This window comes from Planotetraspora mira, from assembly GCF_016863275.1.
Classification (GTDB): Bacteria; Actinomycetota; Actinomycetes; order Streptosporangiales; family Streptosporangiaceae; genus Planotetraspora; species Planotetraspora mira.
The window spans coordinates 112,979-169,459 of record NZ_BOOO01000033.1 but is presented as its reverse complement, the minus strand read 5'-3'; the positions used below and the strand labels follow the sequence as shown (position 1 = coordinate 169,459).

At 70.6% G+C, this 56,481-nt stretch carries 52 protein-coding genes (1 of these 52 running past the window's edge); 24 read left to right on the top strand and 28 right to left on the bottom strand.

Features of this window, described 5'->3' with window-relative positions; all coding sequences use genetic code 11:
* Positions 1-285: 285 nt before the first annotated feature.
* The gene (locus Pmi06nite_RS27650; RefSeq protein ID WP_203956055.1) at positions 286-1,170 is read left to right on the top strand and encodes a hypothetical protein; all 885 of its coding nucleotides are present in this window, start codon (positions 286-288) and stop codon (positions 1,168-1,170) included.
* A gap of 109 nt (positions 1,171-1,279) precedes the next feature.
* Here Pmi06nite_RS27650 and Pmi06nite_RS27645 read toward each other — a convergent pair whose 3' ends face one another.
* From Pmi06nite_RS27645 to Pmi06nite_RS27620, 6 genes are all read right to left on the bottom strand, one after another.
* The gene (locus Pmi06nite_RS27645; RefSeq protein WP_203956054.1) at positions 1,280-4,054 is read right to left on the bottom strand and encodes a discoidin domain-containing protein; all 2,775 of its coding nucleotides are present in this window, start codon (positions 4,052-4,054) and stop codon (positions 1,280-1,282) included.
* A 12-nt stretch (positions 4,055-4,066) separates the two neighbouring features.
* A complete protein-coding gene (locus Pmi06nite_RS27640; RefSeq protein WP_203956053.1) occupies positions 4,067-4,807 on the bottom strand; it encodes a DUF7158 domain-containing protein in 741 nt (246 codons plus the stop codon).
* On the bottom strand, positions 4,804-9,081 hold the full coding sequence (locus Pmi06nite_RS27635) for a glycoside hydrolase family 38 N-terminal domain-containing protein (RefSeq protein ID WP_203956052.1): 4,278 nt from the start codon (positions 9,079-9,081) through the stop codon (positions 4,804-4,806). The genes Pmi06nite_RS27640 and Pmi06nite_RS27635 overlap by 4 nt, the downstream gene beginning before the upstream one ends.
* A 64-nt stretch (positions 9,082-9,145) precedes the next feature.
* Positions 9,146-9,976 carry a carbohydrate ABC transporter permease gene (locus Pmi06nite_RS27630; RefSeq protein WP_203956051.1) on the bottom strand — a complete coding sequence of 277 codons (831 nt, stop codon included), beginning with the start codon at positions 9,974-9,976 and terminating at the stop codon, positions 9,146-9,148.
* Positions 9,976-10,968 (bottom strand): carbohydrate ABC transporter permease, encoded by a 993-nt coding sequence (locus tag Pmi06nite_RS27625; RefSeq protein WP_203956050.1) that lies wholly within the window; start codon positions 10,966-10,968, stop codon positions 9,976-9,978. The genes Pmi06nite_RS27630 and Pmi06nite_RS27625 overlap by 1 nt, the downstream gene beginning before the upstream one ends.
* 17 nt (positions 10,969-10,985) lie before the next feature.
* The gene (locus Pmi06nite_RS27620; protein WP_203956049.1) at positions 10,986-12,230 is read right to left on the bottom strand and encodes an ABC transporter substrate-binding protein; all 1,245 of its coding nucleotides are present in this window, start codon (positions 12,228-12,230) and stop codon (positions 10,986-10,988) included.
* 218 nt (positions 12,231-12,448) lie between these two features.
* Between Pmi06nite_RS27620 and Pmi06nite_RS27615 the strand changes: the two genes are divergently transcribed.
* A complete protein-coding gene (locus Pmi06nite_RS27615) occupies positions 12,449-13,471 on the top strand; it encodes a LacI family DNA-binding transcriptional regulator (RefSeq protein ID WP_203956048.1) in 1,023 nt (340 codons plus the stop codon).
* Positions 13,472-13,477: 6 nt separating this feature from the next.
* Here Pmi06nite_RS27615 and fabI read toward each other — a convergent pair whose 3' ends face one another.
* Together fabI and Pmi06nite_RS27605 are read right to left on the bottom strand one after the other, a co-directional pair.
* On the bottom strand, positions 13,478-14,242 hold the full coding sequence (gene fabI, locus Pmi06nite_RS27610; protein ID WP_203956047.1) for an enoyl-ACP reductase FabI: 765 nt from the start codon (positions 14,240-14,242) through the stop codon (positions 13,478-13,480).
* Between the two features lie 59 nt (positions 14,243-14,301).
* Entirely contained in the window at positions 14,302-15,006 is a 705-nt protein-coding gene (locus Pmi06nite_RS27605) for a beta-ketoacyl-ACP reductase (RefSeq protein ID WP_203956046.1), read from the bottom strand.
* Between the two features lie 77 nt (positions 15,007-15,083).
* Here Pmi06nite_RS27605 and Pmi06nite_RS27600 point away from each other — a divergent pair, with 77 nt between their 5' ends.
* A complete protein-coding gene (locus tag Pmi06nite_RS27600) occupies positions 15,084-16,577 on the top strand; it encodes a TldD/PmbA family protein (RefSeq protein ID WP_203956045.1) in 1,494 nt (497 codons plus the stop codon).
* Entirely contained in the window at positions 16,577-17,944 is a 1,368-nt protein-coding gene (locus tag Pmi06nite_RS27595) for a metallopeptidase TldD-related protein (RefSeq protein WP_203956044.1), read from the top strand. The genes Pmi06nite_RS27600 and Pmi06nite_RS27595 overlap by 1 nt, the downstream gene beginning before the upstream one ends.
* 34 nt (positions 17,945-17,978) lie before the next feature.
* On the opposite strand, the gene Pmi06nite_RS27590 is transcribed toward Pmi06nite_RS27595, so the two are convergent.
* The gene (locus tag Pmi06nite_RS27590; protein WP_203956043.1) at positions 17,979-18,194 is read right to left on the bottom strand and encodes a dodecin; all 216 of its coding nucleotides are present in this window, start codon (positions 18,192-18,194) and stop codon (positions 17,979-17,981) included.
* Between the two features lie 130 nt (positions 18,195-18,324).
* Between Pmi06nite_RS27590 and Pmi06nite_RS42115 the strand changes: the two genes are divergently transcribed.
* Positions 18,325-18,600 carry a DUF3099 domain-containing protein gene (locus Pmi06nite_RS42115; protein WP_239114243.1) on the top strand — a complete coding sequence of 92 codons (276 nt, stop codon included), beginning with the start codon at positions 18,325-18,327 and terminating at the stop codon, positions 18,598-18,600.
* Positions 18,601-18,802: 202 nt separating this feature from the next.
* Here Pmi06nite_RS42115 and Pmi06nite_RS27580 read toward each other — a convergent pair whose 3' ends face one another.
* From Pmi06nite_RS27580 to moaA, 3 genes are all read right to left on the bottom strand, one after another.
* Entirely contained in the window at positions 18,803-19,060 is a 258-nt protein-coding gene (locus tag Pmi06nite_RS27580) for a DUF6457 domain-containing protein (protein WP_203956041.1), read from the bottom strand.
* A gap of 105 nt (positions 19,061-19,165) precedes the next feature.
* Positions 19,166-19,816, bottom strand: a complete 651-nt coding sequence (mobA, locus tag Pmi06nite_RS27575) for a molybdenum cofactor guanylyltransferase (RefSeq protein WP_203956040.1) — start codon at positions 19,814-19,816, stop codon at positions 19,166-19,168.
* Positions 19,817-19,834: 18 nt separating this feature from the next.
* The gene (gene moaA, locus Pmi06nite_RS27570; protein WP_203956039.1) at positions 19,835-20,824 is read right to left on the bottom strand and encodes a GTP 3',8-cyclase MoaA; all 990 of its coding nucleotides are present in this window, start codon (positions 20,822-20,824) and stop codon (positions 19,835-19,837) included.
* Between the two features lie 253 nt (positions 20,825-21,077).
* Between moaA and Pmi06nite_RS27565 the strand changes: the two genes are divergently transcribed.
* Positions 21,078-22,232 (top strand): RtcB family protein, encoded by a 1,155-nt coding sequence (locus Pmi06nite_RS27565; protein ID WP_203956038.1) that lies wholly within the window; start codon positions 21,078-21,080, stop codon positions 22,230-22,232.
* A gap of 79 nt (positions 22,233-22,311) precedes the next feature.
* On the opposite strand, the gene Pmi06nite_RS27560 is transcribed toward Pmi06nite_RS27565, so the two are convergent.
* Positions 22,312-22,644: a nuclear transport factor 2 family protein gene (locus Pmi06nite_RS27560; protein ID WP_203956037.1), complete on the bottom strand. Its 333-nt coding sequence runs from the start codon at positions 22,642-22,644 to the stop codon at positions 22,312-22,314.
* Between the two features lie 108 nt (positions 22,645-22,752).
* Here Pmi06nite_RS27560 and Pmi06nite_RS27555 point away from each other — a divergent pair, with 108 nt between their 5' ends.
* Both Pmi06nite_RS27555 and Pmi06nite_RS27550 read left to right on the top strand, forming a co-directional pair.
* On the top strand, positions 22,753-23,496 hold the full coding sequence (locus tag Pmi06nite_RS27555) for a TetR/AcrR family transcriptional regulator (protein ID WP_203956036.1): 744 nt from the start codon (positions 22,753-22,755) through the stop codon (positions 23,494-23,496).
* 211 nt (positions 23,497-23,707) lie between these two features.
* A complete protein-coding gene (locus Pmi06nite_RS27550) occupies positions 23,708-24,202 on the top strand; it encodes a molybdopterin-binding protein (RefSeq protein WP_203956035.1) in 495 nt (164 codons plus the stop codon).
* Between the two features lie 36 nt (positions 24,203-24,238).
* Here the strand turns inward: Pmi06nite_RS27550 and Pmi06nite_RS27545 are convergent, their stop codons facing one another.
* The 6 genes from Pmi06nite_RS27545 to Pmi06nite_RS27520 all read right to left on the bottom strand — a co-directional run bounded on the left by Pmi06nite_RS27545 (position 24,239) and on the right by Pmi06nite_RS27520 (position 28,520).
* Positions 24,239-25,321: an ABC transporter ATP-binding protein gene (locus Pmi06nite_RS27545; RefSeq protein ID WP_239114242.1), complete on the bottom strand. Its 1,083-nt coding sequence runs from the start codon at positions 25,319-25,321 to the stop codon at positions 24,239-24,241.
* Positions 25,303-26,058, bottom strand: a complete 756-nt coding sequence (locus Pmi06nite_RS27540; RefSeq protein WP_203956034.1) for an ABC transporter permease — start codon at positions 26,056-26,058, stop codon at positions 25,303-25,305. Before Pmi06nite_RS27540 ends, Pmi06nite_RS27545 begins: the two co-directional genes overlap by 19 nt.
* A gap of 86 nt (positions 26,059-26,144) precedes the next feature.
* Positions 26,145-26,951 carry a molybdate ABC transporter substrate-binding protein gene (gene modA, locus Pmi06nite_RS27535; protein ID WP_239114241.1) on the bottom strand — a complete coding sequence of 269 codons (807 nt, stop codon included), beginning with the start codon at positions 26,949-26,951 and terminating at the stop codon, positions 26,145-26,147.
* A gap of 17 nt (positions 26,952-26,968) precedes the next feature.
* On the bottom strand, positions 26,969-27,370 hold the full coding sequence (locus Pmi06nite_RS27530; protein ID WP_203956032.1) for a TOBE domain-containing protein: 402 nt from the start codon (positions 27,368-27,370) through the stop codon (positions 26,969-26,971).
* 181 nt (positions 27,371-27,551) lie between these two features.
* Positions 27,552-27,761 carry a TOBE domain-containing protein gene (locus tag Pmi06nite_RS27525; RefSeq protein WP_203956031.1) on the bottom strand — a complete coding sequence of 70 codons (210 nt, stop codon included), beginning with the start codon at positions 27,759-27,761 and terminating at the stop codon, positions 27,552-27,554.
* Between the two features lie 159 nt (positions 27,762-27,920).
* A complete protein-coding gene (locus tag Pmi06nite_RS27520) occupies positions 27,921-28,520 on the bottom strand; it encodes a TetR/AcrR family transcriptional regulator (RefSeq protein ID WP_203956030.1) in 600 nt (199 codons plus the stop codon).
* Between the two features lie 95 nt (positions 28,521-28,615).
* Between Pmi06nite_RS27520 and Pmi06nite_RS27515 the strand changes: the two genes are divergently transcribed.
* Positions 28,616-29,500 carry an SDR family oxidoreductase gene (locus Pmi06nite_RS27515; protein WP_203956029.1) on the top strand — a complete coding sequence of 295 codons (885 nt, stop codon included), beginning with the start codon at positions 28,616-28,618 and terminating at the stop codon, positions 29,498-29,500.
* Here the strand turns inward: Pmi06nite_RS27515 and Pmi06nite_RS27510 are convergent.
* A complete protein-coding gene (locus Pmi06nite_RS27510; RefSeq protein WP_203956028.1) occupies positions 29,493-29,972 on the bottom strand; it encodes an Lrp/AsnC family transcriptional regulator in 480 nt (159 codons plus the stop codon). The two genes, Pmi06nite_RS27515 and Pmi06nite_RS27510, sit on opposite strands and share 8 nt — an antisense overlap.
* Positions 29,973-30,075: 103 nt before the next feature.
* Between Pmi06nite_RS27510 and Pmi06nite_RS27505 the strand changes: the two genes are divergently transcribed.
* Positions 30,076-30,546, top strand: a complete 471-nt coding sequence (locus Pmi06nite_RS27505; protein ID WP_203956027.1) for a DUF2000 domain-containing protein — start codon at positions 30,076-30,078, stop codon at positions 30,544-30,546.
* A 6-nt stretch (positions 30,547-30,552) separates the two neighbouring features.
* Here the strand turns inward: Pmi06nite_RS27505 and Pmi06nite_RS27500 are convergent, their stop codons facing one another.
* The 5 genes from Pmi06nite_RS27500 to Pmi06nite_RS27480 are packed head-to-tail and all read right to left on the bottom strand — an operon-like array spanning position 30,553 to position 36,380.
* Positions 30,553-31,509, bottom strand: coding sequence for an SDR family oxidoreductase (locus Pmi06nite_RS27500; protein ID WP_203956026.1), 957 nt, complete (start codon positions 31,507-31,509; stop codon positions 30,553-30,555).
* Between the two features lie 56 nt (positions 31,510-31,565).
* Entirely contained in the window at positions 31,566-31,898 is a 333-nt protein-coding gene (locus tag Pmi06nite_RS27495) for a YnfA family protein (RefSeq protein WP_203956025.1), read from the bottom strand.
* A 47-nt stretch (positions 31,899-31,945) separates the two neighbouring features.
* Positions 31,946-34,942, bottom strand: a complete 2,997-nt coding sequence (locus Pmi06nite_RS27490; protein WP_203956024.1) for an FtsX-like permease family protein — start codon at positions 34,940-34,942, stop codon at positions 31,946-31,948.
* Positions 34,939-35,745: an ABC transporter ATP-binding protein gene (locus Pmi06nite_RS27485; protein WP_203956023.1), complete on the bottom strand. Its 807-nt coding sequence runs from the start codon at positions 35,743-35,745 to the stop codon at positions 34,939-34,941. Before Pmi06nite_RS27485 ends, Pmi06nite_RS27490 begins: the two co-directional genes overlap by 4 nt.
* On the bottom strand, positions 35,742-36,380 hold the full coding sequence (locus tag Pmi06nite_RS27480) for an ATP-binding cassette domain-containing protein (RefSeq protein WP_203956022.1): 639 nt from the start codon (positions 36,378-36,380) through the stop codon (positions 35,742-35,744). Before Pmi06nite_RS27480 ends, Pmi06nite_RS27485 begins: the two co-directional genes overlap by 4 nt.
* A gap of 385 nt (positions 36,381-36,765) precedes the next feature.
* Here Pmi06nite_RS27480 and Pmi06nite_RS27475 point away from each other — a divergent pair, with 385 nt between their 5' ends.
* The 11 genes from Pmi06nite_RS27475 to Pmi06nite_RS27425 all read left to right on the top strand — a co-directional run bounded on the left by Pmi06nite_RS27475 (position 36,766) and on the right by Pmi06nite_RS27425 (position 49,564).
* Positions 36,766-37,614: a UbiA family prenyltransferase gene (locus Pmi06nite_RS27475; protein WP_239114240.1), complete on the top strand. Its 849-nt coding sequence runs from the start codon at positions 36,766-36,768 to the stop codon at positions 37,612-37,614.
* Between the two features lie 370 nt (positions 37,615-37,984).
* A complete protein-coding gene (locus Pmi06nite_RS27470; protein ID WP_203956021.1) occupies positions 37,985-39,040 on the top strand; it encodes a type III polyketide synthase in 1,056 nt (351 codons plus the stop codon).
* Positions 39,041-39,057: 17 nt separating this feature from the next.
* Positions 39,058-39,618: an isoprenylcysteine carboxyl methyltransferase family protein gene (locus Pmi06nite_RS27465; protein WP_203956020.1), complete on the top strand. Its 561-nt coding sequence runs from the start codon at positions 39,058-39,060 to the stop codon at positions 39,616-39,618.
* Positions 39,615-40,640, top strand: coding sequence for an NAD(P)/FAD-dependent oxidoreductase (locus Pmi06nite_RS27460; RefSeq protein ID WP_203956019.1), 1,026 nt, complete (start codon positions 39,615-39,617; stop codon positions 40,638-40,640). The genes Pmi06nite_RS27465 and Pmi06nite_RS27460 overlap by 4 nt, the downstream gene beginning before the upstream one ends.
* Before the next feature lie 141 nt (positions 40,641-40,781).
* Positions 40,782-41,120, top strand: a complete 339-nt coding sequence (locus Pmi06nite_RS27455) for a PadR family transcriptional regulator (RefSeq protein WP_239114239.1) — start codon at positions 40,782-40,784, stop codon at positions 41,118-41,120.
* Positions 41,117-42,214 carry a hypothetical protein gene (locus Pmi06nite_RS27450; protein ID WP_203956018.1) on the top strand — a complete coding sequence of 366 codons (1,098 nt, stop codon included), beginning with the start codon at positions 41,117-41,119 and terminating at the stop codon, positions 42,212-42,214. The genes Pmi06nite_RS27455 and Pmi06nite_RS27450 overlap by 4 nt, the downstream gene beginning before the upstream one ends.
* A 166-nt stretch (positions 42,215-42,380) precedes the next feature.
* Positions 42,381-43,088 (top strand): sensor histidine kinase, encoded by a 708-nt coding sequence (locus Pmi06nite_RS27445; protein WP_203956017.1) that lies wholly within the window; start codon positions 42,381-42,383, stop codon positions 43,086-43,088.
* A gap of 233 nt (positions 43,089-43,321) precedes the next feature.
* Positions 43,322-45,919 (top strand): class III lanthionine synthetase LanKC, encoded by a 2,598-nt coding sequence (gene lanKC, locus Pmi06nite_RS27440; protein ID WP_203956016.1) that lies wholly within the window; start codon positions 43,322-43,324, stop codon positions 45,917-45,919.
* The gene (locus Pmi06nite_RS27435; RefSeq protein WP_203956015.1) at positions 45,920-46,057 is read left to right on the top strand and encodes a SapB/AmfS family lanthipeptide; all 138 of its coding nucleotides are present in this window, start codon (positions 45,920-45,922) and stop codon (positions 46,055-46,057) included.
* A gap of 121 nt (positions 46,058-46,178) precedes the next feature.
* On the top strand, positions 46,179-47,870 hold the full coding sequence (locus tag Pmi06nite_RS27430; RefSeq protein ID WP_203956014.1) for an ABC transporter ATP-binding protein: 1,692 nt from the start codon (positions 46,179-46,181) through the stop codon (positions 47,868-47,870).
* Positions 47,867-49,564, top strand: coding sequence for an ATP-binding cassette domain-containing protein (locus tag Pmi06nite_RS27425; protein WP_203956013.1), 1,698 nt, complete (start codon positions 47,867-47,869; stop codon positions 49,562-49,564). The genes Pmi06nite_RS27430 and Pmi06nite_RS27425 overlap by 4 nt, the downstream gene beginning before the upstream one ends.
* A 295-nt stretch (positions 49,565-49,859) precedes the next feature.
* Here the strand turns inward: Pmi06nite_RS27425 and Pmi06nite_RS27420 are convergent, their stop codons facing one another.
* Together Pmi06nite_RS27420 and Pmi06nite_RS27415 are read right to left on the bottom strand one after the other, a co-directional pair.
* Complete coding sequence (locus Pmi06nite_RS27420; RefSeq protein WP_203956012.1) at positions 49,860-50,516, bottom strand: response regulator transcription factor; 657 nt, start codon at positions 50,514-50,516, stop codon at positions 49,860-49,862.
* Positions 50,517-50,794: 278 nt separating this feature from the next.
* The gene (locus Pmi06nite_RS27415) at positions 50,795-51,961 is read right to left on the bottom strand and encodes a hypothetical protein (protein ID WP_203956011.1); all 1,167 of its coding nucleotides are present in this window, start codon (positions 51,959-51,961) and stop codon (positions 50,795-50,797) included.
* A 774-nt stretch (positions 51,962-52,735) separates the two neighbouring features.
* Here Pmi06nite_RS27415 and Pmi06nite_RS27410 point away from each other — a divergent pair.
* Positions 52,736-54,229, top strand: a complete 1,494-nt coding sequence (locus Pmi06nite_RS27410; RefSeq protein WP_203956010.1) for a peptide MFS transporter — start codon at positions 52,736-52,738, stop codon at positions 54,227-54,229.
* Here Pmi06nite_RS27410 and yczR read toward each other — a convergent pair.
* On the bottom strand, positions 54,219-55,646 hold the full coding sequence (yczR, locus tag Pmi06nite_RS27405; protein ID WP_203956009.1) for a MocR-like transcription factor YczR: 1,428 nt from the start codon (positions 55,644-55,646) through the stop codon (positions 54,219-54,221). The genes Pmi06nite_RS27410 and yczR overlap by 11 nt on opposite strands.
* A gap of 63 nt (positions 55,647-55,709) precedes the next feature.
* Here yczR and yczE point away from each other — a divergent pair, with 63 nt between their 5' ends.
* Both yczE and Pmi06nite_RS27395 read left to right on the top strand, forming a co-directional pair.
* On the top strand, positions 55,710-56,315 hold the full coding sequence (yczE, locus tag Pmi06nite_RS27400) for a membrane protein YczE (protein WP_203956008.1): 606 nt from the start codon (positions 55,710-55,712) through the stop codon (positions 56,313-56,315).
* Between the two features lie 10 nt (positions 56,316-56,325).
* Positions 56,326-56,481 carry the 5' portion of a glycoside hydrolase family 15 protein gene (locus Pmi06nite_RS27395; RefSeq protein WP_203956007.1) on the top strand. It continues 1,599 nt past the right edge of the window, so 156 of the gene's 1,755 nt are visible here — the first part of the coding sequence; its start codon is at positions 56,326-56,328; its stop codon lies beyond the right edge, outside the window.

Sequence of the window (56,481 nt, the reverse complement as noted above, 5' to 3'; positions counted from 1 at the left end):
AGGCGCCCCGAACCCGCCGAGCCGGAGGCGAGGCAGACAAGCACGGCGGCCCCGAACCCGCCGCGCCGGAGGCGCGGCAATAAAAACGAGAGTCGACCTCACGTATCACGCATCGATACCGAATCGCAACTTGCTGCTGCATAACTTGGTGCTCCGGCGAAGAGTAGCAAGAGTAGCGGGGAACGAAGTTAACGTGACGGAAGGGGACAGATGGGGATCGCACGTAATGCCTCCGCGATCTCTGCCGGGGCATTGGCGTTCGCTCTCGCTAGCGCAATTCCCTTGGTGGCGGCCCAACCGGCACAGGCGATGGACTGCACGGGAGGTGGCCTGGTCTCCTCGGTGACGGGCGGCCTGTGCTCGATCCTCGGTGGCGTGGGCGACACGGTCGACGGGGTGACGGACGTGGTCGACGGGGTGACGGGCGGAGTGACGTCACCGGTGACCGGTGGCGTCGACGACGTGGTCGGCGGCGTGACGGACGGGGTCGGCGGCACCGTCAGCGGCGTCGGGGGTGCGGTGGACGACACCGTCGAGTCCGCCGTCGACGTGGTGGGCGGCGCGGTCAACAAGGTCACGGACCCGCTGACCGGGGGCTCCGGCGGCTCAGGCGGTTCCGGTTCCGGCGGTTCCGGTTCCGGCGGTTCCGGTTCCGGTGGTTCCGACGGCGGGACGGGGCCGACTCCGGTCCCGTGCATCACATTGCTCGGCCTCGGCGGGGACTGCGAGGGGCAGGCGGCGCCGCCTCCGGCGAAGACGCCCAAGAAGCCGAAGCCGGCGCCCAAACCACCGGCGCGGACTCCCGCGGGAACGCTCCCAACCGAGCCGACCCGTACGGTCGAGTTGCCCCGGTACACCCCGGCGGGCGGCAAGGACGTGGTGCCGGCGCCGGACCCGCGTGTGAACCTCGACGAGGACAGCGCCATCCCCCTGCTCTGGCCCGGCCGCGAGATCCCCGGGCTGACCGGCAGGCTGAAGTCCGATCCGGTGCGTCCGGCTCAGCCGTACGACGCGGCGGGGACCGCGTTGACGGCGGCGCTGCTCCTGTCGGCGGTGCTGGCCACGCGCGTGGTGTCGGCGCGGCGCGCCCGGATGGAGCAGCGCGAGTCGATCCCGCTCGAGGGAGGGGTCCGCGCCGCGCGGACGGCAGGTCGTCATCGTCTCGCCTGAGCGCCACTCGGCGGCGCGGCGGCGAGACTCCGGGTGAGGGCCCGGCCGAGGAGGCATCACCTTCCTCGGCCGGGGGTCCGGTCTCCGGTCTTCGCGGAAACCCTGTAGGTCAGGCCGCCGTGACGGTGTAGGTCGTCCCCGACTGGGTCGGGAAGTTGATCTGGTCGTTGCTCACGGTGAAGGCGACCGTGGATCCGTCGGCCCTGGCGACCCTGACCGTGCGTCCCGGCCAGGGGTTCTGGAGACGTACGGCCTTGCCGGCGAGGCTGGTGATGTCGACGTAGCCCACCTGTCCCCCGCTGCGCGCGCTCGAGACGAGCATGCCGCCCTTGTCACGGAGCTTGACGAAGGAGGCGTTCTTCGCCGACGGCCAGACGGGGAAGACCCGCGTGACGCCGCCGTCGGTCTGCAGCAGCATGTCGTCGATCGCCTCGATCGCCCCGGTCTTCTCCAGTCCGTGGAACGGGTCCCTGATGCGCAGGTTGGCGGCCATCTTGCCGTTGATCTGGGCCTTCAGCTTGTCGATGAGGCTCTGCGCGGGGTAGCCGACCCGGGCGGCCTGGGTGAACACCTTGGGGAAGCTGTTGTCCTGGCCCCAGGAGTTCATGACGTCGAGCGTGGTGATGGCGGTCTGCCTGTCGGCGGCGGGCCCGTTGATGCCGAGCACCTCACCCGGGTGGATGAACTCCAGGTTGACGGTGTTGTCGCCCGGGTGGATGTCGCGGGTGTCGCCGCCGGTGATCGTGCCGGGGTCGGCGAGCGCGTAGACCGTCTGGCCGTTGTAGGTGGTCTTCGGCGTGGCCGGGAGCTTGGACAGGATGTTCTGCCAGGTCGCGCGGGGGCCGGAGTCGACGTTGAGCTCGACGCTGGCGTTGATCACCGAGGTCAGCAGATGCTTGAGCAGGCCGACGTCGGGGCTGGAGTTCTTCCCCCAGGTGCCCTCGTGCGGTCCCGACCACAACACGTACCGCTGGGCGGCCGAGTCGAACTCCAGGTAGTTCTGGAAGAACGCGGCGACCTCCTTCATGAAGGGGTACGCCGTGTTCTGCAGGAACGCCCGGTCCTGGGTGTAGTCGTAGTAGGAGATGTACTGCGTCGCGGTGAACAGCGAGTTCACGACCTGCTGGTGGTAGTTGTCGTCGGCGGTGGCGCCGAACGGGGCGATGCCGACCGGGAAGAGCACGCCGTTCGGCATGCCGCCGCTCGGGAAACGCCTGCTGATGTAGTCGGACTTGACCCGGGTGAGGTCCTGCTGGGCCCTGCGCCTGGCCTCCGGCAGGTAGGCCGTCACCAGGTCGAAGTACGGCAGGGCGAGCTCGGGCCGGTTGCTGGAGTACGTGCCGTAGAAGTTGGCCATCCAGTTGTAGTTGAGGTGCATGTCCCCGTTGAACTGCGGGAAGTCGCTCGTCGCCCAGATGCCGTACAGGCCAGGCGCGGTCTTGCCCGGCCTGCTGGCCGAGCCGAGCAGGTAGAGCGAGCCGTAGTAGAAGCGCTCAAGGGTGTCGTCGTCGAGGTCGACGTAGGACTTGAGCCAGTACTGCTTCCACCAGTCGACGTGCCCGTTGTAGAGGCCGTCGAGCGAGCCGGCGCTCTGGGCGTCGGCCAGCGAGCGCGCGGCGGGGGCGGGGTCGGCGGGGTTGGGGCCGCCTCCGGCGACGCCGGTCACGATGTTCACCGTCTGGCCCGCGGGCAGGTCGAAGGTGAACGTGCCCGCCGCGCCGCTCGCCGTGGGCGCGCCCACGAGGCTGCCGCCGACGACGCGGGTGGCGAGGGACGCCCGGGAGACCCACTTCGATCCGGAGGCTGTCTGGCGGGTGGCCCAGACGGTGTTGCCGGAGACGCCCGAGGTGCTCGTGAAGCCGGAACGCGCGTCGGGCGAACCGGTCGAGGTCTGCACCTTCAGCCGCACGGTCGAGGAGCCGAGCGACCTGATGCGCGTGACGACGAGGTTGTCGGTCGCGCCGGTCCAGGTCGTCATCGAGACGGGAGTGCCGCCGATCGTCATCGACGTCTCGACGTCGCCCTTGAGGATGTTCTGCTCCTCGGTGAACGGTCCCGAGGGGGTGGAGGTGCCGCTTCCGTTGTAGAGCTCGAACTGGCCGATGCGGCCGCGGGGGTTGTTGATCGAGTCCGCCGTGGTGCCCTGGGTCGGCTCGGTGATGTTCAGGCGCACGTAGCGCACGGTCTGTGAGGCGAAGGTCCGGTCGGTGACGTTCGCGCTGTTGTTGGTGACGGTGTCGACGGTGGACCAGGTCGAGTTGTCGGTGCTGACCTGGAGGGTCCAGTTCTTGGTGTTGTTGGCCGTCTCCGCCGGGCGGGCCGCGGCGTCGTGCCGCAGGACGTACCGGTTGAACGTCTTGGCCGTGCCGAGGTCGAGCGTGAGGGTCTGCGGCTTGCCGATGTCGGACACCCAGCCCTCGTAGCCGGACGCCCACCCGCCGTTGACCGCCCTGGCCGGGGGGAAGGACGGGTGGGAGCTCGACGCGGTCGCCGTCGCGCCGAGCGCGAGGTTGCCGGAGCCGCCGCCTGTGCCGGACGCCGGGGTGATCGTCACCGCGCCGAGCGCGACGAAGGACGGGCTCGGGTTGCCGGTCCAGAAGTCGCCCTTGGAGATGTAGAAGGTCTTGTAGCCGTCTCCTCCGCCGGACGTGACGCCGACGTCGCCGTTGCCGAGCAGCGCGGTGTCGGGCATGGAGCGGCTGACCGCGTTGGTGTAGGCCTGGTCGGTCCAGCGGCCCTTGATCGCGCCGACGAGTTGCTGGACCTGGGTCCACTGCTGGTCGGGGGTGGGAGTCGCCGCCCCGGCCGGTTCCGCGGTCAGGAAGGTGGTGGTGAGGGCGGCGGTGAGAGCTGCGGCTAAGACTGCTCTTCGCGGTCTTCTCATGCGGGGGGCCTCTCAGTGGCGGTGGGTGTGGTCCGGGTGGCCGATATCCCCGGGGTGTTCGAAACCGGGCATGAGGAGCGCCCGGGCACAGGTGACGTCGGCCCACAGGGCGAAGTGCCGCCGCCGCCGCGCGGCGAGCAACGACGCCCTGATGGCCGGGGCCACCTTTTCGAAGCTGATCTCACGGCCCTGGAGCGGGCCGACGGTGAAGACGTGACCGTCGATCGGGCCCACGCGGGAGCCCTCGGGCGCGGAGAAGACCGCATGGCCGGCCGGTTCGGGCAGTTCGCCCGGCGACACGGCGTACCATCGGCCGCCGTTGACCGGCCGGCCGTCCCGCCAGTGGGTGACCAGCCGGGCGGCCCTGGTCCGGTACCTGTCCTGGTTGGCGGTGTAGTAGCGGAGCACGTCCGCCTCGGGGACCGTGACGTCCGCCGTCATGTCGCGGTAGAGCGCCTGCGCGAGCGGGTCCTCCGACAGGACGGCCGCGGTGACGCTGCCGAGTTCGAGCCTGGCGACGGCGTCCAGCGGCAGGGGCGGCTCCGCCGTGGCCACGACTCCGCGCCGGGCGGCCTCGTCCGCGACGACCCGCTCGGCGACCATGACCTGCGTCACCCAGCGGCGCAGTTGGCGCCCCTCCGTCGTGCCGTCGGCCGGCAGCAGGTCGCCGCGCCGCCCGCCGCGCAGCCGCAGCACGCGGCGCTCGACCTCCTCGACGGTGATGGGCGTGCCCGCCACGACCGCGGCGATCATCCGTCGCTCCTCACCCGCAACGGCACGGCGGGCGAGTACGACACCCGGCCGAACCACATGCACTTCACCAGGACCCACCACGTGCCGGGACGGGCTCCCAGAGGCACGCCGACCTCGATCTCGAGCTCTCCGGTCGCCCCCGCGGGCACGGAGATCGAGTGGACGGCCGGCCCGACGAGGTCCCACGACCCCCAGGGGCTGATCACCTGGGCCTCTCCCCGGATGTCGAAGCCGGCGAGGTTGCGCAGCCGCACGGTCCAGGAGCCCTGCCCGCCCGGCGCGAGCTCCAAGCCCTCCTCCGGCACCTCGACCGCGAGCAGGCCGGCGTCGCCCCCTCGCGCGGGGCGGCCGTGCCCGTCGACGAAGACGACGTCCTCGTGCGCCTGACCGCCGTGAACGAGCCGGACCGCGACGGGCCACGGCCCGGATCCCGCGTCCGGCGGCGGGGTGAGGGTGACGTCGAACTCCGTCCAGCCGCCCGGGGCCAGCCGTACGGGCCGGTCCCGAGGGGACGCGTCCCAGCCTTCGGGGACCACGACGGACACCTCGCCCTCGGCCGCGGCGTCGGTCAGGTCGCTGGCGAGCGTCACACGCAGCCGCGCGGCGCCGTCGACCGGGAGATCGTCGGCGGTGCGGACGTGGACGCTCATCGGCTGGTATCCGAGCGGAGCCGACCCCCGGTTGTGCAGCCAGAAGCGGGAGAAGACGGGCTGGGCGGGCTCGGCCACCAGGCCCAGAGGCTCCACGGGTCCGTCCGCCGCCGTGTGCTCGGCAGGCTCGGCGGAATCGCCGGACCGGGTGCGTAACACGTATGTCGCGACCTGGCTGGGGCCGATGTCGGCGTGGAGGACGCCGTCGCGGGTCTTGGCCTCGCCGGTCTCGACCTCCAGGACGTCGGCGAGCGCGGCCTCCACGAACGGCACGTGCGAGCCGAGGGTGAACGTCGCGTCGCGCCCGTGGGGTTCGTACAGGCGGGCGGTGAGTCCCTCGCGCGGATCGGCCGGCCGTGCCCTGCCGTGCGCGGTCGGGTTCCCCGCGGCCTTGAACGCCGCCAGGACGGCTCCGCCTCGCGGCTCGACGGTCAGCAGTGCGGCCGAGGACGGCAGGCGGCCGTCGTGGGGCTCCTCGACGACGGCGCGCAGCGGGTGGTTGAAGTCGTGCGCCCGGGCCACGATGCCCGCGTCCCGCCAGTCTCCCGCGCCGGACGCGAAGGCATAGTCGAAGGTGTGGCTCCAGTGCTGGAGCTGGAAGCCGCTCCCGTCCGGGGCGGTCCGCCTCGGGGGGTCGATCCACACGCCGGAGGGCCACCCGGTGCACGATCGCATGAGCGACAGGTGCAGGCGCCCCCGCGTGTCGACGGCGAAGCCGGGCACGCCCCGGTTGAGCACGGCGACGGTCCGGTGGTCGAGATCCTCCTCACCCCACAGCTCGGACGGCTGCGTCACCTCGATCATGCTGTCGGCGAGGTCGGCGACCAGGTCCGCGACAGCCTCCCTGACGTCGCCCACCGACGCGACCACCAGGACCGGCAGGTCGCCGGGCTCCCGCAGGTCAGCCTCGGGGTGGAAGGTCTCGCCGGCCGACCTGGCGGCGGGGATCCAGAGCAGTGCCCGGCCGCCGGCCGCGAGGGCGCGCTCCAGTTCCCGGGCATAGCGGGGGTCCGCGGCCGCCAGGACGGCGGCGGTGAACTCGTTGTCCGCGGGTCCGCCCACCACGATCCGGGCGTCCGGGAGGTTGGAGTCGAACGACAGCAGGCCGTACCTGTTGCCCTCCGCGTGTGTGCAGGTCGCGGTCACACCCGACTGGGCGAGCCGGACGGCGAGGTCGCGTCCCAGGTCGGCGGCGTCGCTCTCGCGCGGCACCACGATCTCGGCGACCCCGATGGCGTGCGACCTGACCGGGCCGCCGTCACCGGGACGCAGCACGACCCTGGCCATGGAGCTCAGGCCGAACCACTGGTAGGCCGGGTTGTCGAGCGTCCAGGGGTGCAGGGCGGCGTCGACGTCGGGATGGGCGAACGAGCGTCCGACGACCGCGTGGCCGACCTCGGAGACCGGTCGCGCGCCCTCCACGAGGGACGGCCAGCGCAGCCGTACCAGCTTGTCCTCGCCGTCGAAGCCGTCGAGGTGGGTGCTGCAGTCGACCCGGTCGACCCCGCGCCACAAGGTGATCACCTGGGTGTAGCCGAGCGTGCCGATCGAGCCCGTGACCGTGACGCGCTCACCCAGAGCCGAGCGCTCGGCGACGACGGACCGGGCCGGCGCGGACGCCGATCCGGCCGACACCCCCGTGGGCACCAGGTGCCAGGGCCCCTCGCGGAAGACGGGATGCTCGGTGTACTCGTCGTAGACGACGATCTCGTTGCCCACCTCGCCGGGTGTGATGAGCTCGTGGCCGGTCGCCAGGTCGACCAGGCTCCGTACGGCTCCGCCGCGCTCGGGGTCGACCGCCAGGCGGTGGTGCTCGTTGGCGATGACCGGCTCGGCGAGCGGTCGCCAGGCCGCGGCGTCTCCGGAATCCGGGCCCGCGAGGTGATACGTGCGGTATCCCACCGAGGGCACGTCCGCGAGGAACACCAGCTCGGTTCCCGTGGCGTCCGCGTGCTCGACGACGACGGGCACGGCGGCGCCGTCCTCGTCGGTCAGGCCGTGGAACGGGCCGGGGACGGTGACACGGACGACGTCGCTGCGCGGCCAGGCCATGGCGTTGAACACGACGACGGAGCGGTCCCCCGCCCCGGAGCGGGTGTCGACGCGTGCGGCGAGATGCCGCAACGCGGCGTCGTGCACCTGCCTGGCCAGGTCGAACGCCTCCCGCCAGCCGGCCAGCAGATCGAGGTAGACCTGGTCGGACTCGGTCCCGGTGATCGCGTCGTGGTGCGCGCCGTACACGAGCTGCCGCCAGGCCTTGTCGAGTGCGGCCTCGGGATAGGCCGCGTCGCCCGTCAGACAGGCCAGCGCGGCGAACTTCTCCGCGTCGAGCAGCTCGTTCTCCGCGGCGCGCTGGGCCTGCTTGGTGTCGATGTAGGAGACGTCCTTGCCGGTGTAGACCGGGTTCATGTCCCGTGTCTGCGGCGACAGCCGGGCGCCGGTGGCTGCGAGCTCGGCGGAGACGGCTCCGAAGAAGTCGCGGGGCAGCGCGCACAGGACGCGTGGCCAGGTGTAGCGGGAGTTCCAGTCGCGGTGGATCTCGGTCAGCCACTTGTTGGGCGGGCTGTAGTCGGTGCCGACGGGGACCAGCACGTTCCGCGTCGCCGCCACCTTCTTCAACCGCAGGAACAGCCCGTAGACCGACTCCTCGGCGTCGGCGAGCGTCTGCGCCGAGTCCATCGACCAGCCGGCGCTGTAGTGGGCGGCCATGAAGTTGGTGAGCAGCCCGCGCCCGCTCGGCGAGATCCACTCGAACTCGCTGCGGAACTGCATCCCGGACGGGTCGCCGTGCGGGGTGTCGTAGGTGCCCATCTCCAGCGAGGGCCCCCACTGGTGGAAGGGGCCGCGCGCCCACGCGCTGGAGGTCAGGCCGGCGTCGGCCATCAGGCCGGGGAACTGCGGGTCGTGCCCGAACGCGTCGAGCTGCCAGGCGGTGGCCGGTTCCCCGCCCAGGATGTCGCGCTGGAACCCGACGCCGTAGACCGCGTTGCGGATCGTGGTCTCCGCGCCGGTGAGGTTGGTGTTCGGCTCGTTGTAGGTGCCGCCCATGATCTCCAGGCGGCCCTCGGCGACCAGCCTGCGCAGGATCTCGCGGTTCTCCGGGAAGGCGTCCCAGTAGGGCTTGAGGTAGTCGACCTCCGCGAGCACGAACCGGTAGTCGGCGTCGCGCCTGGCCAGCTCAAGGTGCGCGTCGATGAGCTGGAAGGCGGTGAACTGGAAGCTCATCCGCACGCCCTGGGCGTCCGGCAGCGCGTCCCACTCGCTGGCGTACCCGGCCTGGGTGTTCCACCAGACCGGGTCGTAGTGGAAGTGGGAGACCAGGAAGACCGTCCAGCCGGGCTCCGCGACGGTCAACGTGCTCGACGCCGACGCCGTGCCGTCCCCGCCCGACGCCTCCACCGTGATCTCCACGACGCTTCCCGGAGCCGCGGCGGTGGTCACGGGGATCTCGTGCGTCCCCGTGCCCGGCACACCCGAGAGGGTGCCTGCCGCGCCGCCGGAGACGGTCACGTCGATGGTCTCGGCGGGCGACATCGCCGAGGTCCGCACGCGCAGGACCTGGCGGGGGGCGTCGTCGGGACCGACGAAGAGCTCGGTGGACTCGACGGCGTCGATCGTCAGCATGAAGGGCCTTTGCTCGAGTGGAGAACGAGGGGGAAGGGGGGAACGGCGACGGGGAGAGCGGCTGCTATCCCTTGACTGCGCCTCCGGTCAGGCCCTTCACGAAGTTCTTCTGCAGGGCGAGGTAGAAGACGAGGATCGGCAGCGTGGCGAGGAACATGAAGGCGAACACCGCGCCGAAGTCCGACTGGTGCTGGCCGATCGCCCGGTAGACGCCGACGGTCACGGTGGTGCCGCTGTCGGGCCCGAGGAGGATGAGCGGGGTCAGGAAGTCGTTCCAGATCCACACGCCGAGGAAGATCAGCACGCTTGCCGAGGCCGGCCGCAGGAGCGGGAAGACCACCTGCCAGAACACACGCAGCTTGCTCGCGCCGTCGAGTTCGGCGGCCTCCTCCAGTTCCAGCGGTACGGACCTGACGAACCCCATGAACAGCAGGACGCCGAACGGCACGTAGTAGCCGACGTTGACCAGGACGAGGCCCTGCAGGGAGGTCATCAGGCCCAGGGTCTTCAGCACGCCGGTGATCGGCTCGAGGATCACCGGCACCGGGATCATCAGCCCGCACAGCAGCGTCACCATGGCGACCTTGGCGAGCACGCGCTTCGACCTGGCGAGGTAGTGGCCGAGCATGGCCGACAACACCGTCAGGATGGTGATCGACAGCGCGGTCACCGCGATGCTGTTGATCAGGCCGAACGTGAAGAGGTTGTCGGGTCTCGACAGGACCGCGCCGATGTTGTCCAGGGTCGGCGGCAGGGGCAGGGCGGCCGGGTGCGGCACGATGTCGGCCCCCGGCTTGAACACGTTGACGACCACGAGGTAGAGCGGCAGGAAGAACACCGCCCCGACGAACACCGCCACCAGGGGCCGCAGCCACGAATGCGTACGGTCGTCCATCACTGCGTCACCTCGCGTCGCTGCAGCAGCCTCAAGACGATCACCGAGACGGTCGCGACCAGCACGAGCATCACCGCCGCCATCGCCGAGGAGTAGCCGATGTGGTTGCCGTTGAAGGCGGTCTGCACGACCTGGAAGGCCATGGTGCTGGTCGTGCCGGTGCCGGGCCCGCCGTTGGTGATGACCTGGATCTGGTCGTACGCCTTGAACCCCGTGATCAGGAGCATCACCGTGTTGATCGTCAGAGCCGGGGCCAGCATGGGCCACGTGACGTTGCGGAAACGCGCCAGCCGCCCGGCTCCGTCGATCGACGCGGCCTCCTGCAGTTCGCGCGGGACGCCCTGGAGCCCGGCCAGGTAGACCACGACGCAGAAGCCGAGCATCTGCCAGGTGATGATCCACGCGATCGAGTAGAGGGCGAGGTCGGGATCGGACAGCCATCCGGGGGGATGGTCGACGCCGAGGCCGCGCAGCAGGGAGTTCAGCAGGCCGTCGTCGGTGAGCACCGCCTGCCAGATGACGCTGATCACGACCGCGCTGAGCACCACGGGCGTGAAGAAGACGCCGCGCAGCGCCACGTAGAGCTTGGTCGGCCGGTCGAGCAGCATGGCGATGAGCAGGCCGCCGACGTTGGCGAACACCGTGACGATCACCGCGATGATCACCGTGTTCACCAGGGCCTGGCGGAACTCCTGATCGCCGACCAGGTCCCCGTAGTTGCGCAGCCCCACCCATTTGGTCGGCGGGTTGAAGGGGTTGCGGTTGGTGAAGCTGTAGTAGCCCGTCATGCCGATCGGGATCAGGACGAACACCACGTACGCCACGAGCCCCGGCAGGGCGAACAGGCCGAACCGGCCGAGCTTGGGCCCGATGCGGGCGGAGGCGCGCCGCCGGGTGGCGGCGCTCCTCTGCCGGGGGCCGCCGTGTGAGGGTGATTGACGGGGCGCGGCGGGGTCGACCTCGCCGCGCGTGCCGTGCTGAATTTCTGTCATGAGACGCGAGCCTGGTCCTACTGGGTCGCCTTGGCCCACTGGTCGTCAAGGTAGGACGCGAAATCTCCGGCCGACTTCTTGCCGGTGATCAGGTCCTGGACGCCCAGGGCGGACTTGTCGGCGAGGCCGGGGGGCAACGATCCGTCACCGGTCTCCTGCGAGAAGGCGTTGACGATGGAGTTGTCCTTCATGCCCTGCTGGTAGATGGCGACGGTCGCCTGGTAGACGGGACCCATGTCCGTCGGCGGGGTGTATCCCTTGATCGCCGGGATGGAGCCGTCGAGCTTGACGAAGGCGTCGTTGTTCTCCTTGTCCTCGTCGAACGCGAGCGCCCACTTCTTGGCGAGGTCCACGTTCGGGGCCGAGGCGCTGACCGAGGTGCCGCCGCCGGTGAAGGTGGGGGTGACCGGCGTGCCGTCGTCGGACGGCCAGGGGAAGGCGCCGATCTCGAAGCCCGGCTTGTTGTTGTCGGCCGAGGTCGCGAACCAGGAACCCATCGGGTACATGGCGCCCTTGCCGTCGCGGAAGGCCTGCTCGGTGTCGGCGTAGGAGCGGCTCAGCCCCGCCGGGTCGATGTAGCCCTGCTTGGCCAGGTCGGCGACCTTCTGCGCGGCCTTGGTGAAGTCGGCGTCGGCGAACTTGACCTTGCCGTCCTTGCGCTGCGTCAGGAAGTCGGGCGTCTTGGCGTAGACGTCGGTGGCGACGGTCCCGGTCAGCGGATACATGTCGGCCCAGGTGTCCGCGCCGCCGCCGCCCACGACGAACGGCGTGATGTTCTTCGCCTTGAGCTTCGCGCTCACATCGAGGAGGTCCTTGTAGGTCTTCGGCGTCTCGGTGATGCCCGCCTTCGCGAAAGCGTCCTTGTTGTAGTAGACCACCGGGATGACCTGCGTGTTGTACGGCAACTGGTAGATCTTGCCGTCGACCGCGCCCGCCTTGGGGGCGATGAAGTTCGTCAGCTCGGCATCGGTGAAGGCGGCGAGCTTGCCGGCCTCGGCGAAGCCCGCCGGGTTGACCGACTGCAGGATGTCGGGGAGATGGCCCGATGCGTCCAACTGCTTGGCGTAGCCGGTGCGGTCGACGTTGGGCGTCACGAGCTTCTTGATGGTCACGCCCGGAACCTTGGCCGAGGCCCGCGCGATGGCCGCGTCCCAGAAGGCCGCGTTCAGGTTGGGCGTCTCGAAGACCAGGAAGGACAGCTCGACCTTCCCACCGGACGCCGGCGTCGCCGCCGGCTTCTCACCGACTCCACATCCGGCCACAGCAAGCGTTGTGACCAGGCAAAATACTATCGATCTGCGCACAGCACAGACCTCCCTTGCCAGTTAGGGGCTCCCCGAAGCCATGATGGGATAACGTTATCTCGAAAGGTAGAGTGTTACTCAGAGGTTTCAAAGAGCGAGGCTTGCAACAACTTGGTCACGACAGTCGTAATCCTTCCGGAATGGCCGATAGTGGCGATCATGCAGATGATGAGCTCATGGGGGGAAAGGTGAGCGGCGGACGCCGCAACCGGAGACCGACCATGGTGGACGTCGCCCGGGAGGCCGGCGTGGCGCTGCGGACCGTCTCACGCGTCGTCAACCAGGATTCCACCGTGGGCCCCGAGCTCGTCCAACGGGTCCGGGCGGCCATCGCCGACCTCGGTTATCGGCCCGACGAGCGGGCCCGTCATCTGCGCCTGGGCGTCACCGGAACACTCGGCGCGGCCGTGCGGCAGCTCTCCCACGTCAACCCGGTCCTGCGGGCCGTCGAGCGTGCGGCCAGGGCGGCGGACCTGATGGTGCTGGCGGCCTCGACGGAGGACGACGAGAACCTCGAGCGGCATGTGGTCGAGTCCATGTGCCGCCGCCGGTTCGACGGCATCGTGCTCGAACCCATCGGCGACGACCACGGCTATCTCGTGCCCGAGTTGGCGGCCGGCCTCTCACTGGTCGCCGTCGACCGTCCCGTGCTCGGTCTCGACGTCGACTGCGTGCTGTCCGACAACAGGTCCGGCATCGAGAAGGCCTACCGCCATCTCGTACGGCACGGCCACGACCGCATCGCGTACATCGGCGACGACGAGCGGATCTACACGGCCCGCGAGCGGGCGATGGCCTTCCGGGGGTGCGTCGCCGCGCACGGCGGCCCACTCGACACGATGCTCCACACGGGCCAGGTCGAGAGCGGGCGCATCCGCGAGGCCGTCCGCGCGGCGCTCAGCGGCGCCGCGCCCGCGACGGCGATCGTCACGGGCAACGCGCAGCTCAGCGTCGAAGTGCTCCGTCACCTCGGTGCGGACGCGGTGGACGTGGCTCTGATCGGCTTCGACGACTCCGAGCTCGCCACCCTGCTGCGGCCGGACCTGACCGTGGTCGCCCAGGACACCGACGCGATCGGCAGCACGGCGATCGACATGCTCCGTGCCCGCATCGCCGACCCGGCGACCGAGGTGCGGACGGTCACCGTGCCGGTGGAGCTGATCACGCGAGGCTCGGGCGAGATCCCGCCGGCGACCTGACGCCGGTCAGGCGCCCATCGCGTGCACGCCGCCGTCGACGTGGACGATCTCGCCGGTGGTGGCGGGGAACCAGTCGGACAGCAGCGCGAGGCACGCCTTGGCGGCCGGCGCGGTGTCGGCGAGGTCCCAGCCGAGCGGGGCCTTGGCGGGCCAGCTCTCCTCGAACTCCTGGAAGCCGGGGATGCTCTTGGCGGCCATCGTGCGCAGCGGCCCCGCGGCGACGAGGTTGACCCTGATGCCGTGCCTGCCGAGGTCACGTGCCAGATAGCGCGAGGCGGACTCCAGGCCGGCCTTGGCCACGCCCATCCAGTCGTAGACCGGCCAGGCCTTGGTCGCGTCGAAGTCGAGCCCGACGACGGCGCCGCCCTCCTTCATCAGCGGCAGGCACGCGACGGCGAGCGACTTGAACGAGAACGTCGAGACGTGCAGGGCCGTGGAGACGTCCTCCCACGAGGTGTTGAGGAAGTTCCCGCCGAGGCAGGTCTGCGGGGCGAAGCCGATGGAGTGCACGACTCCGTCGAGCCCGTCGACGTGCGCACCGACGCGGTCGGCCAGGGTGTCCAGATGCTCGGTGTTCTGGACGTCCAGCTCGATGACCGGGGGCGGCTCGGGAAGGCGCTTGGCGATGCGCTCGACGAGGCTGAGGCGGCCGAAGCCCGTCAGCACGACCTGGGCGCCCTCCTCCTGGGCCAGCCTCGCCACGTTGAAGGCGATGGAGGAGTCGGTGAGGACGCCGGTGACCAGCAGTCTCTTACCATCCAGCAAACCCATTGTTCAGCTCCAGTCTCTCGTCGTTCCGGCGGGCGCGCGGCGGGGGCCGTGCGTGTCGCTCAGTGGCCCATGCCCAGGCCGCCGTCCACCGGGATGACGGCTCCCGTGATGTACGACGCGTCCTCGCTGGCGAGGAACCGCACCACGCGGGCGACCTCCTCGGCCTTCGCCTGCCGCCCGAGCGGGATGCTCTTGCGGATCGCCTCCTGCTGGGCGTCCTCGAGCACGGCGGTCATGTCGGTCTCCACGAACCCCGGCGCCACGACGTTCACCGTAATGCCACGGGAGCCCAGTTCGCGGGCGAGCGACCGGCCGAATCCGACGAGGCCGGCCTTGGAGGCCGCGTAGTTGGTCTGACCGGCGGAGCCGAGCAGGCCGACCACCGAGGAGATCAGGATGATCCGCCCGCGCCGCATTCGGAGCATGGGGCGGACGGCGCGCTTGGCGACGCGGTAGGCGCCGGTCAGGTTCGCGTCGATGACGTCGGTGAAGGTCTCCTCCTTCATCATCGGCAGGAGCGTGTCCTTGGTGATGCCCGCGTTCGAGACGACGACCTCCACCGGGCCGTGCTCGGCCTCGGCCTTCTCGAAGGCGGCGTCGACGTCGGCGGAGCTGGTCACGTCGCAGCGGACGCCGAAGAGCCCCTCCGGCGGTTCTCCGGAGCGGTAGGTGACGGCCACCGCGTCTCCGGCGGCGGCGAGCTCCCGCGCGATCGCGAGGCCGATACCACGATTTCCACCGGTGACGAGTACAGAGCGAGCCATGTGACCGACGCTATCGGCTACCGGGCGGTAAACCCCTTGTCCGCTAGGCACAAGATCACAGGGTTAGGATCGTGGACATGCGCCAGATCGATCCCGATTTTCTCGCCCTGCCGCTTCGGCGTCTGGCGGACGCGGCCCTCCAGCGCGCCCGTGACCTGGGAGTCGAGCACGCGGCCTTCCGACTGGAACGGGTCCGCGCCGAGACTCTCCGCCTTTTCGACGCCAACCTCGAGGGCTCCATCGACGCCGACGACCTCGGCTTCGCCGTACGAGTGATCAAGGACGGGACCTGGGGGTTCGCGTCGGGAATCGAGCTGACGCCCGAAGCCGCCGCGCGTGCCGCCGAGGAGGCCGTCCGGGTGGCCGCCGTGAGCGCGCCGATCAACAGGGAGCCTATCGAGCTGTCTCCCGAACCGGCCTACTCCGACGTCACCTGGGTGTCGGCCTACGACGTCGACCCCTTCGACGTGCCGCTCCGTGACAAGGTCGCCCTGCTGAGCGAGTGGTCCTCGGGCATGCTGGGCGCGGTCGACCACGTGTCGGCCTCGCTCATGCAGGTCAAGGAGCAGAAGTTCTACGCCGACACCGCGGGCACCGTGACCACGCAGCAGCGCGTCCGGGTCCACCCGGCGCTGACCGCGATGAAGACCGACGGCGACCGGTTCGACGACATGCGGACGCTCGCGCCTCCGGTCGGCCGGGGGTATGAGTACCTCACGGGCACCGGCTGGGACTTCCCCGCGGAGCTGGCGGAGCTGCCCGACCTGCTGGCCGAGAAGCTCAAGGCGCCGTCGGTGGACCCGGGCGCCTACGACCTGGTCGTCCACCCCTCGAACCTGTGGCTGACGATCCACGAGTCCATCGGGCACGCGACCGAGCTCGACCGGGCCCTCGGTTACGAGGCGGCCTACGCCGGGACCTCGTTCGCCACCTTCGACAAGCTGGGCAGCCTGCACTACGGCTCGCCGGTCATGAACATCACCGGTGACCGTACGCAGGAGCACGGCCTGGCCACCGTCGGGTGGGACGACGAGGGCGTCGCGGGCCAGTCGTTCGACATCGTCAAGGACGGCACGCTCGTCGGCTACCAGCTCGACCGGCGCATGGCCCTGATGAAGGGCTTCGGCCGTTCCAACGGGTGCGCTTTCGCCGACTCCCCCGGCCACGTCCCGATCCAGCGGATGGCGAACGTGTCGCTGCGGCCGGCCGAGGACGGGCCCTCCACCGACGAGCTCATCTCGCGGGTCGAGCGGGGCATCTACGTCCTGGGCGACAAGAGCTGGTCGATCGACATGCAGCGGTACAACTTCCAGTTCACGGGCCAGCGGTTCTACAAGATCGAGAACGGGCGGCTGGCCGGGCAGCTCCGCGACGTCGCCTACCAGGCGACGACGACGGACTTCTGGCGGTCGATGGAGGCCGTGGGCGGCCCGGGCACCTACGTGCTCGGCGGCGCCTTCAACTGCGGCAAGGGCCAGCCGGGGCAGGTGGCGCCGGTCAGCCACGGCGCGCCGTCGGCCCTGTTCCGCGGGGTGCGGATCCTCAACACCGTCCAGGAAGGTGGAAAGTGATGACGCCACAGGAGACGGTCGAGCGGGCGCTCGCGCTGAGCGAGGCCGACGACTGCATCGTGATCGTGGACGAGGGGTCCACCGCCAACCTGCGCTTCGCGGGCAACACCCTGACGACCAACGGGGTCGCCCGGTCCTCGCAGCTGACCGTCATCTCCGTCGTCGGGCAGGGTGTGGGCGTCGTGTCCCGCGCCGCCGTACGGCCGGACCAGCTCGCCGGCGTGGTCGCCGCGGCGGACGCCGCCGCCAGGGACGCGCGGCCGTCGGACGACGCGCGCCCGCTGGTGGAGGGCACCTCCCTGGACGGCTGGGACCGCGAGGTCGAGCCGACGTCCATCGAGGTCTTCCGCGACTTCGCACCGGCGCTCGGCGAGTCGTTCGCGGCCGCGGAGGCGTCCGGCCGGAGGCTGTACGGCTTCGCCGAGCACATCCTGACGTCCACGTTCGTGGGCTCGTCGACCGGCCTGCGGCTTCGGCACGACCAGCCGACGGGACGGCTCGAGCTCAACGCCAAGTCCACGGACATGTCGAGGTCGGCGTGGACGGGAGTGGCCACGCGCGACTTCACCGACGTCGACGTGGCGGCGCTCGACGCCACGCTGGCGCAGCGGCTCGAATGGTCCAAGCGGCGCGTCGACCTCGAGGCGGGACGCTACGAGACGATCCTGCCGCCGACGGCGGTGGCCGACCTGATGATCTATCTGTACTGGACGGCGGGCGCGCGCGACGCGGCCGACGGCCGGACGGTCTTCTCCAAGACCGGCGGCGGCACCCGCGTCGGCGAGCGGCTGTCGCCGCTGCCGGTGCGGCTCTACAGCGACCCGGCGTATCCGGGCATCGAGTGCTCGCCGTTCCAGATCGCGCACGCCTCCAGCCGCGAGCAGTCGGTCTTCGACAACGGCATGCGTCTGGGCGCGACGGACTGGATCGCGGACGGCACGCTGCGGAACCTGCTCCAGACCCGGCACTCGGCCGAGCTGACCGGCCTGGCCGCCACCCCGCAGATCGACAACCTCATCATGACGGGCCCCGACGGCGGCCGCTCGCTGGAGGAGATGATCGCCTCCACCGAGCGCGGACTGCTGCTCACGTGCCTGTGGTACATCCGCGAGGTCGATCCCCAGACCCTGCTGCTGACCGGTCTGACCAGGGACGGCGTCTACCTGGTGGAGAACGGGGAGGTCGTCGGCGAGGTCAACAACTTCCGGTTCAACGAGTCGCCGGTCGACCTGCTGGGACGCGTGACCGAGGTGGGTGCGAGCGCGCAGACCCTGCCCCGCGAATGGAACGACTACTTCACCCGCACGGTGATGCCGGCGGTGCGCGTGCCGGACTTCAACATGTCGACGGTGAGCCAGGCGAACTGACGGCGCGGCGCGGCCGGGACGACCTCGGCCGCGCCTACCCGGCGTCCTCCAGGCGGAAGCCGACCTTCATGCCGACCTGGAAGTGGGCGACCTCGCCGTCCTCGATCTGCCCCCGCACCTCCGTAACCTCGAACCAGTCGAGGTGACGGAGCGTCTGGGAGGCCCGGCGGACGCCGTTGCGGATGGCCTGGTCGACGCTCTCCGCCGAGGTTCCGACGATCTCTGTCACCCGGTACGTACGGTCCGTCATCGTGCGCTCCTCGCCTCTCGTGTGGGCGCGATCGTATCGCCAAGGCGCCCACGCACCCGCGCCCGGCTGGGTCTACCGTGGAAACGTGAACCCTTGGCGCAGGCTCAGAGGCGCCCCTGTCGTGCACAGCGTGACGGACGCCCAGCCCTCCCTGTCGGACGACATCAAGCGCCGCGAGATCAGCTATCTGATCAAGATGGGCATCCGTCTCATCTGCCTCATCCTGGCCGTCGCCGTACCGGCTCCGTGGCCGGTGAAGGCGATCCTCGTGGCGGGCGCGGTCCTTTTGCCATACCTTGCCGTTGTCGGGGCCAATCAACGAGGTCAGGACGTCATTTCACCCTCGGACATGACGGAATCTAACCAAAACGAGATACCACGGCATCGACGCGAGATCGGGTCGTGACAAAGTCTTGACGTAACCCATGGGTCAGAGGTGTAGAGTCATAACCAAGCGCTCTGGTCCCCCGTCGGAGCGCTGGTGCCGGCGTTCCGGGCCCCCGTCGGAACGCCGATGAAAGCGACGCCGGGTGGTTTGCCCCCGTAACCACCCGGCGTCGCCCTTTCTATGTTCAGGCCGTTTCGTGCCTGCTTTTCATTCGCGTCAGCTACGCGTCGCCGGGTGTTTCCGCAGCCGTCTTCTCCCAGTCACGCGCAAGGCTTGACAACCTCTCGACGGCGTCGTCCGGCGCGGTCCCCGCACCCTGCGCGAGCCCGACCAAATAGGCGGTGAGCGGCGCGGCCGGCCGCGCGACACCGTGGGCCACATCTCTCGTCAGGTCGAGCACGGCGTCCCTGTCCACCCGGGCCGGGTCGATGCCGAGTTCCCGGCAGACAAGCGCGGTCCACTCCTCAAGCACGTTCATGCGCACTCCTCGCTGGTGACTGTTCGTCGTAACCGTTGCGGCGTTCCAGGTACACCGTTTCCTGCGACGCGTCGCAGGGACCGTGGTGTCCAGGCCCTGTTTCCCCTAGGCACCGCGTGCCCGCTCGCGCGCGGCGCCGAGGTCGTCCATCGTGTCGCAGTCGAACCACGGCGCGCGACCGTCGCCGGGCGCCGGGAGCTCGACGCGCACCGGTTCGAGCGGGCCCAGCAACCGGTACAACGACCGGCCCCGATACCCGTCCAGCGCGTCCGCGAGAGCCTCCGTCCGCCACACGCCGGTGAGCCACTGCTCCCTGCCGTCGTCGTCGACGAGCACGGCGCCCGCGGCAGCGGTGGTCTCCCCCGCACGCGCGGCCCGCAACAGCGCCGCGATGTGGTGCGCGGCGAGGAAGGGCAGGTCGGCGGCGAGCAAAGCCAGCCAAGGTGCATGCACCTGCGCGAGCCCGGCACGCAGCGCGGGGACCGGGCCGCCCCCGGGAGGGTCCTCACTGGTGAAGACCGCTCCGGCCGTCCGCAGCGGCTCGTTTGCGAGGTCGCGCGGTGGGCCGACCACGATCAGCCGGGTGGCCTCGGCGACGGCCGACGCCACGCGTTCGATCAGCGGCCGCCCGCCGACGAGGGCGCCGGGCTTGTCCAGCCCGCCCAGGCGCTCGGCCCGTCCGCCTGCCAGGATGACGGCGTCGTACGGCGTGACGCCGCCTCGGATGCCCGGGCCGCCCTCCGGCGTCGTGCTCATCATGGCTCGCCGGCCGCGTCAGCCGCCGATGGCGGACATGGGCCGGGCCGGCTGCAGGAAGGCCGGGTCGTCGATGCCGTGGCCGGCCTTCTTCCCGCGGACGGCGGCCATCCATCGCTCCGCCAGATCGTCGTCGGTGGCGCCGCCGCGCAGGGCTGCGCGCAGATCCGACTCCTCGGTGGCGAACAGGCAGTTGCGCACCTGGCCGTCGGCGGTGATCCGGACGCGGTCGCAGGCGCCGCAGAACGGCCGGGTGACCGAGCCGATCACGCCCACTCGCTGGGGTCCGCCGTCGACCAGGAACAACTCGGCGGGGGCGCTGCCGCGCTCGCCCGGGTCGTCCTCCGTCAGCTCGAAGGCTCCGTTGAGACGGCCGAGGATCTCGTCAGCGGTGATCATGTTCTCGCGCTGCCAGCCGTGCTGGGCGTCGAGTGGCATCTGCTCGATGAAGCGCAGTTCGTACCCCTTGTCGAGGCAGTAACGCAGCAACGGCACCGCCTCGTCCTCGTTGACACCACGCATCAGCACCGTGTTGACCTTGACCGGCCTGAGTCCCACTCGGTCGGCCGCGGCGAGCCCGGCGAGGACGTCAGGGAGGCGGTCGCGATGCGAGAGCCGTACGAACGTTGCGGCGTCGAGGGTGTCGAGGGAGACGTTGACGCGGTCGAGCCCGGCCTCGGCGAGCGGCCCGGCGAGACGCGCCAGGCCGATGCCGTTGGTCGTGAGCGAGATCTGGGGTCGCGGGCCGAAGGCGGCGGTCGCGGTGACGATCTCCACCAGCTCCCGCCGCAGGAGCGGCTCGCCGCCGGTGAAGCGGACCTCGGTGATGCCGAGACGTTCCACGCCGATGCCGACGAGCCTGATGATCTCATCTGCGGTGAGGAGCTCGGGCTTCGGCAGCCAGTCGAGGCCTTCGGGCGGCATGCAGTACGTGCACCGCAGGTTGCACCTGTCGGTCAGCGAGACCCGAAGATCAGTCGCCATCCGACCGAAAGAGTCAACCAGCACGAGGGGACCTCCATGGCGAGAGAAGATCCAAGCCTAAAGGCCTGGGGTCTTCCTGGCGACAACCCGGCGTGATCACTCTTTGTTCCGGTGAACCACCGGGTGTCACCGTATCAACCAGAGTATCCGGCGGCGGTGGGCGGAATCGCGCCATCCGGGCCCTTCCCGCGAACCCCGGCATCCCCGGCCCGCCGGAAAACCAGTGGGATCTCACCTGCGGCGTGGGCAAACTGGATCACGAACAGAGGAGATCATCATGCCTAGCGAGGTCGCCCCGAACCTCCTGTCGTGGGCCAGCGAGATCGACGAGGGCGCCATCCAGCAGGCCGCGCGCACCGCACGGCTCCCCTTCGTCTCGGGCCACGTCGCGCTCATGCCCGACGCGCACATCGGCATCGGGGCGACGGTCGGATCCGTGATCCCCACCGAGGGAGCGATCATCCCGGCCGCCGTGGGCGTCGACATCGGTTGCGGGATGATCGCGACGGAGACGACGCTGACGGCCGCCGACCTGCCGGAGACGCTCGACGCGCTGATGCCGCTGGTGGAGCGGCGGATCCCCGCCGGAGTCGGGAAGGGCCACGAGGACCGCGCCGTGGATCGCGCGCTGGACGACCTGGGCCGTCCGCACAGCGACCTCACGCCCAAGCAGGAGAAGACCGTGTCGGTCCAGTTCGGCACGCTCGGCTCCGGCAACCACTTCGTCGAGGTCTGCCTCGACGAACGCGACCGGGTGTGGACGGTGCTGCACTCAGGCTCGCGCGGAATCGGCAACCAACTCGCCACCCGGCACATCATCGACGCCAAGAAGTCGATGAAGCGCCAGGCCATCGGGCTGGAGGACCCGGACCTCGCGTACCTGGTGCAGAGCACGCCCGAGTTCACCGCCTACATCGAGGACATGCTCTGGTCGCAGCGCTATGCCATGGCCTCGCGTGCCCGGATGGACAGGGTGCTGAGCAACGCGCTCTTCCAGGTCGCCGGCAAGGGCGCGCGCGTGCGCACGATCAACTGCCACCACAACTTCACCCAGCAGGAGGAGCACGAGGGCAGGCGGCTGTGGATCACCCGTAAGGGAGCCATCAAGGCCGACACCGGCGACGAGGGCGTCATCCCCGGCTCGATGGGGACGCAGTCGTACATCGTGCGCGGCCGCGGCAACGCGGCGTCGTACAACTCGTGCTCGCACGGCGCGGGGCGGAGGATGTCGCGCGGCCGGGCCAAGCGCGAACTGTCGGCGACGTCGCTGACGGAGGCGATGCGCGGCCGCACATGGAACGCCGGCCGGGCCGCCGCCCTGGTCGACGAGCACCCGGAGGCCTACAAGCCGATCGACCGCGTGATGGAGGACCAGAAGGACCTGGTCGAGATCCGGCACACCCTCCACCAGGTGTTCAACTACAAGGGCTGATCACCCGCGAGATGAGATGAGGGAGCGCCCTGTCGCGATGGCGGCAGGGCGCTCTCGCGTCTGCGGTGCCCCTGGGCGCTCACGGGGCGATGGTCAGCGCGGAGATCTTGTCGCCGTCGACGGTGAACTCGAACCCCAGCACGACCGGGCTGCCGGGGAAGTCTCCCCCGACCTCGACGGAGACCAGCGTCCGGCCGTCGGCCTCCCTCACCTCTTTGACGTCGTAGGTCGCCCGGACCTTCTTGCTCGCCTCGTCGTTCCACGCCCGGATGGCGTCCGCTCCCTGGTAGCGGTTTCCATCGTCGGTGATCACCGCGTCCTCGGTGAGCGTGGCCACCAACCCCTTGCTGTCGTGGGCGCGCTTGGCACGCAGGTACGCGGCGACGGGTTCCGGCAGAGAGGGTGATGACATGGTCTGCTCCTTGGATCGTCCCTGCTCATGGCCGGTTCCAGCGAGCGTCACCGACTGATACGAGCACTACAAGCTGGAATGTAGCATCTGTAGCGCTATATTCGTTACATGAGTTCCCGTCCCAAGCCGAGCGTGACACGGGACCGGCTCCTGCTCGCCACCGCGCAACTCCTGCACGAGTCTCCGGGCAAGCCGGTCTCCACCCGGGCCATCTGCGAACGTGCCGGGGTGCAGGCGCCCACGCTCTACCACCACTTCGGGAGCAAGCAGGGACTGCTCGACGCGGTCGTCAACTACGGCTTCACCCAGTACGTCCAGGCCGGCGCACCCGGCGACGCCGGGGACGGCGACACCGGCGGCGACCCGGTCGCCCGCATCCGCCAGGGCTGGGACGACCACGTCAGATACGGCCTGGACCATCCCTCGTTCTACGTCCTGCTCTACGGCCGGATCGAGCCTGGAATCCCCTGCACCCTGACCTCTCGCGCTGAGGCCATGTTGCTCGGCCTGCTCACCGCGGTGGCCCGAGAGGGCCGGCTCCGCGTCACTCCCGCGGAGGCCGCCCGCCAGATCGCGGCCGCCAATGTCGGCGTCACGCTCAGCCTGATCGCGCGGCCGGACGGCGATGCCGACCTCGGCACTTCTCACCAGGTCCGCGAGGCCCTCATCGGCGCGCTCGTCGTCGACGCCTCCGTGCCGCCGGACAAGGGCGCCGCGCCGACCGTGAGGACCCTGGCCGTCGCACTGTCGGCCGCGCTCGATGACGGCACGGCCGTGCTGAGCGCGGGCGAGGTGACGATGCTCCGCGAGTGGCTGCGACGGCTCGCCGCCGATCAGTCCCCCTCCGCGTAAGCCAGGAGGGGTTCGCGTCGGCATCCCCCTTTGTGGGTCGCGCGAATGCGAGGAGATATATCTGTTCTCCATCGCATCTACATGCCATTTTGACGGATATTTTGGAAGATGCGTGTAGGAATCTGACCCGCCGGGCAGGTTATCCGAGCGGCTCCGGCCGTTCGGATCCCCGGATCGGGACGCTCGGACATCCGTACGAGGAGGGGGCGGTATGCGGCCGGCTTCGATCGATGCGTCCGGCGCTCTCGCCGGGCATGTACGGCTGGCCGGCGATCTGCGCGCTCCTCACGTGATCGGCGTGGCCGCGCTGCGGGCCCTGCCCTGCCGTGACGTGGAGGTCGGTTTCCTGTGCCGCACGTCGGGAGTCCGGCGGCATCGTTTCGCGGGCCCGTTGCTCCTGGACGTGTTGCGGGCCGCCGAGCCGGACTTCGATCCCCGCGAGCGCAAAGACCGCCTGCGGTTCCTCGTGTCGGTCCTCGGGCGTGACGGCCACCGGGCGGTGTTGTCCTGGGGCGAGATCGACCCCGAGTTCGGCAACGTCCCGGCGGTGCTCGGGCTGCACATGGACGGGCGGGACCTGGGCGAGCGCGGGCCGCATCTCGTCGTCCCCGGCGACCGGTGCGGAGGCCGGCACGTGAGCGAGGTGGTCGAGGTGCGCGTCAACGCCGACGATCTGCTCTGGACCCGGGACCGCGCGGAGAGTTGACCCGTCGGCACCGGCCGCGCCGCCCGGGGTGTCCGCTCAGGCGGGATAGGCGTGGGTCTCGGTGGCCTTGACCGCCGCCCAGACCTCCTGCCCCGCGGTCAGGTCGAGGTCGGCCACGGCCGCGGGGGTGATGTCGGCGGCCACCGCGATCGGCCCTTCCAGGTGGACGCGGACGTTGTCGCCGTGGCGCTCGATGCCCTCGATCCTGGCCTGCCAGAGGTTGCGCGGCGTCCCGTCGGGGCGGGTGCGGAAGAGCGCGACGGCGGAGGGCGGGAAGGCGATGAACACCGGGCCGTGCATCCGCTCGGTGACGCTGAAGACCACGTCGCCGACCGTGACCTGCTGCTCGTCCGCCACCCCCCGGTAGAGGTTGAGCCCGACCAGGCGGGCGACGTAGTCGGTGCGTGGCCGGCGTGCCACCTCCGCGGGTGCGCCCTGCTGGACCACGCCGCCGTTCTCGATGACGACGAGGTGGTCGGCCAGCACCATCGCGTCCAGGGGGTCATGGGTGACCAGGATCGTCGCGCCGTCGAAGTCGCCGAGATGGCGGCGGAGTCTCGACCGGATCTCCAGGCGGGTGTGGGCGTCGAGGGCCGCCAGGGGTTCGTCCAGCAGCAGCAGCCGTGGCTCGACCGCCAGTGCGCGCGCGAGGGCGACCCGCTGCGCCTGCCCGCCGGACAACTGGCGGGGCTTGGCCGCGGCGTGTTCCATGAGGTCGACCCGCTCCAGCCACGCGCCTGCCGTACGGCGGGCGTCGTGCTTCGACGCGCCCCGGCAACGCGGGCCGAAGGCGACGTTGTCGAGGGCGGACAGATGCGGGAAGAGCAGGTAGTCCTGGAAGACCACGCCGATCGGGCGGCGCTCGACCGGCAACAAGTGCAGGGGACGACCGTCGAGGGTGATGTGTCCCTCGGAGAGCGGGGTGAGCCCGGCGAGCGCGCGCAGCGCCGTCGTCTTGCCCGCGCCGTTCGGGCCGAGGAGCGCGATCACCTGTCCCGCGGCGGCGGTCAGTTCGATGTCCAGGCGGAACCGGGGACGCTCGACGACCAGGTGGGCCCGCAACTGCGGCTCTCCGTGTCCGGGGTCCGGCTCGTGCCCGCTCACGCGCTCGTCACCCACCGATCGCGCAGTCCTGCCAGGATCGCCACCGACACGACCAGCAGGAGCAGGCTGAGGACGATCGCGGCGTCCGGCTCGGTCTCCAGCGCGAGATAGACGGCGAGCGGCATCGTCTGCGTCCGGCCGGGGAAGTTCCCCGCGAAGGTGATCGTGGCGCCGAACTCCCCGAGAGCGCGCGCCCAGCACAGCACGGCGCCGGCCACGATCCCCGGGGCGATGAGCGGCATGGTGACCCGCCGGAAGACGATCCACCGCGAGGCGCCCAGTGTGGCGGCGGCCTCCTCATAGCGCAGGTCGGCCGCGCGCAGTGCTCCCTCCACGCTGATGACCAGGAAGGGCATCGCGACGAACGCCTCGGCGACCACCACCCCCGCGGTCGTGAAAGGAAGCGAGAAGCCGAACGTGGACTCCAGCCACTGGCCGACCAGCCCGCGCCGGCCGAGCACCAGCAGCAGTGCCACGCCGCCGACCACGGGCGGGAGCACGAGGGGGATGGTGACCAGCGCACGCACCAGCCGCCTGCCGGGGAAGGGCACGCGCGCCAGCAGCCACGCGAGCGGCACGCCCAGCACCAGGCAGACCGCCGTGGCGATGGTCGCCGTGACCAGGGACAGCCGCAGGGCCTCCAGGACCTGCGGCTCGGCCAGCCGCTCCGGCATCGTCGACCACGGCGCCCGGACCAGGAGCCCGGCGAGGGGCAGGACCAGGAAGGTCATGCCGGCGACGGCGAGCACCATGAGCACCCAGGGGATGCGCCCGGCCCCGGGTCTCTCGCGCGGGCTCCGTGGTCGGTGCGGGAGCGGTCGTGTCACGTCAGTTCAGGTCAGGCGGCGTCGAACCCGGCCTTGACCAGCACGTCCTTGCCCTGCTGCGAGAGCACCAGGTCGACGAACTTCTTGGCCAGGTCGGGAGCGGGGGCCTTGGACAGGGACGCGATCGGGTAGTCGTTGATCGCCTTGTCGGCCTCGGGGAAGTCGATGCCCGTGACCTTTCCGGCGGCGGACAGCACGTCGGTCTTGTAGACGAGCGCCGCGTCGACCTCACCGAGCTCGACCTTGGTCAGCGTGGCCTTGACGTCCTGCTCCAGGGTGACCGGGGTGACCTTCAGCCCCGCGGCGTCCAGCGCCTTGATCGCCGCGGCGCCGCACGGCACCTGCTCGGCGCACAGCGCCACCTTGACCTTGGAGTCGGCCAGGTCCTTCAACTCGTCGACCTTGGCGGGGTTGTCCGGCGGCACCGCGATCTCCAGCTTGTTGCGCACGAACGTGGTCGGCGCGGCGGCCATGGAGGCGTCGGTGACGGTCTTCATCGTGGCCGGGCTGGCCGCGGCGAACACGTCGGCGGGGGCGCCCTGCGTGATCTGCTGCGCCAGCGTGGCGCTCGATCCGAAGTTGAACGTGACCTTGACGCCGGGGTTGGCCGCCTCGAAGGTCTTGCCCAGCTCGGTGAAGGTCTCGGTGAGGGAGGCGGCCGCGAACACGGTCAGCGCCGACGACGACGCCGCGGACGAGGCGGCGGGAGAGGCCGACGCCGCGGTGCCGGCATCGTCGGATCCGCAGGCCGACAGGCCCGCGACGAGCGCTAAAGCGGCGGGGGCCGCGACGGCCCACCGGGAAAGACGCCTGAGCACGGGAACTCCTTCATGGATCATGTACGCGCGTGGTCGGGGATCTCCACGACGACGTTGGTGGACTTGATGACGGCGATGGCCACGGCCCCGACCTCCAGGCCGAGCTCGTCGGCCGCCTGACGGCTCATCAGCGAGACCACCCGGAACGGCCCGGCGGCGATCTCCACCTGGGCCATCACGGCGTCCCTGATCACCTCGGTCACGATGCCGCGGAAGCGGTTACGCGCCGACGACAGCCCGGAGCCGTCTTCCGTCTCGATCTGGGAGCGGGCGAACGAGGCCAGATCCGCGCCGGCCACCATCCGGTGGCCGTGATCGTCGCGCTGGGCGGGCAGACGGCCCGCGTCGACCCAGCGCCGCACGGTGTCGGCGCTGACGCCGAGCAGCGCGGCGGCTTCGCTGATCCGGAACGTGGTCACGGCAGTCACCATACCTTCGAAAATACAAGATTCAATCGTCAAAAGTCCGTGCAGGAGCAAGGGTGATCAGGTCGTTAGCGTTGCATCTGCGATACGAGTCCCCTGATCCGTCCTTCCCCGTGTCCGTACCGACCGTACGGGTGGCGCGGCCCGGGAGGCGACTCGCACCACCCGCCGCGGGTCAGTCCTCCACCGCGAGGATCACGTCCGAGGCCTTGACCATGGCGATCACCTGACCACCCCGGGCCAGGCCGAGCTCCCTGGCGGCCTCCACGGTGATCGCGGCCACCAGGCGCACTCCCCCGGCGTCCAGTTCGACGTTCGCGGTGGCCTCACCATGGGTTATGGCGGTCACCCGGGCGGGGATCTTGTTCCGCGCGCTCAAACGCATGACGCTCTCCTTGATCGCAACACCGAAAAGGCCGCACCGGCGACCCGGTGCGGCCTTCCGACGTTAAGCCACGCCACTATCGGCAAGAAGCCGCCACGACGCTGCGACCAGCGGCTTTGCGCACCCCTACCTCTCCCTGACGCACGCCGCGCGGGCCCTTCAGCGGGCGGGCCGCAGACCGCGCAGCAGGGTCTCGATCGTGCCGGACACGACCGCGTCGACGGGCCGGTCACCGATCATGCCGCCGGTGATGATCGAGGCGAGGCCCTGGATGGTGGCCAGCAGGGCCATCGCGACCCGGTCGGGATCGTCACTGTCGATCTCCCCGGCGGCCTGGGCCCCGGCGATGAGCGCCACGGGGGCCGCGAACGCGCGGCCGTTGGCCTCCAGGAGTTCGGGGGCGTCGGGACGGTCCTTGCGCGCGAACATCAGCGCCAGGAGGGCAGGATGCGCGGTAGCGAACCGGACATAGGTGCGGGCGAAGACGGTCAACCGGTCGGCGAAGGCTCCTTCGGCCTCACCGAGAGCCGCGTCGAGCTCGCGTCCGAGCCGATCGAATCCGAGGACCGCCAGCGCGTCCAGCAGCGCCTGTTTGTCGGGGAAGTGCTGCCGGGGCGCGCCGTGGCTCACGCCGATCTCGCGGGCGAGCTCCCGCAGGGACAACCCCTGGACCCCGGTCGTCTCGAGCTTCCGCTCGGCGGAGGCGAGCAGCTCGGCGCGCAGGTTGCCGTGGTGGTAACGCGGGATCGCCTCTGCCATGCCCGACAACCTACTCCCCGTCTAGCCATTGACTACATTTCTAGACACTGACTAGATTCTAGGCAGTGACTACATTTGATGGAGGAGACGCGAACATGACACCCAGGACCTGGTTCATCACCGGCGCGGCGTCGGGATTCGGATACGAGCTCACCACGCTGCTGCTCGCCAGGGGCGAGCGCGTCGCGGCGACCAGCCGCCGCGAAGACGCGCTGACGCCGCTCATGGCCCAGTACGGCGACCGCCTGTGGACGGCACCCCTGGACGTGGCCGACGCCTCCGCGATCCACCGCGTGGTCGGCCAGGCGTTCTCCGCGTTCGGCCGGATCGATGTGATCGTCTCCAACGCCGGGTTCGGCGTGCTCGGCGCGGCCGAGGAGGTCTCCGACGAGCTCCTGCGCCGTCAGATCGAGGTCAACCTGATCGGCGCGATCCAGCTCACCCGGGCCGCGGCGCCTTACCTGCGGGCGCAGGGCGGCGGGCGGATCGTGCAGATGTCCAGCTCGGGCGGGCAGGTTCCCGATCCCGGCATGAGCGTGTACAACGCGACCAAGTTCGGCGTCGAGGGGTTCTTCGAGTCGGTCGCCATCGAGCTCGCGCCGTTCGGCATCGAGGTCACCCTCGTCGAGCCGGGCGGCGCGCGGACCGAGTTCAACCGCAACCTCGCGGTCGCCGACCCGATCGACGGGTACGCCACAGGCATCGTGGGCCGGATCCGCGGCATGCTGGGCGGCGACGCCGATCCGGAGTTCGTCCGAAGGGCCGTCGCCGGCGATCCCCGGAAGATCGCCAGGGCCGTCGCCGACTCGGCCGGCACGACTCCGGCGCCGCGGCGGCTCACGCTCGGCGGCAACGCCTACGAGGCGATCGAGGCGGCGCTCCAGGACAGGCTGTCGGCGCTGCGCGCGCAGCGCGAGCTGGCCTACGGCACCGACGCCGACGACATCGTCGCCGAGCGCGCGGGCGCCGCCGTCACCTGAGCCTGGCCGGCCGTACCGGTGCGACGGCGGGCACGCGCAGGTGCTCGTAGACGATGCTGGTGCGCACGTCCGCCACCTCCGGCCGTTCGGTGAGCCTGTCGATGACGAAGGCGTACAGGCTGTCGTTGTCGGGGACGGCGAGGTGGATCAGGAAGTCCTCCGTGCCCGAGACCACGAAGACGCCGATCGTCTCGGGCAGCCTGCTGACCCAGTTGCGGAAGGCCTCGATGACGCGACGCGAGGGCGGGCGGATCCGCACGGCGATAAGCGCCTGGACCGGACGCCCGATCTCCGCGAGGTCGACGTCGAGCGTCGCTCCGCGGATGACACCCCGCTGGCGCAGGGCCCGCGTCCGGTCGAGCGCGGTGGTCGGCGACACCCCCACGGCCGCGGCGACGTCGCGGTTGGTGCGCCGTGCGTCGTGCTGCAGTTCCCGCAGGATCGCCGTATCAAGTTCGTCCAGCTCAGCCATATCGCCAGCCTATCCGTATTAAGTAAGGACTCAGTTGGTATCTCCTGCACTTATGCCTAGCCTGATGCCGGAGTTCCGTACATCAGCTAAGGAGTGAGGCCGAGTGGACGACGGGATGCCGGTGGTCGGATACGCGCCGGAGGAGATCCAGACGGGAGAGCCGACCCGTTCGGCCCGGCTGAAATGGGTGGTCGTCGTCGACGAGGCGTTGCCGGCGGGCCTGATCGTCAACGCCGCGGTCTGCGTGGCCGCGGCCACCGGGGCCGGGGTGCCCGGGCTGCTCGGCCCGGACGCCAAGGACGCGGCGGGAGATCTCCATCCCGGCCTTCCGTGGGCGGGCTGCACGATCCTCGCCGCGTCGTCGTCCCAGATCGTGGAGATCAGGACCAGGGCGGCCGCCGCGGAGGAGGTGTTCGTGGCCGACATGGCGGGCCTGGCCCAGCGCACCCGTGTCTACGACGGATACCTCGAGCAGATGTCCGCGGCCGCCGAGTTGGACTACTGCGCGGTCAGCCTCATCGGTCCCCGTAAGAGGATCGACGGCATCGTGCGCGGGCTCTCGCTGCTCGCGTGAGCGTCATCAGGCGGCCGGTGCGACCGCGGGGTAGGCGACTCCGGTGAGCTCTTCCGAGACGGCCCACAGGCGGGCGGCGTCCGCGTCGTTCAGCGCGCGCCTGGGCGCTCGCGCCTCGGCCGGGCCGCCGGTGAGCCCGGCGAAACCGTCCGGGCCGTAGTAGGCGCCGCCTCTGGCGTCGGGGCTGGTGGCGGCGTGGAGGAGCGGCAGGATGCCGGTGGGCACCTCCTGCCACATCCCCGGGATCCGGTACAGGAAGCCGTAGAGCAGGCGCGTCCGCGCCACGGCGACACCACCGTGCGTCGGACCGGTGACCTGCAGGTTGGTGATCGTCGCGCCGGGGTGGGCGGCGTTGCTGAGGATGCCCCAGCCTCCCTCCCTGCTCCGCCGGTCGAGTTCGCGGGCGAACATCAGGTTCGCGATCTTCGATCCTCCGTAGGAACGGTGCGGCCCGTACCGCTCGCTCTGCAGGTCGCCGAAGTCCAGGCGGCCGTACCACGCGGCGATGCTGCTGACGGTCGTCACCCGGGGCGCCGCCGCGGCCCGGAGCAGCGGCAGCAGATGGGCGCTGAGCGCGAAATGTCCGAGGTGGTTGCCGCCGAACTGCATCTCGAACCCGTCCCGGGTCACGGCCCGGTTCGGCAGCGCCATGACGCCGGCGTTGTTGATCAGGAAGTCGATCGGATGGCCCTCGGCGACCAGTTCCGCGCCCAGGGCCGCCACGCTGTCGAGCGAGGCCAGGTCGAGATGCCGGATGATCAGCCGCGCGTCCGGCACCTCCGCGCGGACCTTCTCCACCGCGGCGGCCCCCTTGCCGCGGTCGCGGACGGCCAGGACGACCTCCGCGCCCGCCCTGGCGAAGCGGCCGGTCAGCCCGAGCCCGAGGCCGCTGTTCGCACCGGTGATCACCGCGCGCCTGCCCGTGAGGTCGGGGACGGTCACGTCGGGCGCCGAGCGTGCCATGGGGATCTCCAGGGGGGACGTACCGCCAGGGTCACCGGCAAACTATCCCATCGTGATCACTTGTGGGGGGCGTACATGATGACGGCCACCCCCGCCAGGCAGATGGCGGCCCCGACGATGTCCCAGACGGTGGGGCGGAACCTGTCCACCACGACCCCCCATGCCAGCGACCCGGCCACGAACACGCCACCGTAGGCGGCCAGAACCCGCCCGAAATTGGCCTCAGGCTGAAATGTCGCGACGAAGCCGTACGCGCCGAGAGCCACGACCCCCGCGGCGATCCACCACAGGCCGCGATGTTCCCGCCATCCCTGCCAGACCAGCCATGCGCCGCCGATCTCGGCGAGAGCGGCCAGGAGGAAGAGCAGGACCGAACGAGCGACTGTCACGACTGCGACCGTATCGGGCGAGAGGTGACGCACCGCTGCCGGCAGGATCAGGCGGGCGCCTCACGAAGCTGGTCGACCCGGACGCCGCGCAGCAGCAGTTCCGACGTCACGGCGGCGGCGATCATGCTCAAGGCGAGCACGGCGCACGCCACGAGGAGGACGGGCACGGGCACGAGCGAGTAGTCCAGCGGAGGCGTCACAGGAGTCTCGGCGAACTCGGGCACGCGCGGCAGCGCGGCCCATGCCGCGACCAGGCCGGCGAGAACTCCGGTCAACGCGCCCCAGGACAGCGTGATCGTCTGCTCCAGCAGCAGTGCCACCCGCAGGGGCCGCACGCGGGCGCCCGCCGCCTCCAGGGCCGCCATCTCGTACGTGCGCCGCCGTGCCGCCGTGTGGAGGGCGAGGACGGCCCGGCCGAGCGCGAGCAGCGCGGCGACACCCGCCGACACGATGAGCAGGAGCAGCGCCAGGCCGGGCCCCTGCGTGACGTAACCGGATACGAGATCATCCGTCGTGCGTGTGGCGAGGACGGGGACGCTGCCTCTGCGCAGCGCCTCGCGCACCTCGTCCCCACGGCCGGGGGCCGCCCAGATCTGGAACTCCGTACGCGGCGAGTAGCCGTAGGCGACCCGGTCGGCGGTCTCCAGGTCGACGACGACGCCGGGAGCGTTCAGACCGGGAAGGGCCTGCGCGGAGGCGACGGACTCGAAGCCCGAGAAGTGGCCGTCGTCCAGGCCCGGCAGTTTCTGGCCCGCGCCCGGTCCCGACGACAGCGCGGGCAGGGGGTCGGGGAAGGTGTCGGGTCTGACGGCACCGGTGCCGAACGATTCCAGCGACAGCGGGAGGCCGCCCCTGGGGACGAAGGCGGGCGTCCATCTGTTCGTGTCCGCGAGTCCCGCGTCGACGGTGCTCCACCGGCCGTCCTGTCGCACCTCGAGCTTCTTGACGACGACGCTGCCGGTCGGGCCGTCCTCGAGGCTCGCCCCCGCGGCCATCGTCACCTCCAGGCGCAGGCCGCGCAGCTCGCAAACGGCCTCGCGGCACCCCCGCGGCAACCCCCATTCGTGAACCTTGATCCGCGAGTCGGGGCGGCCGAGGGGGATGATGGCGGGTTTGGTCTCACCGGTCACCCGGAAATCGGCGTAGAGAATGGCGCTCCACCCGTCGGGCATCTTCGGCGTGCTGACCTCGGCGCGGATGCGGTCGCCGCCCACGAGCACGCGGGGCGCGGCCGTCCGGGGGGTGAGTTTCGCCGTCATCCCGTTCAACGGCCGGTTCCCCGCGTACGACGGACGCCACAGGGCGACCGAGGCGAACCGCGCGGGGTCGGTGGCGAGCATCGCGGGAGGGCCGGGCGTCACGATGACCGGGGCCGTGCCGGGAACGTCGGCCGAGATCTTCCTGAGCGTTGCGACGTCGCTCCGGGGCACGACGAACACGGTCTCGGCGCCGTTGTGGACGCGCGCGACCTCCTGGTAGTTGCGCGAGGTCACCGACCAGGCCGCGACGGCGAAGACCGCGAGGCCGAGTCCCGCGGCGAGCACGATCACGGTGCTCGCCGTGGCGGAGCCGCGGGAGATCTGGCGCATGGCGAGGAAAGCCCCGATGTCGCCGTGGGTCCGGGTGAGCCGGAACAGCGCGCGGCAGGCGAGCGGCAGGAGCCTTCTGGCGATCAGGGCGAGTGCCACCGCGAGCAGGCCCGGCGCGATGAGAGCGCTCGCGCGTTGCCCGGTCGCGTCGGTGATGACGTCTCCGGCGAGCAGTTCCGCGAGCCCCACGGCGGTGATCGCGAGCACCACGGCGTCGACGACCCACGCGCGACGGCGCGAACGAGGGGTGCGCCGCCACTGCTCGACGACGGGCTGCGTCACCGTCTGCCTGGCGGCCAGGGCCGTGGCCAGAAGACCGCCGAAGACGGCGGCCACACCGCACAGCACGGTGAAGCCGTCGACCGTGACGACCAGGTCGTCACGGAGAAGCGTCGCGGCCATCCGGGAGACCACGGCCCAACTCGCGGCGATCCCGATCGGCAGGGCCGCGAGGAGGAGGAAGGCCGGCTCCGACAGGCCGAAAGCCCAGATGCGCAACGTCGACAGGCCGCGCAGCCGTGCCAGCGCGATCTCCTGCGCGCGGGCGGCGACGAGGTCGCGGACGGTGAGGAACAGCAGGAGCCAGCCCAGGGCGACGAGCTGGACCGTCACGAGCGTCGTGGGCACCGACAGGGAGTCGACCCGGCGGTGGACCGCCTCCAGGGTCTCGTCCATGTAGCCGAAGACCGTGGTCGTCTCGCCGGTCCGCCCGAGGGCCCGCAACCTGGCATGGAGGGATTCCAGCGACGCGACGTCGTCACCTGTGATCTTGTTCCGGTCGATGTAGAGAATGGCGGTGCTGGTCCACGCGGCGCCGACAAGCGCGTCGATCCGGTCGCCGCCGGTCTTCACACCGACCGTCCCCTGTGTCTCCGGCGCGGTGAGGAGGGGGTCGCCGTTGCCTTCTGTGACCCCGGCCGTCTGCGGGAACAGGCTCCGGCCGTACCAGAGCGGGTCGGCGGCGTCGGTCTCGTAGACGCCGACCACACGCAGCGGCGTCAGGCGCCGTTTCTCGGCGCCGGGATCGCTCAGCAGGCTCAGCTTCACCGTGTCGCCGACCGTGAATCCGGACGCGCGGCTCACCATGATCTCGTTGGCCGCCCGCGGACACCGCCCCACGACAGTGGTCACGTGGTCGCACTGCCCCTCGACCCACATCAGCGGGTAGGTCTTGGTGGCCTTGTCGTTGGGGCTGAGCAGTTCCGCCCCCCTGATCGGCGGGAGGAGGAACGGCGCCGTGATCTCCTTCACCAGCTCGCCCGCGTCGTCCGACACCGATGTGACCCGCCAGCCCCGGTGGTCGAGGATCGCCTTGTCCAGCGTCTCCCGTATCAGCGTGGTGCGGGCCGCGTCGGTGTACATCGGGCCGAGCGACCCGGCCACCACGGGGACGACCGCGATGATCAGCACGATGAGCGACAGCCAGCGCCGCCGCCACAGCCCGCGGAGCATCATGACTCGGCCCGCCTGAGGACGACGCCGTCCGGCAGGGGCTCGACGCGGGCCATGGAGCCGGGCGGCAGCAGTTCGTGATATTCGGGCGGCAACTGGACGGCGCCCTCCCTTCCGACCACCACGAAGTCCTCCCCGTGCCTGCCCTCCGCGCCGATCCGCCCGTCCCTGATCGTGACGGTACGGCTGGTCGCCTCGCTGACCCGCGGGTCGTGCGTCACGACCACAGAAGTGGTGCCGAGCTCTTTGATCAGCTCGATGACCGTCTGGCCGGTGGCCATGTCGAGCTGGCTCGTCGGCTCGTCGGCGAGCAGCAGCCGGGGGCGGTTGGCCAGGGCGACCGCGACGGCCAGCCGTTGCTGCTCTCCCCCGGACAGGCGCCCGGCGGGCTTGTCGCGGACACCGTTCAGCCCGACCCGGTCCAGCAGGTCGCCCGCCGCCCGCCTGGCCCGCCGCCTGACGGCACGCTGGGCGAAGGTCACGTTCTGCACGGCCGAGGCGTACGGGATGAGGTTGCGGGCCGGGTTCTGCAGGACCACCCCGATCTGCGCGGCTCTGAGCCGGTCCAGCGCACGCGGCCCGAGCCTGCCGATCTCGGTGCCGCCCAGCCAGAGCCGTCCGGCACTCGGCCGGAGCAGCCCGGCGAGCAGCCAGAGCAGCGTCGACTTGCCCGCGCCCGACGGCCCGAGGAACGCGACGCTCTCCCCCTCTTCGATGACCAGATCGATGTCGCGCAGCGCCACGACCTCGATCTCCTTGGTCTTGTAGATCTGCACGACGCCGTCGCAGCGCACCGCCTGGGTCATGGGACACCCGCCGTCGACCGCAGCTCAACGACCCGGTCGCAACGATCGGCCACCTCGGGGTCATGTGTGGCGACGACGAGCGCGGCGGGCGCGGCCATCAGCGCCTCCAGGACGAGAACGCGGTTGACCTTGTCCTGCTCGGCCGTCGGCTCGTCGGCGAGGATGACGCTCGGAGCCAGGGCCAGGGCGCGGGCCACCGCCACACGCTGCTGCTGCCCGCCGGAGAGTTCCTCGATGAGGTGGTCCGCGTAGGCGGTGAGCCGCATGCGGTCCAGGACCTGGGCCGTCTCCGCGATCGCGTCCCGTGGCGTACGGCCTGCGGCCCGCAGCGCGACCTCCACGTTCTCCGCGGCCGTAAGGAGCGAGACGAGCCCGTACGACTGGAAGACCAGAGTGAGGTTCCTGCGCAGGGACGGCTGCTCGTCGAGGGGGACCGAGCCGACGAGGACACGGCCGGCGGCCGGCGGGATGAGCCCGCCGAGCGTCGTGAGCAGCGTCGTCTTCCCCGAGCCGGAGGGTCCCATGATCGCGACTCGCTCGCCGGGCATGATCTCCAGTGAGATGTCCTTCACCACTTCCCTGCCGCCGGCCCGGCAGGCGAGCGACTGGCAGGACAGGGCTGGCTGGGGCAACATCGGCCTCCCCCTGACGCGACACGATCGCGTGGCCCTGACGCGACATAATCGAATAGATCACCTTGTGCGCTCCGCCGACCCTAAACCCGGGGAGATCACAGAGAAGTCACGATCACCACACAGATCGAAGCCCCCATATCACCGTCCGTCCCCTTGGCCGTGATCATGCACAGGTTCGTGATCATGTCCGCCGACCAGCCGACCCTCCCGCCGTGATCATGCACACTTTCGGTCACGTATGGTCTGACCAGCGCGTATTCCGTTCGTGATCATGCGCAAGTTCGCCGCCGTGCCGTACGACCAGGGTGAACGCGCTGCGTGATCATGCAGATTCCGCCGTGCCGACCGGCCTGGCGGTGATCGGGACCAGAGTTACGCTCTGGTGGTGGCGGTAGGGCGTGGCTCCTGGGTGGGGGCACTGGGCGGGCTCGCGAAGGCCTGCCACCCCGGGCCGACCGTGGCCGTCACCGCGCTGGTCACCGCGCTCGCGGTCGCTGCCGGGCGCGACGTCACAGACAGTGTCCTCGTGGCGGCGGCAATCCTCACCGGCCAACTCTCGGTGGGCTGGTGCAACGACGCCGTCGACGCGGGCCGCGACATCGCCGCCGGCCGTGCGGAGAAACCCATCGTCGGCGGCCAGGTCGGCGTGAGAACGGTGTACGTGTCCGCATTCTCCGCGCTCGTCGTCTGCGTGCCACTCTCGTTCGCCTGCGGCCTGCTGGCGGGCGCAGTCCACCTCATCGCGGTCGCGGGGGCGTGGGCCTACAACCTGCGGCTGAAGTCGACGCTCTTCTCCTGGACGCCGTACGTCGTGGGGTTCGGCAGCCTGCCCGTGTTCGTGGTGACCGGGCTCCCCGGACGGCCGTGGCCGGCCTGGTGGGTGGTCGTCGCGGCGGCCGCCCTCGGCCTCGGAGCGCATCTCGCGAACGTCCTGCCGGACATCGGGCAGGACGTGGCCGTCGGCGTCCGCGGATGGCCACAACGTCTGGGGGCGTCCCGCGTCCGCGCGTTGATTCCGGTGCCCCTGCTCGCCGCGTCCGCGCTGCTCGTGTTCGCGCCTCCGGGGCCGCCCGGCGCCGTCGCCTGGGCCGGGCTGGCCGCGGTGACCGCGTTCGGCCTTGCGGGGACGGCCCTCGGCGGCCTGTCGCCGAAGATCCCCTTCGCGGCGGCCATCGCGTGCGCGGCCGTCGACGTCGGCCTCCTTCTCGCGTCCGGGACCGGAGTCGGTGCCTGACGACGGCCGACGGCGAGGCGGTCTGACGGCGACTGACGGTGTGGCGGCGGCGCGTGCATGATCACGAACGGAGTACGCACTGGTCAGACGTTACGCGACCGAAAGTGCGCATGATCACGAACTAAGAGTCGGCTGGTCAGCGGGCATGACCACGAATCTGTGCATGATCACGCACCGAGGCGTGGCTGGTCGTGGGGGGATTCACGAATCTGCGCATGATCACGATCAGGGAATGGGCTGGTCGCCGGGCATGACCACGAACCTGTGCATGATCACCCCCATCCAGTGCCCCGGAATGATCGGCATGGGGACGCTCTTGGCGGGCAAAAGAGATATGCCGAAGGTTTCGCCAGCCCGGGGGATTGTGAATATGACGCGAATCGCCGCTGTCCACGGAGTCCTTCCCCCGAACCGGTACCCCCAGGAAGAGATCACCGACGTCTTCGCCAAGGTCTGCCTGCCCCAGGGCGGCGACCGGAGACTGCTCGACCGGCTCCACACCAGCGCCCGCGTCTCACACCGCAACCTCGTTCTCCCGCTCGACCAGTACGGCAAGCTCGACGGCTTCGGCATGGCCAACGATCTGTTCATCGAGGCGGCCGTCGAACTCGGCGCCGAGGCCATCACCGGCGCGCTCGACGCGGCGGGCCTCACCCCGGACGACGTCGACATGATCATGTGCACCTCGGTGACCGGCATCGCGGCCCCATCCGTCGACGCGAGGCTGGTGAGCCGCCTCGGCCTGCGTCCGGACGTGAAGCGGGTGCCCGTCTTCGGGCTGGGCTGCGTGGCCGGCGCCGCGGGGATCGCCCGCCTGCACGACTACCTGCGCGGCTGGCCCGGCCACGTGGCCGTCCTGCTCTCGGTGGAGTTGTGCTCGCTCACGCTCCAGCGGGCGGACGCCTCGGTCGCCAACCTGGTCGCCAGCGCGTTGTTCGGGGACGGCGCCGCGGCGGTCGTCGCCGTCGGGGACGAGCGGGCGGCGGGGCGGGGTCCCACGGTCGTGGACACCCGCAGCCGCCTCTACCCGGAGTCCGGCCGGGTGATGGGCTGGGACGTCCGCGACTCCGGCTTCAAGGTCGTGCTGGACGCCGGCGTCCCCGACGTCGTGCGGACCTACCTCGCAGGCGACGTGGAGGCCTTCCTGCGCGGCCACGGGCTGGCCGCGCCCGACATGACGGCGTGGGTGTGCCATCCCGGCGGACCCAAGGTCCTCGACGCGGTGGCAGAGGCGCTCGAACTCCCGGGCGGCGCGCTCGACATGACCTGGCGCTCGCTGGACGCGATCGGGAACCTGTCCTCCTCGTCCGTCCTCCACGTCCTCAGGGACACCCTCGCCCTCCGTCCGCCGCCACCGGGCACTCCCGGGCTGCTGATCGCGATGGGCCCCGGCTTCTGTTCCGAACTCGTCCTCCTGCGCTGGTAACCCGGAGGTTCCCGCACGTGTCCCCCTGGTACGCACTGCTCGTCGTCCTCGTCGCGGTTGAACGCCTCGCGGAGTTGGTCGTGGCCCGCCGCAACGCGCGGTGGAGCCTGGCCCGAGGCGGGGTCGTCGCCGGACGCGGCCACTACCCCTGGATGGTCGCCCTCCACACGGGGCTCCTGATCGGGTGCCTGCTGGAGGTGTGGCTGGCAGGCAGGCCTTTCGTCCCCGCGCTCGGCTGGCCCATGGTCGTCCTCGTCCTCGCGGCGCAGGGCCTGCGCTGGTGGTGCATCACCACACTCGGACGCCAGTGGAACACCGAGGTCATCGTCGTGCCCGGCCTGCCCCTGGTGACCCGCGGGCCGTACAGCCTGCCGTGGCTGCGCCATCCGAACTATGTGGCGGTGGCGGTCGAGGGGGCGGCGCTGCCGCTGGTCCACACCGCATGGGTGACCGCGGTCGTCTTCACCGTGCTGAACGCCGTCCTGATGGTCGTCAGGATCCGGTGCGAGGAATCCGTCATGGACGAGCTCTCCGCCGCGTCCACGGGCTCCGCTCCGCGGAGAGGGACGCCGGAGTGATCGACGTCCTCGTCGCCGGCGGTGGCCCGGCGGGGCTCGCGACCGCGATCAACGCCGCGCGGGCCGGGATGGAGGCGGTCGTGGTGGAGCCGCGGGCGGGTCCCGTGGACAAGGCCTGCGGCGAGGGACTGATGCCGACGGGGGCCGCCGCGCTCCGGTCGATGGGCGTGCTCATGGACGGCAGGCCGTTCCGGGGCATCCGCTACCTCGACGGATTTCATCGAGCGCAGGCGGCCTTCCGCGACGGCCTCGGGATCGGCGTGCGGCGGACCGTCCTGCACGCGGCCCTCGCCGACCGCGCGGAGGATCTCGGCGTCCGTGTCGTCTCCGGCCATGTGGACGGCGTATGCCAGGAGACCGGCTCCGTGCTGGCGTCCGTGGGCGGCCGGCCCCTGCGGGCGAGGTGGCTGGTCGCCGCCGACGGGCTGCACTCCCCCATCCGGGCGATGCTCGGGCTGGAGCCGCGCCCTTCCCGGCTCCGGAGGTACGGCCTGCGCCGCCACTACCGGACGGCGCCGTGGACGGACTTCGTGGAGGTGCACTGGGCGCCCGGAGGCGAGGCTTATGTCACCCCGGTGAGCGACGACCTCGTCGGCGTGGCCGTGCTGAGCTCCCGGCGCCGGGCCTACGACGACCACCTGGCGGAGTTCCCCGATCTGCGGGCCCGGCTGGACGGCCCGGCGGCGACTCCGGTCCGCGGGGCGGGCCCTCTCCTCCAGCGCGTACGGTCCCGGGTCGCCGGCCGCGTGCTGCTGGTCGGCGACGCGGCCGGATACGTGGACGCGCTCACCGGTGAGGGTCTCTCGCTGGCGGTGTCGTCGTCGGAGGCTCTGGTGAGCTGTCTGCGGGCCGGGCGGCCCGAAAGCTACGAGCAGGCCTGGCGCCGTCTGTCCCTGCGCCACCGGGTGCTGACCTCCGCCCTGCTGACGGCTCGGCGCCACCAGGGGTCCGCACGCCTGGTCGTCCCGGCGGCGCAGCGTCTGCCCGTTCTATTCAGCGCGGCGGTCCGCGCACTCGCCTGAGACCGTCGCCATCGCCAAGGCGCAGAGGACTGCCGGGTTCGCTGCGGTCAGGGTTTCTCGTGGCTGTCCCCTCGCCTGCCGCAACGACCGCGGAGTTACCCTTCGACTTGAATATCATGTCTTCCGATATATCCTGGCTACATGACATCACGGCCGATGACGGAACCCGCGTTCCTCGTCCTCACCGCGCTGGCCGACGAGCCGCGGCACGGCTACGGCATCGCGCAGGAGGTCGAGCGGCTCTCCAGCGGCCGTGTCCAGCTCAAGATCGGCACCTTGTACGGCGTGCTCGACCGGCTCGCGGCCGATGCGTTCGTGGAGCCCGACCACGAGGAGGTGCGGCAGGGACGGCTGCGCCGCTACTACCGGCTCACCGATGAAGGGGCGCAGGCCCTGGAGAAGGAGGCCGTACGGCTGGCCGGCAACGCGCGGCGCGCGGTCGAACGGCTGCGGCTCAGGCGGGCGGAAGGTCTGGCATGAGCATCCTCGAGCAACGCTACCGGTGGGTGTTGCGGCTGCTGCCCGCGGCCTACCGGGCCGAGCGCGAGGAGGAGATGGTCACGGCCTTCCTCGAGGGCGCCCGGCGCGGGAAGGCCGGCATGGACGACCAGAGGCCACGCTGGATGGAGATCGCCAGCGTGGCGACACTCGCGCTGCGGTTGCGGCTGGGCGGCCCGGGTGAGCCGCCGAGGTCGTTCCTCTGGGGGGAGGCGGTGCGCCGGGCCGCCGTTCTCGGCCTCGTCTTCTGGACGACGGTCGGCTGCCTGTCCGCCACCTTGACGCTTTACACGTACGGCATCCTCGCCGAGGGGCCGCCCGACGGCCTCACCATGGGAATCGGCGATCCCGGCTCGCCGGAGCGCCTCCGGCATGTGCTGGCTGATCTGGCGCCCCTGCTGTGGGCGGCGAGCCTCGGTGCGCTCGTCCTCGGCCGCCCTCTCACGGCCAAGGCGGCGGCCGTGGCCGCACTGGTCGTGCCGTACGTGCTGGTCCCCCCCGCCCTGAGCGTCGGCGGGTGGGAGATCGCGGTTCGCTGGGCCTGCACCCTGTTCCCGGCCGCGGTGACGGCGCTGGCGCTGATGATCGGATTCCACCGCGACGCGCCGCCGCCGCGCCTGTCTCGAGGGCGGGCTCTAGGCATGGTCGCGCTTCCGGCAGCCGTGGGCATCCTGCTCTCTCTGGTCGTCGGTGTGCTCGACTCGCTGACGAGGGCAGGAACCGTCCCGATGAGGCTCCTGATGCAGGTATTGATGTGGGTCGACATGCCCGGCCTCGCCTGCGTGGCGCTGACGACCGTGACGGTGTGGTGCGTGGCCGGGCGCCGGACGTCCAGGCGGTCGTCCGCGCCGGTGGCGCTGGCAGCGGCGATTCTGACCGTGCCCGTCGTGCTCGCCCGGACGGCCATACTGCACCCGGGCGCGACCGATTCCATCACCGGGATCATCAACCTCGTCGGATGCGTGCAACTGGGTCTGCTCTTGATGAGCGGGATGACCCTCGTCGTGATGGGCGCACGAGCGCTGCGGACAGCGACGGACGGCGATCTCACCGAGTTGCGCGGGCAGCACGGATAACATTCACGCACATCGCGATGATTCCGGCATCCATCCGGCGATTCGCAAATAGAACGCAATTCGACTCCACATTAAGTCGCCATATTCATTGACCTTTCATGCAATGATCTGATCGTGCATCCGAGCGAGGCCGATCCTCTGGCGAGGATGACTGGAGGATCTTCACTTGCCCAGCTCCGCCATGCTCGCTCTCGCCGCCGTGACCGTCTGCCTGCTGTGCGCCGCCGTCGCCGTGCTCGTCTGGCGTTCACGACGGCCGGGCCCGCCTGACGCCGAGGCGCTGCGCAAGGCCGCGGCCGAGGCGCGTGAGCAGCTCGGCCGGGACGTGCACGACCTGGTCGGCAGCCGCCTCTGGCTGGCTTCGCTGCAGGGAGAGCTGGCCTACCGCCTCGCCGACGAGAACTCCCCCGTACGGCCGGCACTGGCCAACGTGATCGAGTCCGTACGGCAGGCGGCGACCGACATCCGCAACGTCACCCGTTCCTACCAGGAGATCTCCCTCTGGTCGGAGATCGCCGACGCCCGGGCCGTCTTCACGGCGCGCGGCGTCGACTGCACGCTGCGACTCGCGGAGGTGGACCTCACCCCGGAGGCGAGCGCCGTCTTCGCCGTCACGGTCCGTGAGGCCGTGACCAACGTGCTCCGGCACAGCGACGCACGCCATTGCCTCATCGAGATGAGCCTCACGGGACGCTCCGTCACGCTCACCGTCGCCAACGACGGCGTGGAACCCCTGACCCGTCCGCAGGGCGGCACCGGCATCGACAGCCTGCGCACCCGCGCGGCGGCGCTCGACGGCACGGTCAGCACGATCCTCGACCTGGACGGCTGGTTCCGGCTGGTGGCGGAGCTCCCCAGCCGCCCTTCCCGCTAGCGGAGCAGTCGGCGCCCCGCCGCTCCCAGAATGCGGTCAGGCCTCTCACCTGTGAATCCACCAGGACGCCGCGTCCGCGTCCCGACCCGTCCATGGATCCGTCATGCGATCACCCATGACCTGAATCACGGTCGGCCACATGACGTACGCCTATACAGCTGTTGACTCACGTAACTTGGCCCACCCCCTTAATTCCGGAATTCTTTGAAGTGTTCGACCTAAGGGGACATCTTGTGATTAACACGTATGAGAATTATTGCTTCGCGGATCCTTTCTTCTATGACACGCTCGACCGGAAACGCGCCGAGCACCCGGACTTCTCCGTCACCGGCCTCGCCCTTCCGGACGGCTGGGCGCATGTCGCGACGGACACGTGGTCGCACTACGCACCGGCCGGCGGCCGGCTGCCGCAGCAGGGGTGGAAGATCCACGTCTCCTCTTGTCTTGATCAGGCCGAGCAGGTGCTCGCGGCGGTGTGGGACTACTGCGTCACCCATCGGCTGGCGTTCAAGTTCCTGCGCGGCCGGCGCGTCATGATGATGCGGAACTCGAAGTACGCCGGCCGCGAGTCGAGCGGCAAGCTCGTAACGATCTACCCGGTCGACGAGGTCCAGTTGGAGCTCGTCCTCAAGGAGCTCGCGGGGATCCTCGAGGGCGTGGCGGGGCCGTACATCCTGAGCGACCTGCGGTACGGCCCAGGCCCGCTGTTCGTGCGGTACGGCGGGTTCGCGGAGCGGTACTGCGTGACGGAGAACGGCGAGCGGGTGCTCGCGATCGAGACCCCCGAGGGTGAGCTGGTCCCCGACGTCCGCGGGCCCGCCTTCGTCCTCCCCCCGTGGGTGACCCTTCCCGGGTTCCTCGAACCGCATCTGGAAGCCAGGAACTCCGTCACCATGGAGGGCCTGCCGTACCGGGTGGACAGCGTGCTGCACTTCTCCAACGGCGGCGGGGTCTACCTCGGGACCGACGTCCGCACGGGCGAGCGGGTGGTGCTCAAGGAGGCGCGTCCCCACGCGGGGCTGGACGCCGCCGGCCGGGACGCGGTCACCCGCCTGCGCCACGAGGCCGAGATCATGGAACGGCTGGCCGGGCTGGAGCAGGTGCCCGCCCTGCGGGACTACTTCACGCTCGGGGAGCACCACTTCCTCGTCCAGGAGCATGTGGACGGGACGACCCTGAGCCGCCTCATCGCGCAGAAGCATCCCCTCACCAGCGCGGACACCGGGGACGACGTCCTCGCCGGCTACACCACGTGGGCGGTCGGCATGCTCGGCGAGGTGGGGCGGGCGCTGGCCGCCCTGCACGAGCGGGGTGTGGTGTTCGGCGACCTCCACCCGTTCAACGTCCTCGTCGCCGGAGAGCGCGTGGTGCTCATCGACTTCGAGGTCTCCTCACTGGCCGCCGATCGCAAACGGCCCACACTGGCGAACCCCGGTTTCGTCCCGCCGCCCGGGCGGGCGGGTGTGGAGGCGGACGAGTACGCGCTGGCCTGCCTGCACCTCGGCATGTTCGCCCCGATGGCCACGATGATGTTGCCCCTCCACCGGCCGAAGGCCGTCCATCTGGGCCGTCTGGTCACCGAGACCTTCCCGGTGTCTCCCGATCTGGTCGCGGGAGCCGTACGGACGATCGTGGGCCACGAGCCGCCCCGGCCGCCCGCGAGCATGCTGGCGGAGAGCTGGCCGGCGATCAGGGAGTCGATCACCCGGGCGATCCTCGCGAGCGCGACCCCCGGCCGTGACGACCGGCTGTTCCCCGGCGACATCGTGCAGTTCGAGCCGGGCGGAGGCGTCAGCCTCGCCAACGGCGCGGCCGGCGTGCTGCACGCCCTGGCGGTCACGGGAGCCGGGCGCTTCCCCGACCATGAGGACTGGCTGGCCGAACGGGCCAAGGACCCCGCGGCCGGCATCGGGTTCTACAGCGGGCTGCACGGCGTGGCCTACACGCTGGAGGCGCTCGGCCGCCGCGAGGACGCGCTCGACGTGGCCGAGGTCTGCGCCGGGGAGGACTGGGAGCGCCTCGACCTGAGCCTCTACCGCGGCATCGCCGGCATCGCGCTGAACCTGCTCCACTTCCACGACGTGACCGGCGAGGCGGCGTTCCGCGAGCGGGCCCTCCAGATGGCCGAGGCGGTGGCCGACCGGCTCGGCGGGCCGGACGACGTGCCCGAGATCAGCGGGGGCGTCCACCCGCACGCAGGCCTGATGTACGGCTCGTCAGGACCGGCTCTCATGTTCCTGCACGCCTACGAGCGGACGGGCGACGGCCGCCTGCTCGACCTGGCCGCGACCGCCCTGCGGCAGGATCTGCGGCGCTGCGTGCGGAGGGACGACGGCCAACTCCACGTTCAGCAGGGCTGGCGGACCAACCCCTACCTCGACGAGGGGTCGGCCGGAATCGGGCTGGTCCTCGCCCGGTACCTCGCGCACCGGCGGGACGAGACGTTCGCCGAGGCACTGGAGGTCATCCGTCCCGTCACCACGCTGTCCTACTTCATCCAGCCGGGCCTGTTCGCCGGACGCGCGGGGATGATCGCCTGCCTCGGGATGGAGGGGCGGCCGGAGGCGGCCGCCCGGCAGATCTCCCGCCTCGCCTGGCATGAGCTGCCCTTCAGGGACGGCCTGGCCTTCCCCGGAGCTCAACTGCTCCGGTTGTCGATGGACCTTTCCACGGGGAGCGCCGGAGTGCTGCTCGCACTCGGCACCGTGCTGCACGACGAGCCGGTGCGCCTCCCCTTCTTCGAGCCCCCCGGATGGCGTCAGGCGCAGGGGCCCCTGCGTAAGCCCGCCGGGTCCACCATCCCGACAAGTAGTGGAAGGAGGTGTTCGTAAATGGCACTTCTCGACCTGCAGACCCTCGAGACCCCCGGTGGTCACGGTCACGGTCACGGTGGCGGCGGCGGCAGCAACCTCAGCCTGCTGGCCTGCACTCCGCACGAGAACAGCAGCCTCAGCCTGCTCTGCGGCTGATGACGATTTAGCACGACAGACCTGGGCGGGCCTCGTGGCCGCCCAGGCTCTCGTCTCTCCGGGGTGCTCCAGCCGAGGCCCCGGCGAGCGGCCGGTTCGGACAGGTTCAGGGAAGGGGCCGATGTCCTCACGAGCGGCGGACCAGCTGATCAGCGCGGCCGCGCGGCACAGCGGACGGTGGCTCTGGCTCCTCGCCGTCACCGCGCTCGCCGGTTCCGTCGCGGAGTTGTTCCTCCCGATGGCGCTCGGCCGTACTCTCGACGCCCTGGCCGGGACCGCACCGGGCGGCCATGGATGGCTGCCCGCGACCGTACTCCTTGTGATCTTCGTCGTGGTCTGCGACGCGCTCGGCGTCCTGTCGTCCGGAGCGAGCGGGGCACACGCGGCCCTGTGGTTGCGCCGCCGCGTGGTCGGCCACATCCTCGCCGTCGGGGCGGCCATGACCAGGCGGTTCACGACCGGTGACCTGGTGACCCGGGCGGGGGTGAACGTGGAGGAGGCCGCACGCGCGCCCGAGGCCGTCGTCACCGCCGCCTCGCTGGTCATCCCCTCCGCCGGAAGCGTGGTCGCCCTCGCCCTCATCGATCCGTGGCTGGCGGCGACGCTCGTCACCGGACTCCTGGCCATCGTCGGCGTCGTCCGGGCGTTCATGCGCAAGACCACCGCCGCCGCCGCGGGTTACCAGCAGGCCCAGGGGGAGATCGCGGCCCGGCTCGTCGGCGCCCTCGCGGGCGCGAGCACCATCACCGCGGCGGGCACCCAGGACCAGGAGGTGGGCCGCGTCCTCACGCCTCTCCCCCGTCTCCGTGCGCACGGGCTGGCGTTGTGGCGGCTCCACGCGCGCGCGGGCGTGCAGGCCGCCGTGGTGATCCCGCTGCTGGAGACGGCCGTGCTCGCCGTGGGCGGGCTCAGGCTCGCGAGCGGCGACCTCACCGTCGGCGAACTGCTCGCCGGAGCCCGCTACGCCGTCCTGGGCGCGGGCCTCGGCTCGGCGATCGGCTACGCGGGCAGGCTCGCCCGCGCGCGGTCGGCCGCTCACCGCCTCGAACGGCTGCTGACGGAGCGGCCCCTCTCGTACGGCTCCCGCCCACCGGCCGGCGGGCGCGGGCGGCTGGAGTTCCGCCGGGTCACCGTGCGGGCGAACGGCACGCCGCTGCTGAGCGACATCGATCTGGTGGTCCCCGGCGGGTGCTGCGTGGCGGTCGTCGGCCGATCGGGCTCGGGCAAGTCGTCGCTCGCGGCGGTGGCGGGGAGGCTGGTCGACCCGGACTGGGGGTCGGTGATGCTCGACGGCGTCCCGCTGCCGGAGATCGGGCGTGACCATCTGCGCCGCGCGGTCGGGTACGCGTTCGAGCGCCCGGTCCTGCTCGGCGCCACCGTCGGCGACGCCGTCGGCTTCGGGCAGCGGTGGCCGGACGCCGGCCGCATCCACGCCGCGTCGCAGGATGCCTGCGCCGACGCGTTCATCCGCCGCCTGCCCCGGGGATACGCCACCCCGATGGCGGAGGCGCCGATGTCGGGCGGCCAGGCCCAGCGCGTCGGCCTCGCCCGGGCGTTCGCCCAGGCCGAGCGGCTGCTGATCCTCGACGACGCCATGTCGAGCCTCGACACCCTCACCGAGCGCCAGGTCAGCCGCGCGCTCACCGGCCGGCTGGCCGACCGCACCCGCCTGGTCGTGGCCCATCGGGTCACCACGGCCGCCCGGGCCGACCAGGTCGTCTGGCTGGAGAACGGCCGCGTCCGCGCGCATGGCACGCACGAGTCGCTGTGGGACGACCCGGACTACCGGGCGGTCTTCCAGGGGGCCTCATGAGGGGCGGGCTCGTGCGGATCTTCCTGCGCCGGTCGTTGTCGCGGGAGCCGTACCGGATCGCCCGTCTGGGCGCCTGGTCGCTGGCCGAGGTGGTGCCCGCGTTCGCGGGAGGCCACGCGGTGGCGCGGGCGGTCGACGACGGGTTCGCGGCGGGGCGTCCGGGGACCGGGCTCGCCTGGCTGGCCCTGCTCGCCGCCTCCTGGCTGCTGGCGGCCGTCGCGGCCCGGCAGATCCTGCTGAACATCGCCGCGGTGGTCGAGCCCTTCCGCGACGACCTGCTGACCCACGTGGTCTCCGCAGCGTTGCGGGCGGGGCGTGACGGCGACGCCGCGGCGGTGGCCCGGATGAACCATCAGGTCGAGCTCGCCAGGGACGCATTCGGAGCGATCATCACAGTGGTGAGGTCGTTCGTGTTCACGCTGGTCAGCGTGGCGCTCGGCATGATGACGCTCGCGCCGGCCGTCGTGCCGCTCGTGCTTCCTCCCGTGCTGCTCGGCCTGGTGCTGTTCCTCGTGTCCCTGCCCGCTCTGGCCCGGCGGCAGCGGGACTTCATCCTGGCCGACGAGCGGACGGCCTCGGCGGTCGCCGTCATGGCCGGCGGTCTGCGCGACGTCGCGGCCTGCGGAGCCGAGGTCCGCGTCGCCGCCACCGTGGGCCGCGAGATCGGCGACCAGGCCCGGGCCGCCCGCGCGCTGGCCCGGGTCACGGCCACCCGCACGTTGTCGCTCGCCGTGGGCGGCTGGCTGCCCATCCTCCTGCTGCTCGCGGGCACACCGTGGCTGATCGGCCAGGGGCTGACGGCGGGGGTGGTCCTCGGCGCGCTCACCTACGTCATGCAGTCGCTCACGCCCGCGCTGTCCGGGCTCGTCCAGGGGCTGGGCGTCAGCGGCGTACGGCTGGCCGTCACGTTGGAGCGGATCCTCGGCAGTGCGGCCACGCCGGAGGTCACTGAGCCGCGGACGCGCCCCGAGGGCACGGGGCTGAAGCTGAGCGGAGTCGTCTTCGCGTACGGCCCCGAGGCGGAGCCGGTGATCGACGGTCTCGACCTGGTCGTGCCCGAAGGCGACCACCTGGCGGTGGTCGGGCCGAGCGGGATCGGCAAGTCCACCCTCGCCGGCCTCGTGGCCGGAGTGCTGCGGCCGGCCGAGGGCTCCGTGCTGATCGGCGGCGTCCCCGCGAGTAAGGCGCACGAGGCGGCGCGGGCGCTGATCCCGCAGGAGGCCTACGTCTTCCACGGAAGCCTCGCCGACAACCTCACCTACCTCGCCCCTGAGGCGCCCGCCGGGGCGGTCGACGAGGCGGTGGCCGCCTTCGGCCTGGCCGACCTGGCCCAGCGGTTCGACGGCTACCACGCCGAGATCGACCCCGCCGAACTGTCTGCGGGAGAGCGGCAGTTGATCGCGCTGGCCAGGACCTATCTGTCGCCCGCGCGGCTGGTCGTGCTCGACGAGGCGACCTGCCATCTCGACCCCGCCGCAGAGGCCAGGGCCGAGGCCGCGTTCGCCGCGCGAGGGGGGACGCTGATCGTCGTCGCCCATCGGATCTCCTCAGCGCTCCGCGCCCGGCGGGTCCTGGTCATGGACGGCACCCGCGTCCTGCTCGGGACGCATGAGGAACTGGTCGGCGCCTCACCGCTGTACGCCGACCTCGTCGGCCTGTGGGCGGATCACCGCCTCCCCCATTCTTTGGCGTGATCATGCACAGGTTCGTGATCACCCGCTCCCACCTGCCCACTTCCCATGCGTGATCATGCACAGATTCGTGATCATGCCTGCCTACCAGCCCCTTTCCCCGCCGTGATCATGCACAAGTTCGCGATCAACCTGCGTGACCAGCACCTTCCGTTGGCGTGATCATGCGGCCATTCGCGTACGGCAAGCCTGACCTGCCGGAACACCGTTCATGATCATGCACGATCCCAGCGTTGGCCGGGCCGGTGCATGATCACCACCCGTCGTCTGCGCCACCCGCGCGAACTGCTCCCCTCGGTCAGCGCCGGGGGCGCTGGCGGAGGATGCCGATCTCGCGCCCGTTGGCCGGCCACAACCAGCCCGACTCGGAGGCGATCTGAATCGCCTCCACGCGTGACCGGGCGCCGAGCTTGGTGAGGATGCGGGATAAGTAGTTCCGGACCGTTCCATGCGAGAGCGAAAGCCGCTCGGCTATCTCGCTGACGGTGGCCCCCGCGGCGGCGGTCTCCAGGATGTCCAGTTCGCGGGCTGTGAGCGGGTTGCCGTCCGTGTCGAGCGCGGCCGCCGCGAGTTCGGGGTCGACCACTCGCTCACCGGCGTACACACGGCGGATGCAGTCGACGAGATGGCCGGGCTCGGCGTCCTTCACGATGAAACCCCGCACATTGGCGTCCAGCGCCCGGCGCAGGGCCAGGGGCGTGCCTAGGCCGGTGAGGATCACCGTCTTGCAGGTGGGTAATCGCCGGTGCAGTTCGGAGGCCGCAGTCAGCCCGTCGATCCCGGGCATCCCGATGTCGAGGAGGGCGACGTCCGGCCGGCGGAGACAGGCGAGCCTGACGATCTCCTCGCCTCTCGCGGTCTCGGCGACCACCTCCAGGTCGCCCTCGCAGGACAGAAGCGCGATCAGAGCCTTACGGATCAGGTGCATGTCCTCGGCGAGCAGCAGACGAATCACAAGCGGTTCCCTCGCGCTTCCTTGTCCCCGACGCCCGGACCGTGACGGTCCGGGCTCACTCACTATGGACGCCGGACATCGTTTTCGGTTGCCCTCTCTACCCCATCTATTACTTTTAATCGCGAGTCTTGTCGGCGAAAGCCGTACAGGTCTGGAAATTGCGCGAATAGCAGAAAAATTCCCGGCTCCGCGAGGGAGCCGGGCAGGAACGAGCAGCGAGAACACCCCAGCCTGGGCGATTATGCGATTTTCAAGGCAAAGAGGGAATTTATTACGATTTATGGGTTCTTATCGGCACTGATGTCACCGGCATAGTGACCGGTGCCCTCATATTCCGCACGCCAGACGCCATCGCCCATTCCGCGAAGGCGGCCGCTGAACCAGCCGTTCTTGTCGGTGACGGCCGTGCCCATCGTGCGCCAGGTCCCCGTGCCGGCGGGCCGGAAGCACAGGGCCACCGACTGACCGGCGAACGGCCGGTAGTCCACCCGCCCGAGCGGGTCGACACGCAACAGCGTTCCGGTGATGCGAACCTGGTTGTCGTTGCGGACGACGTTCACACCTTCGATCGCGGTCTCCCTCTTGAGGAAGAAGATCGTCCGAGAGGTGACGACGGTGCCTGCCGCGTTCCTTGCGGTGGCCGTCACCGTCCACTGGCCGCTGGGGTACCACCGCGACAACGGCTTCTCCGGCAGGAACAGCCAGGTCTCCCATTCGCCGCTGCTACTGGTGCTCGGGACCGCCGTGGCAGCGGCCCGCATGGGGCCACGCGGGATGGTGTGCGCACTCGGGACGGCGGCGGGCGTAGTGGACGCGGGCGTGGTCGGACGAGCGCTCCCGGTCTGCGCCGGGATCTGCGCCGGCGCCTGGGCGGGAACCTTGGCCTGCGCGGGAGGCGGCGCCTGAGCCGGGGGCCGAACCGGAGCAGGCACCTTCGCCTGGGCGGGGGCTTGCGCAGGAGCAGGCGCGGGAGCCTTCGCCTGGGCGGCCTGCGCAGGCGCCGGGGCCTGGACCGGAGCAGGCGGCTTAGACGGAACGACCTGCGGCGCGGGGACCTGGGCCGGGGCCTGCGAGGAAACCTGCGCAGGAGCCTGGGCGGGAGCCTGAAGCGGGATCGGCACCTGAGCCGGCGCTGGGGGCTGAGCAGGGACTCCCGGTACGCCATTGCCGGGGTTGCCGGGCGACTGCGGGACGTCAGGCGCCGGTGGAGTCTTGGGGCCATCTGGAGTCACCGGGCCGGTACGGCCGGGTTCGAGGAGAACGGAGACGGCGGTCGCACCCCGCGCCATTACCTCGATCACGACCTTGACCGAACCCGACGGCCCCACCACAGGGGTTCCCGGCTTCACCGTGATGGATCGGATGGCCAGTTCATCGGCGGCCGTCGCCGGGGCCGAACCGGCCGCCAACGTAACCGCCAGTCCGAGGATAGGCGTCGCAATCAAACGTCTCATCATGGCCAGTGACCGTACGCAGCCGGAGGTAATCCCCCCGCCCCTGACACACACCCCAATGAGCAAAACCACCCCCGCCCCCAACGTGATCATGCACACATTCGGGGTTATGGCCGATGACCAGCCCCAACTCCGCACGTGATCATGCGCAGATTCGGGGAAAGCGGCGCTGAGCTGCGGATACTACATCCGTGATCATGCACACCTTCGTGCATCCGACCCTTGACCAGCCTGTTCCCATGGCCTGATCATGCGCGACCCGCGGCATACCCCATCAACGCTCTTCCAGCGGCCGGCGCCGCTTGAAGGCCCGCAACCATGCCTCCCGGTCGACTCACATGACGGACCCGTACGGCCCTGCATGATCACGGATGCCGTATCCGCAGGCCATCGCTACCTTTTCCGAACCTGCGCATGATCACGAATACCGAGTCCGCAGGTCAGCACCGCTTTCCCCGAATGTGTGCATGATCACGACGGAGGAAAGGGCTGGTCGGGGGGGAATCCACGAATCCCTACATGATCACGAATTGTGGACCCGCAGGTCAGCGGCACCTTCTCCGAACCTGTGCATGATCACGCGAGAGGGGAGCTCGGCGGGGGGGAAGGGTTGTCACTTTGGGCACATTGGTGGGCTTACGTCTCTATTGTGTGCCGGAATTACTCACTTAAGTGATGATTTGGCATAGGAACTAACTAAAACGCAAAGAACATCTACTTTGGGGGTAACGTGCTGTGGGCACTGCGTGAATCGGGGGAGAGCGCATGACACAGCCGCCCGTGCGGGATAAGACCTTCTTCGGCCACCCGCGTGGCCTGGCCACCTTGTTCGGCACAGAGATGTGGGAGCGCTTCAGCTACTACGGCATGCGCTCCATTCTCGTGCTGTTCCTGTCGGCTCCGGCCATCCGCGGCGGCATGGGCCTGTCGGAGACGACGGCGGTCGGCGTCTACGGGGTCTACATCGCCTCCGTCTACCTGCTGGCGCTGGCCGGCGGCTGGATGGCCGACCGGCTGTTCGGTCCGCGCAGGACCGTCCTGTACGGCGCGCTCGTCATCATGTGCGGCCATCTCAGCCTGTCGATCCCGATCGGCGGGGCATCCGTCTGGCTGGGGCTCGTCCTGGTCGCCCTCGGCAGCGGCATGCTCAAGCCCAACATCGCGGCGCTGGTCGGCGAGCTGTACCGGCACGAGGACGACGCCCGCCGCGACTCGGGCTACACCGTCTTCTACCTGGGGATCAACCTCGGAGCCTTCGTCGGCATCATGGCCGTCCCGTGGTTGCAGCAGGGCGACCGCTGGCACCTGGCGTTCGGCGCGGCAGCCGTCGGAATGGTCGTCGGCCTCGCACAGTACGTTCTGGGCCGAAGGCACCTGGGAGGCGTGGGCGAGGAGCCCGACCATCGGCTGACGCCCGCCGAACGGCGCCGCTTCCGTGCCATCCTGGCGATCTCGCTGCCCTCGGTGGCGGTGGCCCTGGCCCTGTGGGGGCTCAGCGGGACCTTCACCATCGACCGGTTCTCCCTGGTCCTCGCGATCGGTACGGCCCTCGTCCCCGTGATCTACTTCGTCTTCCTCTTCCGCTCGCACGAGATCACGCCGGACGAGCGCACCCGTCTGTCCGCCTACGTGTGGCTCTTCCTCGGCGCGGCCGTCTTCTGGTTCATCTACGACCAGTCGGGCAGCGCCCTCACGCTCTTCGCGCAGAACAACACCCAGCTCGACGTCATGGGCTTCCATGTCCCGCCCGGCTGGATCAACAACGTCAACTCCCTTGCCATCATCTTCCTTGCCCCGGTGTTCGCCGAGGCGTTCTTGAAGGCCGGAGACAGGGTCAGCGCCCCGCTGAAGTTCGCCGTGGCGCTGCTGCTCGTCGGGCTGAGCTTCGTCGTCATGTCCGTCGCGTCCGGCATCGCCTCGGGCGGCATACGGGTGTCGATCATGTGGCTGATCTCGGTGTACCTGATCCAGACGATCGGCGAGCTGTTCCTGTCCCCCGCCGGCCTCTCGGTCACCAACAAGCTCGCGCCACGCGCGTTCGAGAACCAGATGATGGGAGTCTGGTATCTCGCCATCTCCCTCGGCGACGCGATCGGCGGCCAGACCTACCGGCTGACCCGGGTGGTCCCCATGCCGGCCTACTACCTGGGCCTCGCCCTGGCCGCCATCGTCGCCGGTATCGCCATGCTGATGTTCGCCCGCCGGATCCGTGCCCTCATGGGCGAGGGCGCGTCCCGGCCGGCCGAGCTCACAGGGTAGGGGTGAGCGACGCCGGCGGGCGGTAGCCGTTCGGGACCGGCGAGGCGGCGATGCGGCGGATCGCATCCTCCAGCACCTGGGGCGGCTGGGTGAACGGCAGCCGCAGATAGCGCTCCAGCGCGCCCTCCACGCCGAACCACGAACCGGGCGCGAGCCGTACGCCGGTGGAGGCCGCGGCCTCCACCACGGACGTCGCGACCGGCGAGTCGAGCCGCACCCACAACGAGCCGCCCCCTCCCGGCACGGTGAAGCTCCACGCGGGTAACTCCTCGCGCAAGACCGCCACGAGCGCCGAGCGGGAGGCCCCCAGGGTACGGCGGCGCTCGGCGCGGCTGTCCTCGATGCGGCCGAACAGCCCCGTGACGACGAGTTGCTCGAAGACCGCGCTCGCGATGTCCACCGCGGCTCTCAGCACTGCCAGGCGGCGCACCAGCGCGGCCGTCCCCCGGATCCAGCCGATCCGCAGGCCGCCCCACCACAGTTTGGACGCGGAGCCGATGCTGATCACCCGGCCGTCGGTGTCGAACGACGCGAGCGGGGCCCGCGTGCCCACGTCGTCGATGGCGAGTTCCACCCACGTCTCGTCGACGAGCAGGGTCGTGTCGTACCGCCGGGCGGCCGCCACCAGTTCGGCGCGGTCGCCGTCCGCCATCAGGTGGCCGGTCGGATTGTGGAAGTCCGGAATGACGTAGGCGAGCCTGGCCGCCGACTGCCGCATCGCGCTGGTGACCAGGTCCATGTGCCAGCCGTCCTCGGGGATGCCCACGGGCACGAGTCGCGCGCCGCGCATCCGCGCGACATCGAGGATGTGCGGGTAGGTGGGCGACTCGACCAGCACCGGGTCCCCCGGCCCGGACAGCAGCGTCATGAGCAGGTGGATGGCCTGCTGCGCGCCCGTGGTGACGATGATCTGGTCGGGCCGCGTGGCGACCCCCCGCCGGCAGTACCTGTCGGCGATTGCCTCCCTCAACGTGGCGAGGCCGACCGGGTCGTAACCGATCCCGAGGGCGTGGCGATGGTAGGCCTGCCCCGCCTCGGCGATCGCCTCACCGAGGAAGCCGGTCGCCGATGGCGCCGCGCTGTGCAGCGGGAGCAGGCCGTCGTCGTCCGGCGCGATCCACGGATTGTCGGACCCGAGCGCGCCCGGCCCCGGAAGCGTGGTCCAGGTGCCCGATCCCTGGCGGCTGTCCAGGTAGCCCTCCTCGCGCAGCCGGTCGTACGCGGTCGTCACGGTGGTCCGGCTGACTCCGAGCGCCTCGGCGAGGTGCCGCTCGGCGGGGACGCGCACCTTCACCGGCAGCCGCCCGTCCAGGATCAGGCCGCGTACGGCTCCCGCCAGAGCCTTGTAGTACGGCCGGGCGTCGGCCGGGACCTCCACGAGTCTCGCCAGCTGGGACGCACTAAGATACCGGTCCATAAGGCCACTTTTCCTGATTGGCTCTTTATTTGCAACCAATTGGCCCGAAAGATGGAAACCACTATGACTGAGATCTCGCTACCCCGGTTTGGTTCCCTCTCGTCCAGGCTCGTCCGCCTGTACGCCGGGCTCGTCGTCTACGGCGCCGGCATCGGACTGCTCGTCCAGTCCGGCCTCGGCCTCGACCCCTGGGAGGTCTTCCACCAGGGCCTGTCCTTCAGGACCGGCTGGTCGATGGGGTTCTGCATCAACCTGGTCGGCGCCCTCGTGCTGCTCCTGTGGATCCCGCTGCGGCAGCGGCCCGGCCTGGGCACGATCAGCAACGTCCTGATCGTGGGCAGCTGCGCCGACCTCGTGATGTGGCGGGTGGCCCCGCCCTCCCACCTCGTCGCCGAATGGGCCTTCCTGCTGGGCGGCATCGTCCTGGTCGCCGCGGCGGGCGGCCTCTACATCAACGCGGGCTTCGGCCCGGGTCCGCGCGACGGCCTGATGACGGGGCTCGCCCGGCTCGGCCTGTCGGTCCGGGTGGGCCGCACCCTGGTCGAGCTCACGGTGCTCGCGGCGGGCTGGATTCTCGGCGGGACGGTCGGCATCGGGACGATCGTCTTCGCCGTCACCATCGGCCCTCTCACCCAGGTGTTCATGAAGATGTGGCGGCCCGCCGGGTAGCCTGGCCCGCATGCTGATCGAGGACTACGCCCTCATCGGGGACATGCAATCGGCCGCCCTCATCGGCCGCGACGGCTCGATCGACTGGCTCTGCCTCCCCCGGTTCGACTCCCCCGCCTGTTTCGCGAAACTCGTCGGCGACGAGTCCAACGGCTTCTGGCGGCTG

Coding starts and splice junctions, on each gene's coding strand:
- Pmi06nite_RS27645 (WP_203956054.1), bottom strand. CDS start 4,054: ATGAGAAGACCGCGAAGAGCAGTCTTAGCCGCAGCTCTCACCGCCGCC.
- Pmi06nite_RS27640 (WP_203956053.1), bottom strand. CDS start 4,807: ATGATCGCCGCGGTCGTGGCGGGCACGCCCATCACCGTCGAGGAGGTC.
- Pmi06nite_RS27635 (WP_203956052.1), bottom strand. CDS start 9,081: ATGCTGACGATCGACGCCGTCGAGTCCACCGAGCTCTTCGTCGGTCCC.
- Pmi06nite_RS27630 (WP_203956051.1), bottom strand. CDS start 9,976: ATGGACGACCGTACGCATTCGTGGCTGCGGCCCCTGGTGGCGGTGTTC.
- Pmi06nite_RS27625 (WP_203956050.1), bottom strand. CDS start 10,968: ATGACAGAAATTCAGCACGGCACGCGCGGCGAGGTCGACCCCGCCGCG.
- Pmi06nite_RS27615 (WP_203956048.1), top strand. CDS start 12,449: ATGGGGGGAAAGGTGAGCGGCGGACGCCGCAACCGGAGACCGACCATG.
- fabI (WP_203956047.1), bottom strand. CDS start 14,242: ATGGGTTTGCTGGATGGTAAGAGACTGCTGGTCACCGGCGTCCTCACC.
- Pmi06nite_RS27605 (WP_203956046.1), bottom strand. CDS start 15,006: ATGGCTCGCTCTGTACTCGTCACCGGTGGAAATCGTGGTATCGGCCTC.
- Pmi06nite_RS27600 (WP_203956045.1), top strand. CDS start 15,084: ATGCGCCAGATCGATCCCGATTTTCTCGCCCTGCCGCTTCGGCGTCTG.
- Pmi06nite_RS27595 (WP_203956044.1), top strand. CDS start 16,577: ATGACGCCACAGGAGACGGTCGAGCGGGCGCTCGCGCTGAGCGAGGCC.
- Pmi06nite_RS27590 (WP_203956043.1), bottom strand. CDS start 18,194: ATGACGGACCGTACGTACCGGGTGACAGAGATCGTCGGAACCTCGGCG.
- Pmi06nite_RS27580 (WP_203956041.1), bottom strand. CDS start 19,060: ATGAACGTGCTTGAGGAGTGGACCGCGCTTGTCTGCCGGGAACTCGGC.
- mobA (WP_203956040.1), bottom strand. CDS start 19,816: ATGAGCACGACGCCGGAGGGCGGCCCGGGCATCCGAGGCGGCGTCACG.
- Pmi06nite_RS27565 (WP_203956038.1), top strand. CDS start 21,078: ATGCCTAGCGAGGTCGCCCCGAACCTCCTGTCGTGGGCCAGCGAGATC.
- Pmi06nite_RS27560 (WP_203956037.1), bottom strand. CDS start 22,644: ATGTCATCACCCTCTCTGCCGGAACCCGTCGCCGCGTACCTGCGTGCC.
- Pmi06nite_RS27555 (WP_203956036.1), top strand. CDS start 22,753: ATGAGTTCCCGTCCCAAGCCGAGCGTGACACGGGACCGGCTCCTGCTC.
- Pmi06nite_RS27550 (WP_203956035.1), top strand. CDS start 23,708: ATGCGGCCGGCTTCGATCGATGCGTCCGGCGCTCTCGCCGGGCATGTA.
- Pmi06nite_RS27540 (WP_203956034.1), bottom strand. CDS start 26,058: ATGGTGCTCGCCGTCGCCGGCATGACCTTCCTGGTCCTGCCCCTCGCC.
- Pmi06nite_RS27525 (WP_203956031.1), bottom strand. CDS start 27,761: ATGCGTTTGAGCGCGCGGAACAAGATCCCCGCCCGGGTGACCGCCATA.
- Pmi06nite_RS27520 (WP_203956030.1), bottom strand. CDS start 28,520: ATGGCAGAGGCGATCCCGCGTTACCACCACGGCAACCTGCGCGCCGAG.
- Pmi06nite_RS27515 (WP_203956029.1), top strand. CDS start 28,616: ATGACACCCAGGACCTGGTTCATCACCGGCGCGGCGTCGGGATTCGGA.
- Pmi06nite_RS27510 (WP_203956028.1), bottom strand. CDS start 29,972: ATGGCTGAGCTGGACGAACTTGATACGGCGATCCTGCGGGAACTGCAG.
- Pmi06nite_RS27500 (WP_203956026.1), bottom strand. CDS start 31,509: ATGGCACGCTCGGCGCCCGACGTGACCGTCCCCGACCTCACGGGCAGG.
- Pmi06nite_RS27490 (WP_203956024.1), bottom strand. CDS start 34,942: ATGATGCTCCGCGGGCTGTGGCGGCGGCGCTGGCTGTCGCTCATCGTG.
- Pmi06nite_RS27485 (WP_203956023.1), bottom strand. CDS start 35,745: ATGACCCAGGCGGTGCGCTGCGACGGCGTCGTGCAGATCTACAAGACC.
- Pmi06nite_RS27480 (WP_203956022.1), bottom strand. CDS start 36,380: ATGTTGCCCCAGCCAGCCCTGTCCTGCCAGTCGCTCGCCTGCCGGGCC.
- Pmi06nite_RS27470 (WP_203956021.1), top strand. CDS start 37,985: ATGACGCGAATCGCCGCTGTCCACGGAGTCCTTCCCCCGAACCGGTAC.
- Pmi06nite_RS27455 (WP_239114239.1), top strand. CDS start 40,782: ATGACATCACGGCCGATGACGGAACCCGCGTTCCTCGTCCTCACCGCG.
- Pmi06nite_RS27450 (WP_203956018.1), top strand. CDS start 41,117: ATGAGCATCCTCGAGCAACGCTACCGGTGGGTGTTGCGGCTGCTGCCC.
- Pmi06nite_RS27435 (WP_203956015.1), top strand. CDS start 45,920: ATGGCACTTCTCGACCTGCAGACCCTCGAGACCCCCGGTGGTCACGGT.
- Pmi06nite_RS27430 (WP_203956014.1), top strand. CDS start 46,179: ATGTCCTCACGAGCGGCGGACCAGCTGATCAGCGCGGCCGCGCGGCAC.
- Pmi06nite_RS27425 (WP_203956013.1), top strand. CDS start 47,867: ATGAGGGGCGGGCTCGTGCGGATCTTCCTGCGCCGGTCGTTGTCGCGG.
- Pmi06nite_RS27410 (WP_203956010.1), top strand. CDS start 52,736: ATGACACAGCCGCCCGTGCGGGATAAGACCTTCTTCGGCCACCCGCGT.
- yczR (WP_203956009.1), bottom strand. CDS start 55,646: ATGGACCGGTATCTTAGTGCGTCCCAGCTGGCGAGACTCGTGGAGGTC.
- yczE (WP_203956008.1), top strand. CDS start 55,710: ATGACTGAGATCTCGCTACCCCGGTTTGGTTCCCTCTCGTCCAGGCTC.